Annotated in this window: 47 protein-coding genes and 2 tRNA genes (1 of these 49 cut by a window edge); 23 read left to right on the top strand and 26 right to left on the bottom strand. The window is 68.4% G+C overall.

The window, feature by feature from the left end:
• Nucleotides 1–2057 (top strand): MMPL family transporter (locus QMA07_RS01615; RefSeq protein WP_290159462.1); only part of this gene is annotated, 2057 nt, incomplete at its 5' end.
• 4 nt (nt 2058–2061) lie between these two features.
• Here the strand turns inward: QMA07_RS01615 and QMA07_RS01610 are convergent.
• From QMA07_RS01610 to QMA07_RS01595, 4 genes are all read right to left on the bottom strand, one after another.
• Nucleotides 2062–2135, bottom strand: a tRNA-Arg gene (locus tag QMA07_RS01610).
• A 41-nt stretch (nt 2136–2176) separates the two neighbouring features.
• A complete protein-coding gene (locus QMA07_RS01605; protein WP_042539885.1) occupies nt 2177–2674 on the bottom strand; it encodes an HNH endonuclease in 498 nt (165 codons plus the stop codon).
• A 327-nt stretch (nt 2675–3001) separates the two neighbouring features.
• Nucleotides 3002–3796, bottom strand: a complete 795-nt coding sequence (locus QMA07_RS01600) for a M23 family metallopeptidase (protein WP_290159459.1) — start codon at nt 3794–3796, stop codon at nt 3002–3004.
• Nucleotides 3797–4085: 289 nt separating this feature from the next.
• A complete protein-coding gene (locus QMA07_RS01595; protein WP_290159458.1) occupies nt 4086–4787 on the bottom strand; it encodes a metal-dependent transcriptional regulator in 702 nt (233 codons plus the stop codon).
• A 99-nt stretch (nt 4788–4886) separates the two neighbouring features.
• Here QMA07_RS01595 and serC point away from each other — a divergent pair, with 99 nt between their 5' ends.
• Nucleotides 4887–5999 (top strand): phosphoserine transaminase, encoded by a 1113-nt coding sequence (serC, locus tag QMA07_RS01590; protein ID WP_290159456.1) that lies wholly within the window; start codon nt 4887–4889, stop codon nt 5997–5999.
• Nucleotides 6000–6068: 69 nt separating this feature from the next.
• Here serC and QMA07_RS01585 read toward each other — a convergent pair whose 3' ends face one another.
• Both QMA07_RS01585 and QMA07_RS01580 read right to left on the bottom strand, forming a co-directional pair.
• The gene (locus QMA07_RS01585) at nt 6069–6770 is read right to left on the bottom strand and encodes a DUF3027 domain-containing protein (RefSeq protein ID WP_290159454.1); all 702 of its coding nucleotides are present in this window, start codon (nt 6768–6770) and stop codon (nt 6069–6071) included.
• Nucleotides 6754–7134 (bottom strand): cold shock domain-containing protein, encoded by a 381-nt coding sequence (locus QMA07_RS01580; RefSeq protein WP_140037688.1) that lies wholly within the window; start codon nt 7132–7134, stop codon nt 6754–6756. The genes QMA07_RS01585 and QMA07_RS01580 overlap by 17 nt, the downstream gene beginning before the upstream one ends.
• Nucleotides 7135–7273: 139 nt before the next feature.
• Between QMA07_RS01580 and QMA07_RS01575 the strand changes: the two genes are divergently transcribed.
• The 6 genes from QMA07_RS01575 (at nt 7274) to QMA07_RS01550 (ending at nt 13898) form a co-directional block, all read left to right on the top strand.
• Nucleotides 7274–7549: a multidrug ABC transporter ATPase gene (locus tag QMA07_RS01575; RefSeq protein ID WP_140037689.1), complete on the top strand. Its 276-nt coding sequence runs from the start codon at nt 7274–7276 to the stop codon at nt 7547–7549.
• 10 nt (nt 7550–7559) lie between these two features.
• Nucleotides 7560–9269, top strand: coding sequence for a helicase-associated domain-containing protein (locus tag QMA07_RS01570; RefSeq protein WP_290159451.1), 1710 nt, complete (start codon nt 7560–7562; stop codon nt 9267–9269).
• Between the two features lie 11 nt (nt 9270–9280).
• Entirely contained in the window at nt 9281–10921 is a 1641-nt protein-coding gene (locus QMA07_RS01565) for a DNA repair helicase XPB (protein ID WP_290159449.1), read from the top strand.
• Between the two features lie 101 nt (nt 10922–11022).
• Nucleotides 11023–11709 (top strand): response regulator transcription factor, encoded by a 687-nt coding sequence (locus QMA07_RS01560; RefSeq protein ID WP_042539813.1) that lies wholly within the window; start codon nt 11023–11025, stop codon nt 11707–11709.
• Between the two features lie 56 nt (nt 11710–11765).
• On the top strand, nt 11766–13463 hold the full coding sequence (locus tag QMA07_RS01555; protein WP_290159445.1) for a HAMP domain-containing sensor histidine kinase: 1698 nt from the start codon (nt 11766–11768) through the stop codon (nt 13461–13463).
• Between the two features lie 147 nt (nt 13464–13610).
• Complete coding sequence (locus tag QMA07_RS01550) at nt 13611–13898, top strand: WXG100 family type VII secretion target (RefSeq protein WP_290159444.1); 288 nt, start codon at nt 13611–13613, stop codon at nt 13896–13898.
• Between the two features lie 74 nt (nt 13899–13972).
• Here QMA07_RS01550 and groL read toward each other — a convergent pair whose 3' ends face one another.
• The 4 genes from groL to QMA07_RS01530 all read right to left on the bottom strand — a co-directional run bounded on the left by groL (nt 13973) and on the right by QMA07_RS01530 (nt 17621).
• Nucleotides 13973–15592, bottom strand: a complete 1620-nt coding sequence (groL, locus tag QMA07_RS01545; protein ID WP_056513751.1) for a chaperonin GroEL — start codon at nt 15590–15592, stop codon at nt 13973–13975.
• A 122-nt stretch (nt 15593–15714) separates the two neighbouring features.
• On the bottom strand, nt 15715–16293 hold the full coding sequence (locus QMA07_RS01540; RefSeq protein WP_290159439.1) for a LytR C-terminal domain-containing protein: 579 nt from the start codon (nt 16291–16293) through the stop codon (nt 15715–15717).
• A gap of 68 nt (nt 16294–16361) precedes the next feature.
• The gene (locus QMA07_RS01535; protein WP_056373590.1) at nt 16362–16619 is read right to left on the bottom strand and encodes a DUF3263 domain-containing protein; all 258 of its coding nucleotides are present in this window, start codon (nt 16617–16619) and stop codon (nt 16362–16364) included.
• A gap of 9 nt (nt 16620–16628) precedes the next feature.
• Nucleotides 16629–17621, bottom strand: coding sequence for a DUF2332 domain-containing protein (locus QMA07_RS01530; RefSeq protein WP_290159436.1), 993 nt, complete (start codon nt 17619–17621; stop codon nt 16629–16631).
• A gap of 68 nt (nt 17622–17689) precedes the next feature.
• On the opposite strand from QMA07_RS01530, the gene msrB reads away from it, so the two are divergent.
• Nucleotides 17690–18094, top strand: a complete 405-nt coding sequence (gene msrB / locus QMA07_RS01525) for a peptide-methionine (R)-S-oxide reductase MsrB (protein ID WP_290159434.1) — start codon at nt 17690–17692, stop codon at nt 18092–18094.
• Nucleotides 18091–18654 carry a nitroreductase family protein gene (locus tag QMA07_RS01520; protein ID WP_290159433.1) on the top strand — a complete coding sequence of 188 codons (564 nt, stop codon included), beginning with the start codon at nt 18091–18093 and terminating at the stop codon, nt 18652–18654. The genes msrB and QMA07_RS01520 overlap by 4 nt, the downstream gene beginning before the upstream one ends.
• Before the next feature lies 1 nt (nt 18655).
• Here QMA07_RS01520 and QMA07_RS01515 read toward each other — a convergent pair whose 3' ends face one another.
• The gene (locus tag QMA07_RS01515) at nt 18656–19597 is read right to left on the bottom strand and encodes a DMT family transporter (protein ID WP_290159431.1); all 942 of its coding nucleotides are present in this window, start codon (nt 19595–19597) and stop codon (nt 18656–18658) included.
• A gap of 74 nt (nt 19598–19671) precedes the next feature.
• Here QMA07_RS01515 and QMA07_RS01510 point away from each other — a divergent pair, with 74 nt between their 5' ends.
• From QMA07_RS01510 to QMA07_RS01485, 6 genes are all read left to right on the top strand, one after another.
• Complete coding sequence (locus QMA07_RS01510) at nt 19672–20325, top strand: SOS response-associated peptidase family protein (protein ID WP_290159430.1); 654 nt, start codon at nt 19672–19674, stop codon at nt 20323–20325.
• 2 nt (nt 20326–20327) lie between these two features.
• The gene (locus QMA07_RS01505) at nt 20328–20711 is read left to right on the top strand and encodes an MmcQ/YjbR family DNA-binding protein (RefSeq protein ID WP_290159428.1); all 384 of its coding nucleotides are present in this window, start codon (nt 20328–20330) and stop codon (nt 20709–20711) included.
• Between the two features lie 104 nt (nt 20712–20815).
• Nucleotides 20816–21727, top strand: coding sequence for an ATP-binding cassette domain-containing protein (locus QMA07_RS01500; RefSeq protein WP_042539792.1), 912 nt, complete (start codon nt 20816–20818; stop codon nt 21725–21727).
• Nucleotides 21724–22533 (top strand): ABC transporter permease, encoded by an 810-nt coding sequence (locus QMA07_RS01495; RefSeq protein ID WP_290159425.1) that lies wholly within the window; start codon nt 21724–21726, stop codon nt 22531–22533. Before QMA07_RS01500 ends, QMA07_RS01495 begins: the two co-directional genes overlap by 4 nt.
• A gap of 40 nt (nt 22534–22573) precedes the next feature.
• The gene (locus QMA07_RS01490) at nt 22574–23839 is read left to right on the top strand and encodes a histidine kinase (RefSeq protein ID WP_290159424.1); all 1266 of its coding nucleotides are present in this window, start codon (nt 22574–22576) and stop codon (nt 23837–23839) included.
• Nucleotides 23836–24534, top strand: coding sequence for a response regulator transcription factor (locus QMA07_RS01485; RefSeq protein ID WP_290159423.1), 699 nt, complete (start codon nt 23836–23838; stop codon nt 24532–24534). Before QMA07_RS01490 ends, QMA07_RS01485 begins: the two co-directional genes overlap by 4 nt.
• A 28-nt stretch (nt 24535–24562) precedes the next feature.
• Here the strand turns inward: QMA07_RS01485 and QMA07_RS01480 are convergent, their stop codons facing one another.
• From QMA07_RS01480 to QMA07_RS01470, 3 genes are all read right to left on the bottom strand, one after another.
• On the bottom strand, nt 24563–25516 hold the full coding sequence (locus QMA07_RS01480) for an aldo/keto reductase (protein ID WP_290159421.1): 954 nt from the start codon (nt 25514–25516) through the stop codon (nt 24563–24565).
• A gap of 126 nt (nt 25517–25642) precedes the next feature.
• Nucleotides 25643–25718 (bottom strand) — tRNA-Thr (locus QMA07_RS01475).
• A gap of 42 nt (nt 25719–25760) precedes the next feature.
• A complete protein-coding gene (locus tag QMA07_RS01470) occupies nt 25761–26729 on the bottom strand; it encodes a thioredoxin domain-containing protein (RefSeq protein WP_290159419.1) in 969 nt (322 codons plus the stop codon).
• 229 nt (nt 26730–26958) lie between these two features.
• Between QMA07_RS01470 and ugpC the strand changes: the two genes are divergently transcribed.
• Both ugpC and QMA07_RS01460 read left to right on the top strand, forming a co-directional pair.
• The gene (gene ugpC / locus QMA07_RS01465) at nt 26959–28062 is read left to right on the top strand and encodes a sn-glycerol-3-phosphate ABC transporter ATP-binding protein UgpC (RefSeq protein WP_290159417.1); all 1104 of its coding nucleotides are present in this window, start codon (nt 26959–26961) and stop codon (nt 28060–28062) included.
• Between the two features lie 80 nt (nt 28063–28142).
• On the top strand, nt 28143–29447 hold the full coding sequence (locus tag QMA07_RS01460) for a DUF4032 domain-containing protein (protein WP_290159415.1): 1305 nt from the start codon (nt 28143–28145) through the stop codon (nt 29445–29447).
• A 35-nt stretch (nt 29448–29482) separates the two neighbouring features.
• Here QMA07_RS01460 and QMA07_RS01455 read toward each other — a convergent pair whose 3' ends face one another.
• The 6 genes from QMA07_RS01455 to QMA07_RS01430 form a co-directional block, all read right to left on the bottom strand.
• Nucleotides 29483–30124, bottom strand: a complete 642-nt coding sequence (locus tag QMA07_RS01455) for an NAD(P)H-binding protein (RefSeq protein ID WP_290159414.1) — start codon at nt 30122–30124, stop codon at nt 29483–29485.
• Between the two features lie 11 nt (nt 30125–30135).
• Nucleotides 30136–31149: a 23S rRNA (guanosine(2251)-2'-O)-methyltransferase RlmB gene (gene rlmB, locus QMA07_RS01450; protein WP_290159413.1), complete on the bottom strand. Its 1014-nt coding sequence runs from the start codon at nt 31147–31149 to the stop codon at nt 30136–30138.
• On the bottom strand, nt 31142–32545 hold the full coding sequence (gene cysS / locus QMA07_RS01445) for a cysteine--tRNA ligase (protein ID WP_290159411.1): 1404 nt from the start codon (nt 32543–32545) through the stop codon (nt 31142–31144). Before cysS ends, rlmB begins: the two co-directional genes overlap by 8 nt.
• A gap of 164 nt (nt 32546–32709) precedes the next feature.
• Nucleotides 32710–33300 carry a short chain dehydrogenase gene (locus tag QMA07_RS01440; protein ID WP_290159409.1) on the bottom strand — a complete coding sequence of 197 codons (591 nt, stop codon included), beginning with the start codon at nt 33298–33300 and terminating at the stop codon, nt 32710–32712.
• A 103-nt stretch (nt 33301–33403) separates the two neighbouring features.
• Nucleotides 33404–34609 (bottom strand): 2-C-methyl-D-erythritol 4-phosphate cytidylyltransferase, encoded by a 1206-nt coding sequence (gene ispD / locus QMA07_RS01435; protein WP_290159407.1) that lies wholly within the window; start codon nt 34607–34609, stop codon nt 33404–33406.
• Nucleotides 34610–34676: 67 nt separating this feature from the next.
• The gene (locus QMA07_RS01430; protein ID WP_042539766.1) at nt 34677–35159 is read right to left on the bottom strand and encodes a CarD family transcriptional regulator; all 483 of its coding nucleotides are present in this window, start codon (nt 35157–35159) and stop codon (nt 34677–34679) included.
• Between the two features lie 136 nt (nt 35160–35295).
• On the opposite strand from QMA07_RS01430, the gene QMA07_RS01425 reads away from it, so the two are divergent.
• Entirely contained in the window at nt 35296–35841 is a 546-nt protein-coding gene (locus tag QMA07_RS01425; RefSeq protein WP_290159404.1) for a DNA modification methylase, read from the top strand.
• Between the two features lie 80 nt (nt 35842–35921).
• Here the strand turns inward: QMA07_RS01425 and QMA07_RS01420 are convergent, their stop codons facing one another.
• Both QMA07_RS01420 and QMA07_RS01415 read right to left on the bottom strand, forming a co-directional pair.
• Nucleotides 35922–36605 (bottom strand): response regulator transcription factor, encoded by a 684-nt coding sequence (locus tag QMA07_RS01420; protein ID WP_060926595.1) that lies wholly within the window; start codon nt 36603–36605, stop codon nt 35922–35924.
• Complete coding sequence (locus tag QMA07_RS01415; protein ID WP_290159403.1) at nt 36602–37819, bottom strand: ATP-binding protein; 1218 nt, start codon at nt 37817–37819, stop codon at nt 36602–36604. The genes QMA07_RS01420 and QMA07_RS01415 overlap by 4 nt, the downstream gene beginning before the upstream one ends.
• A gap of 221 nt (nt 37820–38040) precedes the next feature.
• On the opposite strand from QMA07_RS01415, the gene phoU reads away from it, so the two are divergent.
• Nucleotides 38041–38739: a phosphate signaling complex protein PhoU gene (phoU, locus tag QMA07_RS01410; RefSeq protein ID WP_290159401.1), complete on the top strand. Its 699-nt coding sequence runs from the start codon at nt 38041–38043 to the stop codon at nt 38737–38739.
• Nucleotides 38740–38802: 63 nt separating this feature from the next.
• Here the strand turns inward: phoU and QMA07_RS01405 are convergent, their stop codons facing one another.
• Nucleotides 38803–39552, bottom strand: coding sequence for a phosphoglyceromutase (locus tag QMA07_RS01405; protein WP_042539756.1), 750 nt, complete (start codon nt 39550–39552; stop codon nt 38803–38805).
• Between the two features lie 60 nt (nt 39553–39612).
• Between QMA07_RS01405 and QMA07_RS01400 the strand changes: the two genes are divergently transcribed.
• A complete protein-coding gene (locus QMA07_RS01400) occupies nt 39613–40437 on the top strand; it encodes a class I SAM-dependent methyltransferase (RefSeq protein ID WP_290159400.1) in 825 nt (274 codons plus the stop codon).
• Between the two features lie 26 nt (nt 40438–40463).
• Here QMA07_RS01400 and QMA07_RS01395 read toward each other — a convergent pair whose 3' ends face one another.
• From QMA07_RS01395 to QMA07_RS01385, 3 genes are all read right to left on the bottom strand, one after another.
• Nucleotides 40464–41585, bottom strand: a complete 1122-nt coding sequence (locus QMA07_RS01395) for a folate-binding protein (RefSeq protein ID WP_290159398.1) — start codon at nt 41583–41585, stop codon at nt 40464–40466.
• Between the two features lies 1 nt (nt 41586).
• Complete coding sequence (locus QMA07_RS01390; RefSeq protein ID WP_290159397.1) at nt 41587–42189, bottom strand: FABP family protein; 603 nt, start codon at nt 42187–42189, stop codon at nt 41587–41589.
• Between the two features lie 164 nt (nt 42190–42353).
• The gene (locus QMA07_RS01385; RefSeq protein WP_290159395.1) at nt 42354–42641 is read right to left on the bottom strand and encodes a hypothetical protein; all 288 of its coding nucleotides are present in this window, start codon (nt 42639–42641) and stop codon (nt 42354–42356) included.
• Nucleotides 42642–42713: 72 nt separating this feature from the next.
• Here QMA07_RS01385 and QMA07_RS01380 point away from each other — a divergent pair, with 72 nt between their 5' ends.
• Together QMA07_RS01380 and QMA07_RS01375 are read left to right on the top strand one after the other, a co-directional pair.
• Complete coding sequence (locus QMA07_RS01380) at nt 42714–43397, top strand: response regulator transcription factor (RefSeq protein ID WP_042539745.1); 684 nt, start codon at nt 42714–42716, stop codon at nt 43395–43397.
• Between the two features lie 54 nt (nt 43398–43451).
• Nucleotides 43452–44049, top strand: the 5' end (the start) of a protein-coding gene (locus QMA07_RS01375; RefSeq protein WP_290159392.1) for an RNA degradosome polyphosphate kinase. It continues 1568 nt past the right edge of the window; the window shows 598 of its 2166 coding nt (coding positions 1–598); its start codon is at nt 43452–43454; its stop codon lies off the right edge, out of view.

Below are 44049 nucleotides of genomic sequence, written 5' to 3'. Positions count from 1 at the left end.
TGTTCGGCAAGGTCGACGAGGTCTCATCGAACGATCAGACGAGCTATCTGCCCGAGTCGGCTGATGCGACTCAGGTGCAGAAGCTCCTCGGTGAGTTCAACGACAGCGACGCCATCCCGGCTATCGCCGTCTTCGTCTCCGATGACGAGCTCTCGGACTCGGACGTCCAGACCATCGCCGATGCCGTGGCCGACGCGCCGTCCGTCGAGGGCGTGAGCGAGGAGGTCTCCCCCGCTCTGACCTCGGAAGACGGCAAGGCCGTGCAGGCGTTCATCCCCATCGAGGGCGACGCGGAGCTCGCCGATGCGATCGACGCGCTCGGCGCTCAGTTGCGCGAAGCCGCTCCTGACGGTGTGGCCGTCTACATCACCGGTCCCGCGGGGTTCAGCGCTGACCTCGTCGCCGGGTTCGCCGGCATCGACGGGCTGCTGCTCGGCGTCGCCCTGCTCGCGGTGCTCGTCATCCTGGTGCTGGTCTACCGCTCGTTCCTGCTGCCCGTCGTCGTGCTCTCGACGAGCCTGTTCGCGCTCTGCGTCGCGCTGCTCGTCGTCTGGTGGCTCGCGAAGTTCGAGGTGCTGCTGCTCAGCGGCCAGACCCAGGGCATCCTGTTCATCCTCGTCATCGGAGCCGCGACCGACTACGCCCTGCTCTTCGTGGCGCGGTTCCGCGAAGAGCTCCGCGTCTCTCAGGACAAGGGGACCGCCGTGCTCGCGGCGTGGAAGGGCTCGTTCGAGCCGATCGTCGCCTCCGGCGGCACGGTGATCGCCGGCCTGCTGTGCCTCCTGCTCAGCGACCTCAAGTCCAACAGCACCCTGGGGCCCGTGGCCGCGATCGGCATCGTGTTCGCGATGCTCGCAGCACTCACGCTGCTTCCTGCGCTGCTGCTGCTCTTCGGCCGTGCGGTGTTCTGGCCCCGGCGTCCGAGGTTCGAGCCCGAGGTCGTCGCCGAAGAGCACGGCATGCGCAAGACCGGACTGTGGGCGCGACTCGCACACCTGATCACCCGGCGTCCGCGTGTCATCTGGATCGTCACGACCCTGGTGCTGCTCGCCGGCGCATCCGGCGTTCTGCAGCTCAACGCCGCAGGCGTGCCGCAGTCCGACCTCGTGCTCGGCGCCTCCGAAGCCCGGGACGGTCAGGTGGCCCTCGGCGAGCACTTCCCCGGCGGTTCGGGCAGCCCGGTCTACGTGGTCGTCGCGGAGGAGCGACTCCAGGACGCCGCCGACGTGCTTCTCGCCGACGACGGCATCGACGGCGTCTCGGTGACGGCCGCCGATTCGCCGAGCGGTGCGGCGACGGTCACCGAAGACGGACTGGTCGCTGTCGGCCCTCCGGGCACCGCCGTCCCCGAACCCACCGTCGTCGACGGCGAGGTCCTGCTTCAGGGCACCTTGACCGACGCGGCCGACTCGGATGCGGCTGCCGCCACGGTGCGCGATCTGCGCGGGCAGCTCAACGAGATCGATGCACTCGTGGGAGGGGTGACCGCGACGGCCATCGACACCAACGATGCGTCGATCCATGACCGCAACCTGATCATCCCGGTGGTCCTCGTGGTGATCATGCTCATCCTCATGCTGCTGCTGCGTTCGATCCTCGCCCCGGTGCTGCTGATCATCACCACCGTGCTGTCGTTCGGCACGGCCATGGGCGTCTCTGCACTGGTGTTCAACGGCGTGTTCGACTTCCCCGGCGCCGACCCTGCTGTCCCCCTGTACGGTTTCGTCTTCCTGGTCGCGCTCGGCATCGACTACAACATCTTCCTGATGACCAGAGTGCGCGAAGAGTCTCTCGCCCACGGCACCCGCGAGGGCGTTCTCCGAGGCCTCTCGATCACGGGAGGCGTGATCACCTCGGCCGGCCTCGTGCTCGCCGCGACCTTCGCCGCGCTGGGCGTGATCCCGATCCTCTTCCTGGCGCAGCTCGCGTTCATCGTCGCGTTCGGCGTGCTGCTCGACACATTCGTGGTGCGCTCGCTGCTCGTGCCGGCGCTCGCCTACGACCTGGGTCGAGTGATCTGGTGGCCGTCGAAGCTGTGGCGCAGCGGCCGCGACTGAGCGGTGCCCTCGACTGGATTCGAACCAGCGACCTGCCCTTTAGGAGAGGGCTGCTCTATCCTGCTGAGCTACGGGGGCGAGGATTCCATTCTAGAGGCACCCTCGCCCCCATCTTCCGCTCACGCCGCGAGAGCGAGATACGGCTCCCACCGCGGGTCGCTCCGCTCGGTACCACGCACCGTCCACGCGGTGCCGTGAGGAGGGCGCGGCGCGAATCGCAGCTCCCAGCGCATCTCCTGCGGAGTGCGGTCGCTCTTGGTGTTGTTGCAGCGCAGACAGCAGGCGACGAGGTTCTCCCATGAATCGGCTCCGCCCCGCGAGCGCGGCATCACGTGGTCGATGGTCGATGCCGCCTTGCCGCAATAACCGCAGCGGTGATTGTCGCGCCGCAGGACTCCCCGCCGGGTCACCGGCACCCGCCGGCTTGCGGGAATGCGCACGTACCGCGAGAGGACGATGACGGCGGGGCGGTCGTACACGCCGTGGCTGCCCCAGACGGGGTCGTCCTCCACGCGTTCGATCACGGTGGCCTTGTCATTCATGACCAGGACCAGGGCTCTCTTGAACGACACGATCGCGAGCGGTTCGTATCCTGCGTTCAGTACAAGTGTGCGCATCGTCATCCTCTCGATCCGCCGGGACGGCTTCCCGGCACTCTCGACTCACACGAAGCCGCACGGAGTGGAAGCGTTCGCAGGGACGAAAAAAGGCGCTGTCTACAGACAGCGCCTCATACGCACGGCAACGCCGTGGTGTCCCTGCGGACGATGCAGAAGGACGTGATGACCGAGGGCATCCATGGTTCGGATGCTCGGTATTCGCTCCATCAGCTTCTCCCGCCTGTGCGACAACGGGTTCAGGCTAACCCATCAGGAGCGGCCGAGGGCCAAACTGCGGGTGAACTCCCGGAGGCGTGTCCGCGAGGAAGCGAGGTGATGGCGCGATCAGCCCGCGTTGGCCCCGAGCCACGCGATCGGCTCCATGAGCCCGCCGTTGACCCAGACCTCGAAGTGCAGATGGTTGGCGGTCGAACGCCCGGTGCTGCCGACGAAGCCGATCAGCTGGCCGGCGGCGACGGTCTGGCCGGCCTGCACCTGGCGCGAGCCGTAGATCATGTGGCCGTACGTGGTCTGCACTCGCTGGCCACCCACGACGCTGTCGAGCATGACTGCGACGCCGTAACCGCCGATGCTCTCTGCCGAGGCACGCACGACGCCGGCAGCGGCAGCGTAGATCGGTGTTCCGGCAGGAGCCAGCATGTCGGCACCCTGGTGGGCACCGCCGACGGTGCGGCTCACGTTGTACGAACCCTGCGGAAGCGGATACCGGACTTCGCCGGAGCCGGGCGACACCAGCGCATAGCGTCCCGTGTCGATCTTGACCCCCGACGTCGAAGCCACGGAGGCGGCAGCAGCGGCCGCACGGGCCGCTGCAGCTTCTTCCGCCTTCTTCTTCTCGATCTCGCCCGGCGTCGTCGCAGTGAATGTGCCGCGACTGAGCGGTGCGGACGTGGCATCGGAGGCGACGACCAGCGACTGGGCGTCCACAGCAGCCATCTGCTGCAACGTCGTCGCCGTCTCGGCCGGCTTCGTCGCGGCATAGGCGGGAAGGGCGACAGCGGCGACGAGAGCACCGACGGCCCCGAAGATGGCGATCGAACGCAAGGGCTTCACGACCTTGCGAGCGTCGACGCGGCTGCGAGAGCTGAGTGCGACTGCTCGATCTTCAGTTGTCTTCATGGGCGATTCGATGTCTTTGGCCAAAACTTGATCCTCCAGCGCCTGCGCGCTCGGGTAGCGCTGGCTCGTCGGCACTCTGCTCTCGTGGCACGAATGTAGCTCGGGTACGTTGTGCGGTCTGACCAAGAGGTCGACGAGCCTGGAAGGCGAGTCCTCTCGGGTGTCATCAGTGGGCTTCTTCGACGACTTGTCCGAGGTTACCGGAAGATAACGATCCTGTCACCCCACGAACCTGGCAATCCTCGGAGAGGCGGAATCACGCGGAATTCGGGCCGATCGGACCGATCTGTCAGGCGGGTTCGCCGACCAGGAAGATGTGCGAGGCGAGCTCGACGGGGAGCTCCAGGCCATCTTCCTTGCCCTCCATCTGGATGAGGACGTACCCCTCGTTGAAGCGGTAGTCGCCCTTGGCGCCGGGAACCACGCCCGCATCGCGGAGCTGCTCGAGCAGCTCGGGGTCGACCTGAGCGGGCTCGGCGAGACGACGCACGGTTCCGTCGATCGGAGCGCCTGCGGCGTTCAGCTTCTGCACCAGCCCGATGACGCCCTCGTCGAAGGTGCGCGCCGGGGTGTCTCCCAGCTGGTCGAGTCCGGGGATCGGATTGCCGTAGGGAGATTCGGTCGGGTGGCCCAGCAGCTCGACCAGTCGACGCTCGACCTGCTCGCTCATGACGTGCTCCCAGCGGCAGGCTTCTTCGTGCACGTACGCCCAGTCGAGCCCGATGACATCGGAGAGCAGACGCTCGGCCAGACGGTGTTTGCGCATGACGTTGACGGCCTTGCGTCGGCCTGCGTCCGTCAGCTCGAGGGTGCGGTCTTCGGAGACGACGACGAGACCGTCGCGCTCCATACGCCCGACCGTCTGCGAGACAGTCGGACCCGAGTGGCCGAGACGCTCGGAGATCCGCGCACGCAGCGGCACGATGTTCTCCTCCTCGAGTTCGAGGATGGTGCGGAGGTACATCTCCGTGGTGTCGATCAAGTCCGTCATGTGGCCCTCCGGGTCTTCTTAGGCAAGCCTACATTCCCGCGCGGACATCAGGGCGTCATGCGGTCGGGGCGCTCGGGGTTCACGCCGTAGGATCGACGCATGGCGATCGAGATTCCCCGTGACCTCCTGCCCGCTGACGGCCGCTTCGGCTGCGGTCCCTCGAAGGTGCGCACCGCGCAGCTCGACGCACTGCTCGCCGCAGCGCCGACCCTGCTCGGCACCTCGCACCGCCAGGCGCCGGTGAAGAACCTGGTCGGCAGCGTCCGTGAGCAGCTGGCGGCGCTCTTCCGCCTTCCCGAGGGCTACGAGATCATCGTCGGCAACGGCGGTTCGACCGCGTTCTGGGATGCGGCGGCCTTCGGCCTGATCGAACACCGCAGCCAGAACCTCGTGTTCGGCGAGTTCGGCGGCAAGTTCGCCGCCGCAGCCGCCGCGCCGTGGCTCGACGCACCCGACGTCCGCAAGTCCGAGCCGGGTTCACGCACGGCCGCTGAGATCGTCGAGGGCGTCGATGTCTACGCCTGGCCGCACAATGAGACCTCCACCGGTGTCGCGGCACCGGTCGATCGTGTGGTCGCTGACGGCGCTCTGACCGTCATCGACGCGACCAGCGCGGCCGGCGGCATCGACTTCGACGCCGCCCAGGCAGACGTCTACTACTTCGCGCCTCAGAAGAACCTCGGCTCCGACGGAGGCCTGTGGTTCGCCGCGGTCTCCCCCGCCGCGATCGACCGCATCGAGCGCATCGCCGCGTCCGACCGCTACATCCCCGAGTTCCTCAGCCTGAAGAACGCCGTCGACAATTCGAGGCTCAACCAGACGCTGAACACCCCGGCACTGACGACCCTGCACCTGCTCGACAGCCAGCTCGGCTGGATCCTGTCGAACGGCGGCCTGCAGTGGGCCGGAGCCCGCACGGCCGAGTCCGCGGGGATCCTCTACGACTGGGCGACGGCCTCCGCCGTGGCGACCCCGTTCGTCGCGGATGCCGCCCACCGCTCGCCCGTCGTCGCGACCATCGACTTCGACGACAGCGTCGACGCAGCTGCCGTGGCCAAGACCCTGCGGGCCAACGGCATCGTCGACACCGAGCCCTACCGCAAGCTCGGTCGCAACCAGCTGCGGGTCGCGACTTTCGTGTCGATCGAACCGGACGACATCCGACAGCTCACTCACTCCCTCGACTATGTGCTGGAGCAGCACGGCGCCTGACGCCGGAGCAGAAAGGAGCAGGGGCCGCGTGCGCACGCGGCCCCTTCTCCTTTTCGTCTCAGCGGACGGTCACTCCTCGGAGTCTTCGTCGTCGTCGTCGTCGGAGTCGTCGTCGTCGTCGGAGTCTTCGTCGTCCGAATCTTCGTCGTCCGAGTCTTCGTCGTCGTCCGAGTCTTCGTCGTCGTCCGCAGCAGCCGAGTCGTCGAGTTCGTCGATGTCGACGCCGTCGAGGTCGCCCGCGTGCAGCACACGCGGCTCGGCGGCGAGGTCGTCCTCGTCGATGTCATCGTCTTCGTCGTCGTCGTCGTCGTCGTCGAGATCGTCGTCATCGAGATCGTCATCGTCGTCGTCGGACTCGTCGTCGTCGGACTCGTCGTCGTCGGATGCATCGTCGTCGGATGGTGCCTCCGCGCCGTCCGCAGCGGCCGCGGCCGCCTGTGCCGCGAGCTCGACCTGATGGGCGCGGTACTCCGCGAGACGCTCGGCCCACGGCACCCATTCGGGTGCGAGCAGCGCTCCGTCGCCCGGCAGCAGCTCGAGCTCGAGCACCGTCGGCTCCGCGTCGTCGACGCGAGCGACGGTGACCGTCCAGTACCAGCCCGGGTACCCGGGAAGGCGGTTCTCGAAGCGCAGCGACACGGAGCCGCCCTCTTCGGGGATGTAGTCGGCGGCGGGGCCGACGGTCGACGGCGGCGTGATCTCGTGCAGTGCGGCGAGCGCGAGATCGTGAGCGTCGATCAGGCGCTGGTCGACCTCAGGCTTCGAGGTCATCGGCTACCTTGCGCAGAACTGCCGCGATCTTGCGGCCGTGGGCCGACGAGGGGTACCGGCCGCGTCGCAGATCGCCGCCCATCCCGTCGAGGAGCTTCACGAGATCCTCGACGATGATCGCCATGTCGTCTGCCGGCTTGCGCTTCGCCTTCGAGAGGCTCGGCGGGGCTTCGAGCACCCGCACGGACAGCGCCTGGAGGCCGCGCTTGCCGTCGGCGACACCGAACTCCACGCGTGAACCCGCCTTGACCGCCGCGCCGGTGGGCATGGCGGACGCGTGCAGGAAGACGTCTTGGCCGTCATCGCTGGCGATGAAGCCGAAACCCTTGTCTTCGTCGTAGAACCTGACCTTGCCGGTGGGCATGGGAGAAACCTCGCTGAGTCGGTGTGGAGCTGGATCGGGCGCACGTGTGCGACCACCCCCAGCCTACCGGTCGTCGGGCAGCGAATCCGTAGGTCACGATGCAGAACCGTCAGACGCCGCAGCGACTAGGCTGAGACGGATGAGCACCAAGAGTCCCGAACCTGAGGTTCCCGTTCGCCGCATCGATCGCATCCTGGCGTTCACGGCACTCGGACTCGCCGCGGCGTCCATCATCTGCTTCTTCGCGATCATCATCGGCACCGCCGTCGGCATGCAGCAGGAGGACTTCGGCACCGGCGCCTGGCCGTTCATCGCCGCGATCCCCTACTGGGGGCTTCCCGCCGCATTCGTCATGATCATCGTGCTCCTCGCCATGAGCTTCATCCGCAAGGGGCGCGCGGCATCGCGGCCCTGAGGAATCCGTCATGAGCACGCACGCCCGACCGCTGGCCGAATGGCTCTCCGCGGCGAGCGACGAGCAGCTCACCGCGCTGTTCTCCGCGCGGCGCGTGCGTGCGGATGCCGGCTGGCAGGACTTCTTCGACGCCGCCGAGGCGCTCCTCGACCCGGCGTCGATCGCGCGGGTCCTGCCCACCCTGACGCACGGCGAGGCAGCGATGCTCCTCACCGCTGCGACGACGCCTGTCGCAGAGCCCTCCGCGCAACGGGCGACGCTCGAGAGCCTCGCGCTGCTGCGTCCAGACGGCACGCCTTTTCCGCCGGTCGCCGCCGCAGTCGAGGATCGACCCGAGCCGATCCCCCTCGACCTCTCGACCCCGACGCCGGCCACCGACTCCGAGACCGCCCACGCGGCCGAGCGGGCGTTCACGACGGTCTCCGCCCTCGCCGATCTGCTGCTGCTGGCGCGGGAGAAGCCCTTCGCGCTTCTCACCGGCGGCAACATCAGCGCGGGAGAGAAGCGGCAGCTCAGTGAATCGGGCGTCAGCGCCGAGTCGATCGACGCACTGATCGCGATCGCGATCGACGCGCGTCTCGTCGCGCCCGATGCTCGCAGGCTGCGCACCACGTCACGGACCGAGGAGTGGCTGCGATCGCCGGTGGCGGATCGGTGGAGCGCGCTCGTGGAAGGCTTCCGTGACGCTCTCCCCCGTGGGGTGCGAATGTCAGACGGGGGCTGGTTGCCCCCGATGTCCTGGGCGCACGCGCACCCGTGGGATACCGCCTGGGCCGATCGCAGCGCCGCGCTGCTCGAGCGCGCTCGGCTGCTCGGGCTGGTCGTCGATGGCGACCGCGAACCCGCATGGGCGGCGTCGATACGCCGGGGCGGGGGCATCGATGCCGCGGCGCTCGTCGCACTGCTCCCGACCGAGGTCGATCGCATATTCCTCCAGAACGACCTGAGCGCGATCTCGCCGGGTCCTCTCGCCCCCGGGCTCGACGTGCGGCTGCGCACGATCGCCGAGAGAGAATCCGCCGCCCAGGCCTCGACCTATCGCTTCACCCCGGAATCGATCGCCCACGCGCTCGTCGCGGGCGAGACAGAGCAGTCGATCCTCGAGTTCCTCGACTCGCTCTCGCTCACCGGCATCCCTCAGCCGCTCCGCTACCTCGTCACCCAGACCGCTCAGCGTCACGGCCTGGTGCGCGTGTCGATCGACCCCGAGACCGGTCGAACGCGCATCGAGAGCAGCGACCAGCATCTGATCGAGGCGATGGCCGTCGACCAGGGATTGCGGCCGCTGGCCCTCACGAAGCACGTCGAGTCTCTGACCACGCGCGTGGGGCGCGACACCGTCTACTGGGCCCTGACAGACGCTCGGTACCCCGCGACGCTCGTCGACGACGACGGCCGCCCCATCGCACAGGAGCGCAATCCGGTCTCCGAAGCGACGCCCGACCCCGCGCCGGACCACTCCTCGCTCATCGCCGCCCTGCGATCGCATCAGGGGCCGGACGCGGATGCCGCCTGGCTCGACCGCGAGCTCGACGCCGCGGTCCGGGCGAAGGCTGTGCTCCGCGTCAGCGTCGGCATGCCGGACGGGTCGACGAGGGAGCTGATCCTCGAAGCCACCGGGCTCGGCGGCGGACGCCTCCGCGGACGGGATCGCGCGGCGGATGTCGAGCGCACGCTTCCGGTGTCGAGCATCCGCGCCGCCGTCGTGATACCCCAGTAAACTGGACAGCTATGTCTGATGGACCCCTGATCGTCCAGAGCGATCGCACAGTGCTGCTCGAAGTCGCCCATTCCGACGCTGAGAGCGCCCGCCACGAGCTGGCGATCTTCGCCGAGCTCGAACGCGCGCCCGAGCACATCCACACCTACCGGATCACACGGCTCGGACTGTGGAACGCGCGCGCCGCGGGGCACACCGCCGAAGACATGCTCGAGACGCTCGACCGCTGGTCGCGCTTCCCCGTGCCGCCGTCGGTCGCCGTCGACCTGCGCGAGACCGTCAACCGCTACGGACGCCTCGTGATCGAGCGTGACGACGAGGGGACCCTGATCCTGCGGTCGACCGACCCCGCCGTGCTCGCCCAGGTCGCGAACAACAAGCGCATCCAGCCGCTGCTGATCGGCCGCCCCGCGCCCGACACCTTCGTGGTCGATGCGTGGGCGCGTGGGCAGATCAAGCAGGAGCTGCTGAAGATCGGCTGGCCGGCCGAGGACCTCGCCGGGTACACCCCCGGAACGCCTCACGAGATCGAGCTCGCCGAGGACGGCTGGCAGATCCGCCCCTACCAGCAGGATGCCGTCGACGCGTTCTCGAAGGACGGCTCGGGCGTCGTGGTGCTGCCGTGCGGCGCGGGCAAGACGATCGTCGGCGCGGCCGCCATGGCCGCGACCAAGACCACGACCCTGATCCTCGTGACCAACACCGTGTCGGCACGACAGTGGCGCGACGAGCTGCTCAAGCGCACGAGCCTCACGCCCGAGGAGATCGGCGAATACTCCGGCCAGGCCAAGGAGGTCAAGCCGGTCACCATCGCGACCTACCAGATCCTCACGGCGAAGCGGAAGGGAGAGTACGCCCACCTTGCGCTGCTGGACGCCCTCGACTGGGGGCTCATCGTCTACGACGAGGTGCACCTGCTCCCCGCGCCCGTGTTCAAGCTGACCGCCGATCTGCAGGCTCGACGCCGGATCGGTCTCACAGCCACCCTCGTCCGCGAGGACGGCCGAGAGGGCGACGTGTTCAGCCTGATCGGCCCCAAGCGCTTCGACGCCCCCTGGAAGCAGATCGAGGCTCAGGGGTTCATCTCCCCCGCCGTCTGCTACGAGGTGCGGGTGGACCTGCCGCCGGACGACCGGCTCGAGTACGCCGCCGCGACAGACGATGAGCGCTATCGTCTCGCGGCCTCCGCCCCCGCGAAGATCTCGGCTGTGCGTGAGCTCATCGCCAAGCACGAGGGCGAACGGATCCTGGTGATCGGTCAGTACCTCGATCAGCTCGACACGCTGTCGCAGTCGCTGAACGCCCCGCAGATCACCGGAGCCACGCCCGTCGACGAGCGCGAGGAGCTCTACCGCGCCTTCCGCGAGGGAGAGATCTCGCTGCTCGTGGTGTCGAAGGTCGCGAACTTCTCGATCGATCTCCCCGAGGCATCCGTCGCGATCCAGGTGTCCGGCTCGTTCGGCTCGCGGCAGGAGGAGGCCCAGCGCCTCGGTCGGCTGCTGCGCCCCAAGCAGTCCGGGCATACGGCGAGCTTCTACACGCTGGTCGCCCGCGACACGATCGACCAGGACTACGCCCAGAATCGCCAGCGGTTCCTCGCCGAACAGGGGTACAGCTACACGATCATGGACGCGGACGCGATCGCGGCCTGATCGCCTCGGGGCCCTCCGCGCAGCACCGCTACGCGGAGGGCGAAAGCGCCGCTCCGACGGATAGTCAGCATCCGCATGGCCGAAGTCACCATAATGGGGACATGACTGATGCGCGCATCCTGGTCGTCGACGACGAACCCAACATCCGCGACCTGCTCTCGACAGGTCTCAGCTTCGCCGGGTTCCAGGTGAAGACGGTGGCCAATGGCGCCGCCACCATCTCGGCGGTGCTCGAGGAGGAGCCGGACCTCATCATCCTCGACGTCATGCTTCCGGACATGAACGGCTTCAGCGTGACCAAGCGTCTTCGCGGCGCCGGTTTCACCGCGCCGATCCTGTTCCTCACCGCGAAGGACGGCACCGACGACAAGATCGAGGGGCTCAACGCCGGCGGCGACGACTACGTCACCAAGCCGTTCAGCCTCGACGAGATCGTCGCTCGCGCCCAGGCGATCCTGCGCCGCACCATGCAGGCCGACGAGGAGTCGATCATCCGTGCCGGCGAGCTGTCGATGGACCAGGACACCCACGACGTGCACGTGGGCAAGGAGTCGATCGAGCTCAGCCCGACCGAGTTCAAGCTGCTGCGCTATCTGATGCTCAACCCGAACCGCGTGCTGTCGAAGGCGCAGATCCTCGACCACGTCTGGGAATACGACTTCAACGGGGATGCCGGCATCGTGGAGAGCTACATCTCCTACCTCCGCCGCAAGATCGACCCCCACACCGAGGAGTCGGTCATCCAGACCAAGCGCGGCTTCGGTTACATGCTCAAGGTCGGCAAGTAGCCCGGCTCACCGCCGCTCGCTGACGCCGCACAGCATCCATCTCCGGGGAGGACCGCATGGCGCACAAGCCCGATGCGATCACCCGCTGGTGGCGATCGATCAGCCTGCGCGCGAAGGTGACCGGCGTCACGGTCGCGGTGCTCGCGCTCGGCCTGCTGGCCGCCGGCATCGGCACGGCCCCGATCCTGCGCAACTCGCTGGTCGACAACATCGATGCGCAGCTGCCCGCCCTCGTCTCCGCCGATCTCGCGAACCGGTACTTCGAGGTGACGATCGTGGACGGGAAGACCGTCTACACGCCCACCGACTCGCCGCGTGACTTCTTCGTCGCGATCTACGACGCCGAAGGCGTGCTGCAGACCACCACAGGCAACTCGGCCAACGGCGCCCCGCTCTTCCCCTCGTCGTACTCGCCCCTCGATGTGCAGGCCAACGAGGACACCCGGTTCACGATCGAAGGCACCAAGGGATCGAGCTTCCGCGCGGCCGTCGCACGCGTGCCGGGTGAGGGCGACGGATCGCTGCGGATCCAGATCGTCGCCATGCCGCTCGAGTACGCGGATCGCATCATCGGCCAGTACTTCGGGATCTACATCACGGTCGCGTTCGTCACGATCTTCCTCGCGGCGCTGCTGACCCGCGGTCTGGTCACCCTCACGTTCCGACGGCTCGGGCAGGTCGAGTCGACAGCCATGTCGATCGCCGCGGGCGACTTCAGCCAACGCCTCACCGACCTCGAGCCGACGACGGAGGTGGGGCGCCTGAACTCCGCGATCAACACCATGCTCGACCGCGTCGACGGTTCCCTCGCACAGCGCGACCGCACCGTGCAGCACATGCGACGCTTCATCGGCGACGCCAGCCACGAGCTTCGCACGCCCCTGGTGAGCGTGCGCGGGTACGCCGAGCTGTACCGGATGGGCGCGATCAAGGGCGAAGAAGACACCGCACGCGCCATGGAGCGCATCGAGAAGGAGGCGATACGCATGGGCGTTCTCGTCGAGGATCTCCTCGCGCTCGCGCGCCTCGACGAAGAGCGTGAACCAGAGATCGAAGCACTCGATCTGCGCCCCATCGCTCGCGACGCCGCCCTCGATCTGCGCGCTGCGGCTCCTGCGCGCACCGTGACCGTCGTCGATCGCACGGTGGAAGCCCCGATCATCGACGTCACCACTCGGTCGACCCCTGTCGTGCCCGCCGCCCCCGAGATGCCGGCTCCGCGTGGACTCTCGCGCGGGACGCTCGCCCGCCTGCGCCGTCGCTCGCGGAGCTCCGCGGCGGAAGTGCCCGCGATCGACTTCACCGAAGCCACAGACATCCCCGTGCGCACCCCGCCGATCGTGCTCGGTGAGGAGAACAAGGTGCGGCAGGTGGTGACGAACCTGCTCGGGAATGCGCGTCGCTTCTCACCCGAGGAGAGCCCGATCGAGATCGTCGTCGACGCGGATCGCGTTCGAGGCACGGCGAGCATCGCGATCGTCGACCACGGCGAGGGAATCCCACCCCAGATCCGCGAGCAGATCTTCGAGCGCTTCTGGCGCGCCGACACCTCGCGAGCACGCGAGACGGGTGGGTCCGGACTCGGGCTCGCGATCGTGTCATCCATCGTCAAGGCGCTGCACGGAGGCGTCGCCGTGTCGGAGACGCCGGGTGGCGGAGCGACCTTCACCGTCACTCTGCCCCTCGCGCCGTCGCGCGCCACGCCCGCCCATCTTCTGGAGGACACTCAGCCGCTCGAACGACTGGATCTCTGACCGCAACCCTCTGCTCCTCTGCGCGGCGCTTCTGCACGTCGAGGGGCATGCGCGGGTTCTCCACAGCGGGCGTCAGGGGTTCACTCAGCCCCGCATGCGGGGATCTCCTCTCCCCTATCGTCGGAGCACCAATCGAGAGGAGTTCCCATGTCCGTCATCACCGTCGACACCGAAGCCGTAGGTGCCGCGCAAGGCGCGGCGCTGGCCACGATGGAGCGTCTGCAGACCGAGTCCGCCACGCTCATGTCGCAGCTCACGCAGCTGCAGGCGACGTGGATCGGCACCGCATCTGCCGCATTCCAGTCGTGTGCCGAGGAATGGCGAGGAGCGCAGCTGCACGTCGAGCAGGTGCTCGAATCGATCGGGCACTCGCTGGGCAGCGCGGCGACACAGTATGCAGACGCCGATCAGTACTCGGCGAGCCTGTTCCGCTGATCCACGGGCTCGACCACCCGGAACGCAGAAACGCCCCGACCGAAGGTCGGGGCGTTTCTGTCAGTGCTGATGGATCAGAAGTCCATGCCACCCGACGGGTCACCCATCGGAGCAGCAGCCTTCTCAGGCTTGTCAGCGACGACGACCTCGGTGGTGAGGAAGAGAGCCGCGATCGACGCTGCGTTCTGCAGAGCCGAGCGCGTCACCTTCGCCGGGTCGATGATGCCTGCGGCGAACATGTCGACGTACTCACCCGTTGCCGCGTTGAGGCCCTGACCCGAGGGAAGCTCGGAGACCTTGTTCGCGACGACGCCCGGCTCGAGACCGGCGTTGAGGGCGATCTGCTTCAGCGGAGCCTCGATCGCGACGCGAACGATGTTCGCACCGGTCGCCTCGTCGCCCGAGAGCGAGAGAGCGTCGAGAGCCTTCGTGCCCGACTGGATCAGCGCGACGCCACCACCGGGGACGATGCCCTCCTCGACGGCTGCCTTCGCGTTGCGGACGGCGTCCTCGATGCGGTGCTTGCGCTCCTTGAGCTCGACCTCGGTCGCAGCTCCCGCCTTGATGACGGCGACGCCACCTGCGAGCTTGGCGAGGCGCTCCTGCAGCTTCTCACGGTCGTAGTCGCTGTCGGTGTTCTCGATCTCGCGACGGATCTGGGTGACGCGACCCTCGATCTGGTCTGCCTCACCGGCACCCTCGACGATCGTGGTCTCGTCCTTGGTGACGATGACCTTGCGAGCACGACCCAGCAGGTCGAGCGTGGCGTTCTCGAGCTTCAGACCGACCTCTTCGGTGATGACCTGACCACCGGTGAGGATCGCGATGTCCTGCAGCTGCGCCTTGCGACGGTCGCCGAAGCCGGGAGCCTTGACGGCGACCGACTTGAAGATGCCCTTGAGCTTGTTGAGCACGAGAGTCGCGAGAGCCTCGCCCTCGACGTCCTCGGCGATGATGACGAGCTCCTTGCCGTCCTGGATCACCTTGTCGACGATGGGCAGAAGGTCCTTGATGTTCGAGATCTTCTGGTTCGCGATGAGGATGTAGGCGTCTTCGAAGACAGCCTCCTGGCGCTCCGGGTCCGTCACGAAGTACGGGTTCAGGTAGCCCTTGTCGAAACGCATGCCCTCGGTGAGCTCGAGCTCGGTGCCGAAGGTCTGCGACTCCTCGACGGTGACGACGCCCTCCTTGCCGACCTTGTCGATCGCCTCGGCGATGAGCTCGCCGATGGCGGGGTCAGCAGCGGAGATCGATGCGGTGGCGGCGATCTGCTCCTTGGAGTCGATCTCCTTCGCGCTGGCGAGGAGCTCCTCGGTGATGGCCGCGACGGCCTTCTCGATGCCGCGCTTGAGCGAGATCGGGTCAGCGCCGGCTGCGACGTTGCGCAGGCCCTCGCGAACCAGAGCCTGAGCGAGCACCGTGGCGGTGGTGGTTCCGTCGCCGGCGACGTCGTCGGTCTTCTTGGCGACCTCCTTGACGAGCTCCGCGCCGATCTTCTCGTACGGGTCGTCGAGCTCGATCTCCTTGGCGATGGAGACACCGTCGTTCGTGATCGTGGGGGCGCCCCACTTCTTCTCCAGCACGACGTTGCGACCGCGCGGGCCGAGGGTCACCTTGACAGCGTCGGCGAGGATGTTGAGGCCGCGCTCGAGGCCGCGTCGGGCCTCCTCATCGAAAGCAATGATCTTTGCCATGAGTTTTTTCGTCCCTCCTGGACGTAGACGTTGGGTTTAGCACTCAGAGTGAGAGAGTGCTAACGCCATTCTGGCACTCGACCCCATCGAGTGCAAGCTGCGCGGACGGACCGCGCGGCGGTCTACGGGGCAGGAGTGTCTGCGGGCGTCTCTGGCATGGTCGTCGCGCGATCGAGCCCGATCACGACCGTCAGCTGCTTCGCGCCCGTGTCGTTCAGGTCGGAGTAGAAGTCGCTCTGCTCGACCGCGGCCCCGCCGATCAGGTTCGCGAGTCCGATGGCCGCGAGCTCGTCTTCTTCTGCGACGTAGTAGACCGTGGTGGTCGAGAAGTCCTGGCTCGCGCTGTCGCTCGCGAAGACCACGTCGGCAGCCCAGCCGTTGTTGATCAGCACATCGCGCATCTGCTCGTCGAGTCCCTCGTCCGGCGATGCGTTGAGGATCATCACCGAGTAGGTGACGTCGACGACACCGGTCTCGACCGGCGCCGGGCTCGCCGTGGGGACGGCCTCAGGGAAGAGGCTGATGCGCCCCATCACCACGAGCGAACCGAAGATGCCGCCGATGATGAGCACGAGCGCGGCCACGAAAGACCACAGGAGCACCACCCAGCCGTTCATCCCGGGGGCTTCGGCGCGATGCGCTCCGACGCGTCCGGACGATCGGGGGACGTCGTCGAATCGATCTCGGCTGAGCTTTGACACTCCTCGATGCTAACGGCACCGACCCGTGTATCCGCATCGAGCAGCGCCGACAAGCGGCGCGAGGCTCGTCAGCCGACGAAGCCAGGGGTGCGTGCGGCGCGCTGGAAAGACCTGGCATCACGGATGCGACGCAGTCGTCGCACGAGCATCGGATCGTACTCCAGCGCCGCCTCCGACTCGATCAGGCGGCCGAGGAGCTGGTAATAGCGGGCAGCGCTCATGCCGAGTTGGGCGCGGATGACCTCTTCCTTCGCGCCACCATGCCGCGGCCACGCGGTCTCGAGCGCGAGGATCGCGCGATCCCGCTCGCTCAGATCTCCCAGCATGTGACCAGATTAGGTCGCGGAAGCGCCGACTCCGGTGCGCCACTCCCACCATCTGCCGAGCGGATCAGCCGCCGCGCGCACGTGCCCGTCGAGCGCCACGACGAAGCCGGGCCACTCCTCGGCGACCACGGGCGGCTGCCACACGTCCAGCAGAGCGGGAGGATCGATCGTCACCCAGCGGGCATCGAGACGTCTGATGCGCTCGACGAGCGCTGTGCGCGTCTCTCGCGGGATGTGCACGAGCACGCCGGGCGTCGTGATCACGAGAGCGGCACCCCGAGGAGCCTCGGCGGCGAGCGCGTCGATCCCCTCGATCGCGTCGCCGGCGACGAGGCGGGGCGGATCCGATGCCGCGATGTCGAGCGCCGCTCGCACCCGCTGCTCGCGCCCTTCCTCCCCCGGCCAGACGAGTCCCTGCAGCCAGCGCCGGTCTCGGTCGTCTCGCGCATCGAGAGGCGCGAGATCGATGCCGGCCCGCCAGGCGATGTCCGGCATCCTCATGGCAGGGAGTGGCCCGTCGACTCTGCTCTGCAGCACGACGGTGCTCGGCCCGTCCGCCGGGTCGAGTGCCGCGCGCATCCGTCCGTCGGACCCGACGAAGCGGTACGAATAGCGATCGGGATACAGGCACAGGCCGGCGGAGGCTCCGACCTCGAGCAGAGCGATCGGTCCGTCGATCTCCGACAGCACCGGGAGCAGCGCGGCGAGCCGGAGCGGCTCATTGGTCTGCAGACGTCGATCGCCGCATTCGCGCACGATCTCGTCGGCGCGGGCCAGCACGAACGCGCGCCAGGCATCGTAGCCTCCGAGGCCCACGCCCAGCATCCGCGTCACGGCGAACACGAGCGGCGGCTGCCTGCGGTTCTCCGGAATCCGAGCGAGCACCCGCTGCATCTCGTCGTCGTCCGCCACACCGGACGCCCAGTCGACATACAGGTCGCTGCGCCCCGGTGCTTCCTCCTCGGCGAAGCGCCGATAGCGCAGCCGTACGGCATCCGTCATGACTCCATTCTCTCGTGACGCCGGGTGCCTCCGAACGCGAGAGAATGGAGCAGACCCCAGGAGGACCAATGTCGTACAGCGTGGACAAGACCGAAGAAGAGTGGCGCAACGAGCTCGGCGAGGAACAGTACGCCGTGCTTCGCGAAGCCGCGACCGAGCGCGCCTGGACGGGCGAGCTGCTCGACGAGGGCCGCGCCGGCCTCTACACCTGCGGCGCGTGCGACGCAGAGCTGTTCAAGAGCGGCACGAAATTCGACTCGGGATGCGGGTGGCCGAGCTTCTACGAGTCGATCCGCCCCGACGCGGTGCAGCTCATCGAGGACACGACCCTGGGCATGGTGCGCACCGAGGTGCGCTGTGCGGACTGCGGCTCGCACCTGGGCCACGTGTTCCCCGACGGCTTCGGCACGCCGACCGGCGACCGCTACTGCATGAACTCCATCGCCCTGAACTTCACTCCCGAAGAGTCGTGAGCGCCCTCGAGGCCGTTCGCGCGCGGCAGTCCTCCTCGAAGGTGACCGACGAGGCGCCGTCGCGCGACGAGCTGCTGAAGCTCGTCGCAGCCGCCGGACGCGTGGCCGACCACTCCTCGCTGCGGCCGTGGCGCCTGATCGAGCTGCGCGGCTCCGACCGAGAGGTGCTGGGCGCGGCGATCGCGAAGGCCGAGGGCGACAGATCCCCCTCGACGAAGCCGCTGCGCGCTCCGCTGCTGATCGCGGTCGTCGCCAGCTATCGCAAGAGCGAGAAGGTGCCCCGTTGGGAGCAGGAGGCCGTCGCCTCGGGCGTCGCCCACATGCTCAGCCTGCTGCTCGACGAGGCCGGATTCGGCGTGCTGTGGCGCACGGGCCACTACACGCGCTCGAAGGCCGTCGCGAAGGCCCACGGCCTCGGCAAGAACGAGGAGCTGCTCGGGTGGCTGTACGTCGGGGGCAAGCCCGCAGGCCGCAAGCCCGGTCGTCGCAAACCCGTCGATGCGCGTGGTCTCGTCACGCGGATGCCGAAGCCCCAGCCGAAGGCGAAGAAGAAGCAGTAGGTCAGCTCCGCCTGCGGCGGGGCAGCGCAGCCGCGACGGATGCCACGGCGACGACGACCATCCCGATGATCTGCCAGGGCGCCGGGCCTGCGGCGGCCGGCCAGATCAGGTCGATGATGACCGAGGTCGCCAGCTGACCCAGGACCGATCCGAGTCCCATCAGCAGCACCCCGGTGTGCGCGACGATGAAGGTGCCGAGCAGGATGTACGCGGCACCGAGCAATCCGCCCAGGTACAGCCACGGCTCTGTCGGCGGCGCGTCGGGCACACCCCGCACCGCGATGCTGACGCCGGCGGCGACCAGCAGGGCGACGGTCCCGGCTGCGAAGCTCATGAACGTGGCTGCGAAGGGCGAGCGCACCCGTTGCGACAGACGCCCGTTGGTCGCAGCCTGCCAGGCGATGCCGACGCCTGCCGCGAACGGCAGGAGGAGCATCCAGAGCGGCGCCGTGCTCAGGACGTCTCCGCTCAGCGAGATGCCGACCGCGGCGAGCGCGAGCGCTCCGCCCATCACGCGCCCCGGCGTGATCGCGACAACTCCGGCCGGACCGAACCCGATGCGGTCGAGCACGAGCCCGTGCAGGGTCTGTCCTGCGACGACTCCGACCGTGAACAGCGAGACGCCGAGCACCCCAGCCGTGATGCCCTGGGTCGAGACGGTGAGTGCGCCGCAGGCGCCGCCGAGCAGCATCCAGAACGGGATCGACCGATCACGGATGCCGCTGAGCAGACGTCCGAGCCCTCGACGCGCCGAGGGAATGCAGGCGATCACCACCGCGAGCGCAGCGAGGCCCACCGAGAAGGAGATGAGGCCGGCCACGATGCCGTCGTCGACCTCGACGCCCAGCACGCCGTTGATGCGCGCCTGGATCGCGGTCATGACGCCGATCGCCACTGCTCCGCCGAGCGCGAGGGGCGGAGACAGTCGACGGGCCTGGGACACCTGTCGACCCTAACCGAGCGCCGACCGCCCTCCGCCCCGCGCACGATGTCGGTGGCCGGGCGTACTCTGACGGCATGTGCGCGAGTTACGGACTTGACCCCCGGTTCACCGACACCGAACTCCTGGCCGCCGCCGATGAGGCTGTGCTCGAAGGCCTCCGCGGCTGGGCCGAGCAGAACGCGCGCGAGACCGTACGCCCGACAGGCAGGAACCTGCGCAACCTCAATCCGATCGTGGTGCAGCCCGAGGCCGAGCCCGTGCTCGAACCCGCCTGGTGGGGGTTCCTCATCGGTGGAGAGCCCTCGAAGTTCCCGTCGATCAACACCCGCTCCGAGCGCCTGCAGGAGCGCCCCGGCGGATTGAAGACCCGAGCTCTCGTGCCGGCGACGAGTTGGTACGAGATGAAGAAGCCCGAGCGCGTCTGGCACGAGTTCACCGTCGACGACGGCGCGCTCTTCGGAATGGCGGCTGTCATCCAGCGCGGGCGCACGTCCGATGGCGAGTCCTTCACCTGCTACTCGATCGTGATGCGCCCCGCTCCCCCGCATCTCGCAGGCATCCATGATCGGATGCCGCTGCTGATCCCCGCGGCGCTGAGCGAAGACTGGCTGACCGCCGAGCCCACCAAGGAGATCCTCGACGAGGCACTGCTCGCGGCCGCCGGGATCGACGAGCGCGTTCAGGCTGCGCCCCGCGCAGACGACAAGGGCGCGGATCGGCTGTTCTGAGCATGGACTCGACACAGTTGGGCGCTGCCGCCACTGCGCGCGCGGAAGAGCTTCCCGGGGCCGAGCGAGACAACCCGTTCGGCCCCGAATGGGACGTCTACAAGGTGCGAGGGCGTGTCTTCCTCCTGATCCCCCTCGACGGCACAGGGCGTGTGACACTCAAGTCCCACCCCGACGAATCCGTCGCGTTGCGCGAGACGTTCGCCGACATCGTGCCGGGTTACCACATGAACAAGAAGCACTGGATCACCCTGATGCCGGGGTCATCGCTCGAAGAGGATCTCGTGATCGAACTCGTCACCGAGTCGTACCGACTGGTGGTCGAGAAGCTTCCCCGAGCTCAGCGGCCGGTCGACCCGGATCTGTTCGGTCGCGCTGCCGTCTGAGGCGATCTGACCACGGCATCCGTCGAGAGGATGACCCCTGATGCTCGGGGAACGGTACCCAGGGGGGACGCGAGGGCGATGCGCCGGTCGATAGCGTCGTAGACATGATCACAGCAGAAGGCCTCACGAAGAGATTCGGAGACAAGACAGCCGTCCAGGACGTGTCGTTCACGGTGCAGCCGGGCACGGTCACGGGGTTCCTCGGGCCGAACGGCGCGGGCAAGTCCACCACGATGCGGATGATCGTCGGCCTCGACCGACCGACCTCGGGCATCGCGACCGTCGGCGGGCGGGAGTACCGCAAGCTCCGAGCCCCGCTCACCGAGGTCGGAGTACTGCTCGACGCCAAGGCCGTGCACACCGGTCGCACTGCGCGCAATCACCTGCGTGCGATGGCGGCGACCCACGGCATCCCCGCATCGCGGGTCGACGAGGTCATCGATCTGGCCGGCATCGGTCCCGTCGCCCGTAAGCGCGCGGGCAAATTCTCCCTCGGCATGGGGCAGCGGCTCGGCATCGCCTCCGCCCTGCTCGGAGATCCGCACACACTGATCCTCGACGAGCCGGTCAACGGACTCGACCCCGAGGGCGTGCGCTGGGTGCGGCAGTTCGTCCGTCATGCCGCATCCGAAGGACGCACCGTGCTGCTCTCCAGCCACCTGATGAGCGAGATGGCGCAGACCGCCGATCACGTCATCGTGATGGGCCGGGGCAAGGTGCTCGCCGATGCTCCGCTCGAGGAGCTCGTGCGTGCCTGGACCACCAACACCGTGCGTGTTCGCACGCCCCGAGCCGCCGACCTGGCTGCCGCGGTGGGCGGTCCGTCGGTCGAGATCGTGAGCTCGGCTCCCGATCTGATCGACATCGTGGGCCTGCCCGCGTCGCGCATCGGCGATCTCGCCGCAGAGCGCGGCATTCCTCTGCACGAACTGACCCCGACGACCGGATCGCTCGAAGACGCGTATCTCGCCCTCACCGGCGACTCGGTCGAGTACCGCACCAAGGAGATCTCATGACCGTCCAGGCTCCTCCCCTCCGCCGTCAACAGGTCGACACCGGCCACCGTCTCTCGTTCGTCCGGGCGGTGCGCGGCGAGTGGATCAAGCTCGCCACGCTCCGATCGACCTGGTGGTCGATCGGCATCGCGGCGATCCTCACGATCGGCATCGCCGTGCTCATCGCCCAGGCGATCGACATGCCGGGGTTCGAACCCATCCAGGCCGTCGTGATGCCGATCCAGTTCACGATGCTGCTCGCCGGCATCCTCGGCGCGATCTCGGTGACGGGCGAGTACTCGACCGGCATGATCCGTTCGACGCTGGCGGCCAACCCGAAGCGCGGATCCGTGCTGGGTGCCAAAGCCGTCGTGGTCGGTCTGTTCATGTTCGTGTCGTCGCTGCTCATCTTCGCGGCGGCGGCTGTGGCGGTCTCCGCGGTCGTCGCCTCGCGTGATCAGGGCATCGACTGGGGCGACCCCTCGGCGTCGATCCTGCCCATCGTGGTGTCGTCGCTCGCGATGGCCGTGTTCGCCCTGATCGGGGTGGCGTTCGGTTTCGTCCTGCGCTCGGGCGCCGGAGCGATCGCCGCCACCGTCGGCCTGTTGTTCGTGCTGCCGATCGTTGCGAGCTTCTTCGCGGTCGCCGGCGAGGCCTGGGCCTGGGTCATGGACGCCGCGAACTACCTCCCGGTCGCCGCAGCCCAGAGTGCGATCCTCCCTGAGGGCGCTGCCCTCGAGGGGCCGGCCGCATATCTCACACTCGCCGGCTGGGTCGCCGCGGGCATGCTCGCAGCCTGGGCCGTGCTCCGCACGCGTGATGCGTGACGCGAGATCGCCAGATGATGAACCCGCGTAGAGTCGCCCGGTGACCCGCACGCTCAGCCGCAGCACCTCAGTCCGCGAGGACGAGGGGCTGCGGCTGCCGCGTCCCCCGGGCGTCCTGCGTCGCTTCTGGGCGCGGCATCCGGTGTTCGCCGATGTCCTGATCGCACTCGTGTGTCTGCTCCTCTCGCTCGTCCCGGCCGGTGCCATCACCCGGGATCTTCCGATGCCTCTCGCCGTCGGCGTCGCGATCCTGGTCCCCGCCGCCGTGGTCACCACCTGCGCGACTCTGCTCTGGCGGCGCAGGCGCCCGCTGGTGTCATTCGTGTCAGCGTTCACCCTCGAAGCAGTCTTCCTCTTCGCCCTGCAGCCGATCGGCGCGCCGGTGCTGCTGGTGAGCTGCTACTCGCTCGCGGTCTACCGTTCGTCGCGAGCCGCGTGGACCGGCTTCGGCATCGCGCTCGGTTCGCTCGCCGCGCTCGGCGGCCTGCTCATGCTCACCGGCGTCATCACTCTGCAGATCGCTGCGAACGCGGTCATCATGTCGCTCGTCCTCGGGCTGATCGGCACTCTCATCGGTGTGAACGTGGGCGGGCGCAAGCGCTACCTCGACGCCGTGATCGACCGCTCCCGTCAGCTGCTCGTCGAACGCGATCAGCAGGCGCAGCTGGCCGCAGCGAGCGAGCGCGCCCGCATCGCTCGTGAGATGCACGACATCGTCTCGCATTCGCTCACCGTGATCGTCGCCCTGTCCGAGGGCGCGGCGGCGACACCGGACCGAGAGCAGGCACGATCAGCGGCATCCTCCGCAGCGGAGACGGCTCGCAGCGCGCTCACCGAGATGCGTGCGATGCTCGGCGTCCTCAGAGCCGACGATTCGCCGCTGCCCCTCGCGCCCCTCGAGCCGACGCCCCCTCAGGAGACGGTCGCTGCGGCGCAGCGAGCCGGCTTTCCGGTGTCGCTCTCGGTCGCCGGAGCCGCCTCGCTCTCCCCCGCGCTGGCGCACTCGGTCGGGCGCATCGTGCAGGAGGGCGTCACGAACGCCATGAGGCATGCACGCGCGGCGACGTCCATCGAGGTGCGGCTCGTGCACGCAGCGGATGCGGTGACGATCGAGATCGTGAACGACGGCGTCGTCGGCTCTGTCGGCTCATCCGGGTTCGGCCTGCGCGGTCTCGCCGAGCGGGCCGCGCACTCGGGAGGGACGATCACCTCTCGACCCGTCGACGGCGGGCGCTGGGTGCTGCGCGCCGAGCTTCCCACGACGCCACCCGCAGTGACAGACAGCGAGCCGGAGGAACGACCATGACCGAGCCGATCAGACTGCTCCTCGTCGACGACCAGGCCCTCATCCGTGTGGGATTCCGGATGGTGCTCGACGCCGAGCCCGACATGGTCGTGGTCGGGGAAGCCGCAGACGGGCATGACGCGATCGCCCGAGCGACCGAGCTGCGTCCCGACCTGGTGCTGATGGACATCCGGATGCCGGGGCTCGACGGGATCGCCGCGACCGAGGCCATCGTCCGCCGGCACCCGCAGACCCGCGTGCTGGTGTTGACGACCTTCGATCTCGACGAGTACGCCTTCGGTGCGATCCGCGCCGGGGCGAGCGGATTCCTGCTGAAGGACGCCCAGCGCCACGAGATGATCGCGGCGATCCGCGCCATCCACAGGGGTGACGCCGCGCTCTCGCCGCGGATCACGCGGATGCTGCTCGAGCATGTGACGCCGACGCTCGGTACGACGCCCGCCCCACCGCAGGCCTCTGCGATCGACGACGTGACGGCGCAGCTCACCGACCGCGAGCACGACGTCTTCGTCGAGATCGCTCGCGGGCTCACGAACGCCGAGATCGCCCAGACGCTGTTCGTCAGCGAATCGACCGTGAAGACGCACGTCGGCAGGATCCTCTCGAAGCTCGGATCCCGCGACCGCATCCACCTGGTGATCCTCGCGCACCGGTGGGGTCTGGTGGACGACGACGCTCTGCCCTCCGGCTCCTAGATCAGGGCGGAGGGCAGAACGAGGAGTCTCAGGCCTTCGCCGGGGTCCACTCCGAGACGCGGTTCAGAGCGTCGACCTCGTCGGAGGCCAGCTCGAGACGCCCGCCGGCGAGGAGGTCGGGAACCTGCTCGACCGTGCGGGCACTCGCGATGGGCGCGGCGACCGTCGGCTGAGCGCGCAGCCAGGCCAGCGAGGTCGCGGCGATCGAGGCGCCGTGCGCGTCGCCGATCTCCTCGAGGGTGTCGATGATCCGCAGCCCCGCCTCGGTCGCGTACTTGGCCGCGCCGGACGCACGCGGAGACGTCTGCCCCCCGACGTCGACCGAGCGATACTTGCCGGTGAGGAATCCGCTTGCCAGCGAGTAGTAGGGCACGAGACTGAGGCCGAACTCCTCGGCCACCGGGATGATCGTCTGCTCGACGTCGTTGCGGTGCACGAGGTTGTAGTGCGGCTGCACCGCGACCGGAAGATCGACGCCGGTGCGGCGGGCGATCTCGACCCACTCACGGATGCGCTCTGCGGTGTAGTTGGACACGGCGACGTGCCGAACCAGGCCGTCGGCGACCAGCTGCGCGAACGCGCCCACCGTCTCTTCGAGAGGCACGCTCTCGTCGTCGTAGTGCGCGTAGTAGAGGTCGATCGTGTCGACGCCGAGGCGACCGAGCGAGGCCTCAGCGGCCTTGCGTACGTTCGAGGCCGAGAGCCCCGTGAACTCCGGGTGCTGGCTCACCTTGGTCGCGACGACGACGCCCTCCGGCTTGCGAGATGCCAGCCACTCCCCGATGATCCTCTCGCTCACGCCGCCGGGGTTGCCCGGCACCCAGGCGCTGTACACGTCGGCTGTGTCGATGAAGTCGCCACCGCCGTCGACGAACGCGTCGAGCACGGCGAACGATGCATCGCGGTCGGCTGTCCAGCCGAACACGTTGCCGCCGAGCGAGAGGGGGAAGACGTCAAGATCACTGTGTCCGATACGAGTCATACTCGGGACAACCCGTGACCCCTGCGGACTATTTCGTGGGACGCGGCGTGTCGCTCGGCCACCTCACCGAGACACGGAGAAGGCCCGCATCCCGGGTGTCTCCACGGGGACGCGGGCCTTCGCGAGTGGTGCCGACTACAGGACTTGAACCTGCAACCCCCGTATTACAAGTACGGTGCGCTACCAATTGCGCCAAGTCGGCGGATGCCTCCCAGCTTAGCGATGGGCGGCGGGCGACGACGAACTACGACGCGGGTGTCTCCGAGGGGGCCGGCTCCGTGGTCTCGGTGGGCGCCGGCGTCGGGGTCTCCGTGGCGTAGTAGGCGTCGCTGGCGACGGTGAGCACGAACTGCGAGAACTCACTCGGGTCGTCGAGCGCGCCGACGTACGCCTCGCCGTTCACCACGATCATGGGAGCGGCGGTGAGCACGAGATCATCCGACCCGACGAGCGGGCCCTCGAGTGCGCGTGAGGTGGCCTCCTTCGCCCACGTGACGTAGTCCTGGTTCTCGATGCACGACCGGACGCTCTTCACGTTGTCGGAGCCGACGGCGCCGGCGATCGCGGCGAGATCCTCGTCGGAGAAGCCGTCGGTGTTCACCTCCGGCTGGTCGTCGAGCAGGTCGTGGTTGAAGGCGTAGAACTGCGCGGGTGAATGCGTGGCGACACAGGCCGCGGCCGCAGCCGAGCGGAGAGAGTACTTGGTGCCGTTCGAGCTCGCAGTGAGCAGCGCGACGGGGTGGTAGGTGACGGTCGCCGCACCTTCGGAGATCCAGTTGACGAGCTGGCGAGCGTTCGCACGCTCGAACTCTCCGGCATCCGGCGACAGGTAGTCGACGTAGATGTGGATGTCGACCGTGCTCGACGTGGTGGGCTCGGGAGTCGGTGTGGCCTCGCCACCCGCCTCGGTCTCCTCCGGGCTCGGGGGCGCGACGGTCTCGTCGGACATCGCCGACGCATTGACATCCGAGACGAGGATGCCGTCGTCGTCCATCCCGCCCGGCGTGAGCTGGGGCTTCGACACCTGCGCGGAGACGGCGAGCGTGATGGCGGTTCCGATGGCACCGACGGCGACGACGGCGATCGCGCCGAGGATGATCCGTCGCATCACGCGCGCCCTCGACTGCTGGGCGTGCACCTTCTGGGCCTTCTCCCGCACAGCCTCTCGCGTATTGCGAGTGCTGGGGACGTTCGGCGTCTCGTCGCTCGACATCGTTCCTCTAGACAGTCTCAGGGGGGCAGGGTGGCCCCGGACGCCACTCGGGCGGCGAACGCCGCGAAAGGCGGCCGAGATCGATGTTAACCAGCCAGGCTGAGAAATACCCAGATGGACGGGCTTCTGCCATACTGATTCCGACCCGATGAGGGGTCACGGTGGATCACTCCGCCGCTCTATCACTACGGATCGTCCGGCACGTACCTGCCGGTGAAGGAGAAACACAATGGCATCTGTGACTTTCGACGAGGCCACCCGCCTCTACCCCGGCGGAACCCGCCCGGCTGTCGACAAGCTCAACCTCGAGGTCGCCGACGGCGAATTCCTCGTCCTCGTCGGCCCGTCCGGCTGCGGAAAGTCCACCTCGCTTCGCATGCTCGCCGGCCTCGAAGAGGTCAACGCCGGCCGCATCCTCATCGGTGACCGCGACGTCACCGATGTGCCGCCGAAGGACCGCGACATCGCGATGGTGTTCCAGAACTACGCGCTGTACCCGCACATGACGGTCGCCGAGAACATGGGCTTCGCGCTCAAGATCGCCGGCGTCGGCAAGGAAGAGCGCGCGACCCGCGTCCTCGAGGCCGCCAAGCTGCTCGATCTCGAGGAGTACCTGACCCGCAAGCCGAAGGCCCTCTCGGGTGGTCAGCGTCAGCGAGTCGCGATGGGCCGTGCGATCGTCCGTCAGCCCCAGGTCTTCCTCATGGACGAGCCGCTGTCGAACCTCGACGCCAAGCTCCGTGTCCAGACCCGCACGCAGATCGCGTCGCTGCAGCGTCGTCTCGGCGTCACCACGGTCTACGTCACGCACGACCAGACCGAGGCACTCACCATGGGCGACCGCATCGCCGTGCTCAAGGACGGCCTGCTCCAGCAGGTCGGCTCGCCGCGCGACCTGTACGAGAAGCCCGAGAACGTGTTCGTCGCCGGCTTCATCGGCTCCCCCGCCATGAACCTCTTCAGCGCAGACCTGGCTGAGGGCGGCGTGCGCTTCGGGACCGAGATCGTCCCGCTCGACCGCGACACCGTCGGACGCGCCAACGGCTCGCAGGTCACGGTGGGCGTGCGCCCCGAGGACATCACCGTCGGCCCCGCCGACGGCAAGGGCCTCTCGGTCGTCGTCGACCTCGTCGAGGAGCTCGGCGCCGACGGCTACCTCTACGGACACACCGACATCAACGGCAAGCGCGCCGACCTGGTCGCACGTGTCGACGGCCGCAGCCACCCGAACGCCGGCGAGACCGTCACGCTGGCTGCGAACGCAGGCCACGTGCACGCGTTCGACATCGAGTCGGGCGTGCGCCTGAACGACAAGCCGATCGTCTCCGCCTGATCGGATCCACAGACGCGGCGCGGGCAGACTTCGGTCGCCCGCGCCGCTTCTTCTTTTCCACCGCCACCGACTGGAGAGACATGCAGGATGCACTGCGGATCACCGCGAGCTCGATCGATCCGGGGCTTCTCGCGCTCCCCTGGTCGACACCGCTCGCCAAGTGGCCCTCCGAGCTGATCGTGTCGCTCCCGAAGGGTCTCTCGCGGCACCTGGTGCGGTTCGCAGATCTGTCAGGCAAGGTCGTCGCCGTCAAGGAGACCACCGATGAGATGGCGAAGCGCGAGTACGAGATGCTCGGCAACCTCGCCAGACTCGACGTGCCCTGCGTCGACCGCGTCGCAGTGATCGCCGGGCGCTCGGATGCCGACGGCGAGCCGCTCGCTGCGGCCCTCGTCACCTCGCACCTGCGGTTCTCCATGCCGTACCGTGCGCTCTTCACCCGTGTGCTGCGCCCCGACACTGCCACGCGTCTCGTCGACGCCCTGGCCGTGCTGCTCGTTCGCCTGCACAACGTCGGCTTCTATTGGGGCGACGTGTCACTGTCGAACACCCTCTTCCGCCGCGACGCAGGGGCCTACGCGGCCTATCTCGTGGATGCCGAGACCGGTGAGCTGCACGAGGAGGGCCTGACAGACGGCCAGCGCGCCTACGACCTCGATCTCGCCCGCACCAACATCGCCGGCGAGATCATGGATCTCGCCGCCGGTGGACGGCTGGAGCACGGCGTGGATGCAGTTGCCATCGCCGACGGCATCGTCTCGTCGTACCGCTCGCTGTGGGCTGAGCTGACGGCCCAGGAGTCCTTCGCCTCCGCCGAGACCTGGCGCATCACCGAGCGAGTCGAGCGTCTCAACGCACTCGGCTTCGACATCGACGAGATGTCGATGTCGACCACATCAGACGGCACGGTCGTCGAGATCCAGCCCAAGGTGGTGGATGCCGGACACCATCAGCGCCGCCTCATCCGCCTCACCGGACTCGATGTCGAAGAGAACCAGGCTCGCCGGCTGCTCAACGATCTCGATGAGTTCCGCGCTCGCTCGACGAAGCAGTGGGCTGACGAGGAGATGTACGCGCACGAGTGGCTCACCCGCGTGTTCGAGCCCGTCGTACGCGCGATCCCGTGGGAGCTGCGCGCCAAGCTCGAACCCGCCGAGGTCTTCCACCAGGTGCTCGAGCACCGGTGGTACCTGTCACAGGCGCAGGGCCGTTCGGTGCCGCTCGCCGAGGTGCTGACGAGCTACATCAACGAGGTGCTGCGACACCGCCGTGACGAGGCGACCATCATGGGGCCGCCCACCGAGACCATGAGCCTTCCCGTCATCACCGGCACGCATCCGGTCGCCGACGATGACGATGAGGTCGACTGGCGCGACCTGGTCTGACCTCGCTCCTGCGCCCCGGGCGAGGAGACGCGGTCTCAGTACCCGACGGTGAAGCGCTCGCGGTGGTGGTTGCCCTGTTCGATCTCATCGACCACGGCGACCGCGAAGTCGGCACCCGAGATGTACGACTTGCCGTCGGCATCGCGCACGATCACATCGCCGCCATCGCGGTAGTGTCCGGTGCGCTCTCCCTCGGCCCAGGGCCCGAAGACCTCAGCCGGGTGCACGAAGAACCAGTCGAGCGAGTCGTCGGTCTTCTCCAGCAGCGCGAGGGAGTCGATGCCGACCTGCGCCTCGTGCTTGTACTCCTCGGGGAATCCCTGATCGAACAGGCGGGGTCCCCCGGGTGCGACGAGGCTCCCACCGGCACCGCCGACCACGCCGATGCGGGTCTGCGTGCCGCTCAGCACATCGATGAGGCCGCTGAGGGCATCGATCACGGAGTTCTCCATGTCACCGCGGGGCGACAGCGATGACACGACCGCGTCGGCTCCGTCGAAGACGTCACCGAGGGTCGCGAGGTCCAGGACAGAGCCCTGCACGTCCTTCGCACCCGGCACAGGATTCGACGGCGTCGACCGCGACACCGAGACGACCTCGTGCCCGCGGCTCACCGCCTCCGAGACGATGTGGCGGCCGGCGTAGCCGGTTCCTCCGAGCACGACGATGCGAGCCATGAGCTGCTCCTCTACTTCTTCGCGTTGCGGGTGGTCGACACCTGGTACAGCGCGACCGAGGTCGCGATGCCGGCGTTGAGCGATTCGGTCACGGCCGAGATCGGGATCGACACGATCTGATCACAGGTCTCGGCGACCAGACGGGACAGCCCCTTGCCTTCCGACCCGGTGACGATCACGACGGGGCGGTCGGCCAGCTCCAGCTCGGGTAGCAGCACGTCGCCGTCGCCGTCGAGGCCGAGCACGAACACACCCTGCTTCTTGAACTCCTTGAGCTGCGTGGTGAGGTTCGTCGCGAGTGCGACGGGAACGCGAGCGGCCGCGCCGGCGCTGGTCTTCCACGCCGCGGAGTTCACGCCCGCCGAGCGGCGCTGCGGCAGGATGATGCCGTGCCCGCCGAAGGCTCCGGTCGAGCGGATGATCGCGCCGAGGTTGCGGGGGTCGGTGATGCCGTCGAGTGCGACGAACAGCGGCACCTCGCCCTTGGCGATGACAGCCTCGAGCAGGTCCTGCGGGTGGGCGTACTCGTACGGCGGCACCTTGACCGCGACGCCCTGGTGCACTCCGTCATACCCGGCCATGCGGTCGAGCTCCTGACGCGTGACCTCGAGCACCGGGATGCCACGGTTGGTGGCCAACGACAGCATCTCCTTCACGCGGTCGTCCATCTCGACGCGCTGCGCGATGTAGAACGCCGACGCGGGGATCTTCGCGCGCAGGGCCTCGAGCACCGAGTTGCGGCCGGTGACGACCTCGACCTCGGTGGTGTTGTCCTTGGCGCGCGCAGAGCGGTTCGGGTTGCCACCGGCCGTCTGACGCTGTCCCTGCCCGGGCTTGCCCTTCCCGCCCGACGCCGCGTAGCGCTCTGCTGCAGCCTTGCGCTTACCGGCGGGGTGCCAGGCGCGATCCTCCGCCTTCGGGGTCGGTCCGCGGCCCTCGAGCGACTTGCGTCCGAGTCCGCCGGTGCCCTTGGTGGGGCCCTTCTTCTTGCCGTTGCTTGCGCCGGGGCGCTGTGGCTTAGCCATCGATACTCCAATGAGTTCCGGCCGGAGAATCCTCCAGCGTGATTCCTGCGGCGGCGATCGCATCACGGATGCGATCGGCCGCCGCCCAGTCCTTGTCAGCGCGCGCCTGCGCACGCTGGGTGATCATCGTCTGGACGAGTGCGTCCAGAGCGGATGCCTGTGCGTCGCCGCCCGATGCCGCTCGGGTGACATCGAGTCCGAGCACGTCGAGCATCGCGCGCACTTCGTGCCACGCCGCCATCGCGCTCTCGCTGTCACCCGCGTCGAGCGCCGCGTTGCCTGCGCGCACGGTCTCGTGCACGACTCCGAGCGCCTGCGGTATGCCGAGGTCGTCGTCCATCGCCGCCACGAAGGGGACGGGAAGCGGTGTCTTCTCGGCCCAGCCGAAGGTCTTCGGCAGCACGCGCAATGCACGCTCGATGAAGGTGCGGATGCGCCCGAGCGCCGCCTCGGCCTCGGTCCACGACGACTCGGAGAGGTCGAGACTCGAACGGTAGTGCGCCGCGGCGAGGGCGTAGCGGACCACGAGCGGGTCGTGCTCGGCGAGCACCTCACGTGCGAGCGTGAAGTTGCCGAGCGACTTCGACATCTTCTGCCCGCCCACCGTCACGAGGCCGTTGTGCACCCAGTACCGTGCGAAGCCGTCTCCGGCAGCGGTCGACTGGGCGAGCTCGTTCTCATGATGCGGGAAGCGCAGGTCGAGGCCACCGCCGTGGATGTCGAATTCGGCACCGAGGTAGCGCTTCGACATGGCGGAGCACTCGATATGCCAACCCGGACGGCCTGCACCCCAGGGCGACTGCCAGGTGGCATCCGCCTGCTCGTCGGGCTTGGCACCCTTCCAGAGCGCGAAGTCCTGCGGGTTGCGCTTGCCCCGGGGGTCGGCGTCCTCCGCCGCCTCCATCGCGTCGACCGACTGGTTCGTCAGCGATCCGTAATCGGCCCATGAGCGCACGTCGAAGTAGACGTCTCCCGAGCCGTCGGGCGCAGGGTAGGCGTGCCCGCGTTCGAGGAGCGTCTGGATCATCTCCTGCATCTGCGGAACGCAGGCGGTCGCGCGCGGCTCGTAGGTCGGCGCCAGGATCCCGATGCCGGCGTACGCCGCGGTGAACTCCTGCTCCATGCGGTAGGCCAGCGCCCACCACGGCTCGGCATCGGTCGCGTTGGCCAGCACCTTGTCGTCGATGTCCGTGACGTTGCGCACGAAGGTGACTCTGCCGTATCGGTGGGTCAGCCAGCGGCGCAGCAGATCGAAGCTCAGCGCCGCGCGGACGTGCCCGATGTGAGGGCCGGACTGCACGGTGGGTCCGCAGACATACATCGTGATGTTCTCGGGGTCGAGAGGCACGAAGTCGCGCAGCTGCTGTGCACGGGTGTCGTAGAGGCGGAGAGTCACCGAACAAGCTTACCGGGCCGTCGAATCCGAAGACTGGGTGCGTCAGCTGCCCCGTCCGCCGGCGCCCTGTCGTCCCGATCTGCGGAGGCCGTCACGATCAGCGGAGCGGATGGGGCGCATGCTCCGCGGATCGGGGCGCTGCCCGCAGATCGGTCCCGAGCCGTTCAGTCGACGGGGAGAACCTGCCCCGTCTGCACCCCGAGCACGCTCTTGGCGAAGGCCTGGCCGACCCGGTGCGACGACACGGGCACGAAGCCGGGGAACGACGAGTGATACGCCGGGGCGTCCTCGAGCACCGAGGGGCTCACCGCGTTGATGCGGATGCCTCGCGGCAGCTCGGTCGCCGCTGCGAGCACGAACGATTCGACCGCACCGTTGGCGAAGGAGGCGGCCGCTCCGGTCGCGATCGGCTCACGGGCCAGGATGCCCGAGGTCAGCGTGATCGACCCGCCGTCGCGTACATACGGCGTGCCGATGCGGACGACGTCGAGCTGCGAGAGCACCTTGCCGCGGAACGCCGACTCGTAGTCGCCTCGGCCCAGTTCGCCCAGCGGTCGGAACGGGACCTCGCCGACGGCCACGATCACCGCGTCGACCTGCCCCACCGACGCGAAGAGCCGCTCGATCGACGTCGGGTCGGTGACGTCGACCGACAGCTCGCCGCTGCGCGAGGCGGCGATGATCTCATGGCCTCCCAGCGCGTCGACGGCGGTGCGCCCGACCTGTCCGGTGGCTCCGATGACGAGGATCCTCATGCTGTCTCCCTCTCTGCGTGCTCGATGGGTGCGATGACCGCACGACGCTGTTCGACAACGAACCTCAGCGCCTGGGCATTCCCCTGCTTCACTCCCCGCCGCGTCAGCGCGGGTGCACCATGGCGATCGCGGTCACCGCGATCCCCTCACCGCGCCCGGTGAACCCGAGGCCGTCGGTGGTCGTCGCGGTGACCGACACGGGTGCCCCGCCGAGGGCCGCCGAAAGCGCCTGCTCTGCGTCGGCTCGGCGACCGCTGAAGCGTGGACGGTTGCCCTGGAACTGCGCCGAGACATTGCCGATCACGAAACCCGCCTCGGCGAGCAGCTCGCGGGTGCGGGCGAGGAAGACCTCGGCGTGCGCGCCGGCGAACTCGGGGTGCGCGGTTCCGAAGTGCTCTCCGATGTCGCCGAGCCCCGCGGCTCCGAGCAGTGCGTCGACGATCGCGTGGGCGACCACGTCGCCGTCCGAGTGCCCCGAGAGCGCGGGCTCGCCCGGCCATTCGAGACCGGCGAGCCAGAGGCTGCCCTCTCCCCCGAACGCGTGCACGTCCGTGCCGATGCCGACGCGAGGGCCCTGCCATGCCGCAGGGGGCGCGACCGGCGACGCGTCGACGTCCGCGAGCAGATGCCTGGCGCGTTCGAGGTCGGCCGGTGTGGTGATCTTGAATCCGCGAGGCGAGCCGGCGATGTGTCGCACGAGATGCCCGGCGGCGGCGAACAGCGCCGCGTCGTCGGTGTACTCGATGCCGGAGGCCGTCGCCTCACCGTATGCAGCCTCGAGCAGCGCACGGGGGAACCCCTGAGGGGTCTGCGCGGCGGCGAGTTCGGAGCGATCGACCGGTGCGATGACCGCATCCCCGTCGACCCGCTTGAGCGTGTCCACGACCGGGAGCGTCGGGATCACGCCGCTCTCGTCGCCGATGGCCCCTGCCACCGCATCGATGACCTCGGGGGGCGTCAGCGCGCGTGCCGCGTCGTGCACGAGCACTCGTGTGACGTCGCCCCAGAGCGCGTCGAGACCGGCGGCGACGGACTCCTGCCGCGTGCGGCCGCCCGTCACGACCCTCCCGAGATCCGCGCGATCCCCGGCGGACGCGCGGAGCTCCGTCTCGGCGTCACCCTCATAGCCCGCCGGCGCGACGACGATCACCTGAGCGGGATCAGCGGCGAAGACGCCGTCGAGCGCATGGCGCAGGATCGAATGCGTGTCGATGCCGACGAACGCCTTGGGCGCTCCGGCATCGAGTCGGGTGCCGGAACCGGCGGCGACGACGATGATCGCGGTGTCAGGAACGGGAAGCATGCTCACCAGGTTCACGTTACCGGCGCACACGAAAAAAGGCGGATGCCGAAGCATCCGCCTACTCTCGATCCGCTCAGGACGCGAGGACCTCGTCGAGCAGTGCGCTCGCCTTGTCCTCGTCGGTCTTCTCAGCGAGCGCGAGCTCGGAGATGAGGATCTGACGCGCCTTGGCCAGCATCCGCTTCTCACCCGCAGACAGCCCGCGATCCTGGTCCCGACGCCACAGGTCGCGCACGACCTCGCTCACCTTGATGACGTCGCCCGAGGCGAGCTTCTCGAGGTTCGCCTTGTAACGACGCGACCAGTTGGTCGGCTCTTCGGTGAACGGCGCGCGAAGCACCTCGAACACTGCGTCGAGGCCCTCTCGGCCGATGACATCGCGGACCCCGACGAGATCGACGTTCTCAGCGGGCACCTCGATGATGAGGTCCCCCTGGGTGACGTTGAGCTTCAGGTATTTCTTCGCCTCACCCTTGATGATGCGCTCCTTGACCTCGATGATGGTCGCAGCGCCATGGTGCGGATAGACGACAGTTTCGCCAACCTCAAAAAGCATAAAAACTTGTCCTTTCGGCAACCTCAAGGATACCACAGGGAGAATGCGCTAAGGTTCGCGCCCCCACGTCCTCGGGCGGCACCCCGCATGCGCATAGAATGGGATGCGGATATCCCGTCGGACCTCAGGAGGACCCGTGAAATCGCGCCTTGTTGCGTCTGCCGCCATCAGCGCCCTCGTTCTTCTCGGCGCGACGGGCTGCACGTTCATCTCGCCGCAGTCGACGCAGATCGAGTACTCCGCCTCCGACGGCGTGAACGTCTCGGACTCGGACGGCCCGCTCGACGTGCGCAACGCGTTCGTCGTCGCGAACGAAGACGGCTCCGTCGGCAACTTCATCGCCGCCGTCGTGAACCCGACCACCGAGAAGGCGACTCTCACGATGACGGTCGCCGGCATCGACGATCCCTTCACGGTCTCGGTTCCCGCGGGCAAGACCGTCAGCTTCGGCACCGAGGGCGAAGAGCCCCTGCGCATCGACGGCCTCGACACGATGCCCGGCGCCACGGTCGAGATCCACTTCCAGTCGGGAGACGGCGCCGGCACCAAGACCGAGGTGCCCGTACTCGACGGCTCGCTGCCCTACTACGCCGACCTGGTTCCCGAGGCCGAGACCGCGAAGTCGACTCCCACGCCTGAGCCGGTCCCGTCCGACACTGCCGCCCCCGCTCCCTCGGAGTGATCCGGCGCGCACGCTGAAGAAGAGGCCGTCACCCCCTGGGTGACGGCCTCTTCCGTATGGCGCTCCGGACGCTCTCGCGTTCAGCCCTCGAAGCGGTAGCCGAGGCCGCGGACGGTCACGAGCATCACGGGCTCGCCCGGGTTCTCCTCGATCCGGGAGCGGATGCGCTTGATGTGCACGTCGAGCGTCTTGGTGTCGCCGAAGTAGTCGCTGCCCCACACCCGGTCGATGAGCTGTCCGCGCGTGAGGACGCGACCCGAGTTGCGCATGAGCACTTCGAGGAGCTCGAACTCTTTCAGCGGCATGTTGATCTGCTGACCGGCGACCGAGACCGTGTGGCGGTCGATGTCGAGTGATACACGGCCGCCGTCGAGCACCCGTTCGTCGAGCTCGCTGTCGGCCTGCACCACTCGGCGCAGCACAGCGCGCATCCGAGCCAGCAGCTCGCGCGACGAGTACGGCTTGGTGACGTAGTCGTCAGCGCCGAGTTCGAGCCCGACGACGATGTCCACCTCCGAGTCCTTGGCCGTGACCATGATGATCGGCACGGCGGAGGTCGAGCGGATCTGCCGGCACACTTCGGTGCCCGGCATCCCCGGCAGCATCAGATCGAGGAGCACGACGTCCGCGCCCCGTTCGCGGAAGGCGGTCAGCGCTCCCGGGCCGTCCTCGGCGATCTCGACCTCGTACCCCTCTCTGCGCAGCAGGTAGGCGAGCGGGTCGGCGAGATCGGGCTCGTCTTCGACCAGAAGGATGCGGGTCATGCGTTCTCTCCGTTTCGGACGCGAGCCGCGGCCTTCGCCGCCTTGCGCTCGCGCTTCTTCTTGTTCTTCTTGTCCCTGTCGATGCTCGGGGGAGCATCGATCGTGGGAAGCCTGATGGTGAAGGTCGAGCCTCGTCCGGGGCGCGACCACAGTCGCACCTCGCCGCCGTGGCGCTGTGTGGCGTGCTTGACGATCGAGAGCCCGAGACCGGTTCCGCCGGTGCGGCGGGACCTCGCCTCGTCTGCGCGGTAGAAGCGCTCGAAGATCCGCTCTCGGTCCGCCTCCGCGATGCCGATGCCCTGGTCGGACACGGCGACTTCGACGACCCCGTCGTCGGCCTTCACCCCGATTCCGACGCGGGATCCCTTCGGGGAGTAGACGATCGCGTTGGCGATGAGATTGCCGAAGGCTTCGATCAAGATCTGCGAGTCACCGCGCACCCAGACTCCCCGGTCACCGCCACGAGCCAGCTCGACCCCGGCGGAGTCGGCCTGCACGACATGCGCCTCGAGGGCGGTCGCCAGAACCTCGTCGATCGAGACGGGCCGCACGTCCGACAGCGCATCGTCGGTCTGAAGTCTCGACAGACTCATGATGCGGCCGGTCAGCTGCCCGAGACGAGTGGCCTCGGCCGAGATCCTGGAGGCGAAATGGCGCACCTGCGCGGGGTCGTCCGCTGCGGACTCGATGGCCTCGGCCAGCAGCGTGACCGCTCCGACGGGGGTCTTGAGCTCGTGGCTGGTGTTGGCCACGAAATCGCGGCGCATCTGGTCGAGACGCTCCTGCTCCGTGACATCGCGGATGATCAGCAGAGTCATGCGAGGGCTGATCGCGCTCGCACGAGCCGACACCAGTCGCGGGTCGAGGCTGAGCCCGCCGCGGGTGATGCGCAGAGACTCGGTCGCCGAGCTCCCCTCATTGCGCCCTCCCCGCACGAGCTGACGCAGCTCCGGATTCTCGAGCGGTGCACCCACCTCGATGCCGAATCGTGTGGCCGCCTTCGAGACGGCGAGCACGAGGCCCGATGAGTCGACCACGCAGGCTGCGTCGTCCATGCTGCCCAACACCGCGGTGACGCCGGCCGGAACGGCGAGTGACGTCTCATCGGCGACTCGGGCCCTGGCGCGGTACGCCCAGGCGACGAGGAGCGAGAGGCCGATGCCGATCACGAGGCCGACGGCCAACGCGAGCAGCGCGATCTGCGGCAAGGTCATAACCCCAGCGTAGAGTGCGTTCACCGCCGGATCGGCGGGTTCTCCTGCGCTGGCGACAACGCGAGAAGTACTATTCACGTGCTGGGCACCGTTCGTTAACCTTCGAAGCAGACAATCGCTTTCGGGCCTGTGCGGGAGCGCGGACCTCTCCTCCCGCGCGGACGACCCAGCCGTCTCGCGCTGTCACCACAGTCGAGACCCGAATGAAAGGTTGCGCCCACATGCGCGAAGTCTTCCACCAGTCCCTCGAGGACCTGCAGTCCCGTCTCGTGGAGATCGCCGACCTCGTCACGGTCTCGATCGACAAGGCGACGCGTGCGTTCGCCACCAGCGACGTCGAGCTCGCCGAAGAGGTCATCGCCGACGACGCGAAGATCGACGAGCTGGCAGTCAAGCTCGACGAGCAGGCCATCGAGATCCTCGCCCGTCAGCAGCCCGTGGCTCGCGATCTGCGCATCGTGGTGATCGCGCTGCGCGTCAGCGCGTCGCTCGAGCGCATGGGCGACATGTCCGAGCACATCGCCCAGCTCGCCCGCCTCCGCTTCCCCGAGCGCGCGATCCCGAAGGGCCTCAAGGGCACGTTCACCAAGATGGGCGAGCTCGACGTCGAGATCTCGCGCACGCTCGCCGAACTGCTGCGCACCCAGGATCTGCGTCTCGCCGACACGATCCGCAACACCGACGACGACATCGACGAGCTGCACGCCAGCGTGTTCGAGAAGGTGCTCAGTGACAACTGGAAGGGCGAGGCGACCGCGACGGTCGACGCCACGCTCGCCAGCCGCTACCACGAGCGCTTCGCCGACCATGCGGTCGCCGTCGCCAAGAAGGTCGTGTACCTCGCGACCGGTGACTGGCGCGTCGAAGAAGAGGACATCCCCCTCGCAGCCGAGCAGCAGCGCGAGTTCGGCCACGCCTGAGGCGTCACGAGAGATACGAAGGGGGCGGATGCTGACAGCATCCGCCCCCTTCGTCGTGTTCTGTTACTTCTTGCCCTGCGCGGCCACGGCTGCGGCTCCGGCGGCGGCGGCCTCGGGGTCGAGGTAGCGGCCGGGTCCGGTGGGGACGTTGTTCTCGTCGAGCTCGTAGACCAGCGGGATGCCGGTGGGGATGTTCAGCTCGGCGATGTCGTCGTCGCTGATGCCCTCGAGGTGCTTCACGAGGCCGCGCAGCGAGTTGCCGTGGGCGGTGACGAGAACCGTCTTGCCGGCCTCGAGGTCGGGCACGATCGCGTCGTTCCAGTACGGCAGCAGGCGGTCGATGACGAGCTTGAGCGACTCGGTGCGGGGCACCTCGCCGTCGATGTCGGCGTAGCGGACGTCGCCCACCTGGCTGAACTCGCTCTCGTCGTCGAGCAGGGGCGGTGGCACGTCGAACGAGCGACGCCACAGCTGGAACTGCTCGGGGCCGAACTCCTCGAGGGTCTGCGCCTTGTCCTTGCCCTGCAGAGCGCCGTAGTGGCGCTCGTTGAGGCGCCACGAGCGCGTGACGGGGATCCACAGGCGGTCGGCCGCGTCCAGTGCGATGTTCGCGGTCTGGATCGCACGGCTGAGCAGCGACGTGTGCAGGACATCGGGGAGGATGCCGGCCTCTGCCAGCAGCTCGCCGCCGCGCTGGGCCTCCTTCTTGCCCTGCTCGTTCAGGCGGACGTCCACCCAGCCGGTGAAGAGGTTCAGTTCGTTCCACTCGCTCCGGCCGTGACGGAGCAGGATCAGGGTGCGCTTCGAAGTCATGACGTCAGTTTATCGGCGCAGCTCGACGCGTCCACGCCTGTGCCCTGCGAGGATTGACGCATGGCGTCATCTCCTCTCGGCCGGCCGACCCGCGGCACCACCGGGACGAACCGACTGCGCCGCAACGATCGATGGATCGCCGCGAGCCCCGCTTTCCTCCGAGCCCGGGATCCCCTGGCCATCGACCTCGGCTATGGAGCCAGCGGCGTGACGGCGTTCGAGCTCGCGACCCGGCTGCAGCGCGTGCGCGCGGATGCGGAGGTGCGCGGCCTCGAGATCGACCCGGAGAGGGTGGCCACTGCGAACCGCCAGCTGGTCGAAGTGCAGGCTGCGCGCACCCCCTTCTCCCCCGATCTCCGGGTGTCGTTCGCCCGCGGCGGGTTCGAGGTGCCGCTGCCGGAGGGACGCCGACCGGCGGTGATCCGGGCGATGAACGTGCTGCGGCAGTACGACGAGGGCGATGTCGCGAGCGCCTGGCGCACCATGGCGACTCGGCTGTCTCCTGACGGGCTGCTCGTCGAGGGCACCTGCGACGAGATCGGACGCGTGTCGAGCTGGATCGATGTGGACTCGACGGGAGCGCCGCAACGGTTCACGATCTCGCTCCGCCTCGCCGACCTCGAGCATCCGAGCATCGTCGCGGAGCGGCTGCCGAAGGCGCTCATCCACCGCAATGTTCCCGGCGAACGTGTGCACGCGCTGCTCGTCGGCCTCGACCGCGAGTGGAGCCGAGCGGCGCCGCTGTCGACCTTCGGAGCGACCCAGCGATTCCTCGCCGCCGTCACCGCTCTGCGTGATCAGGGGTGGCCAGTGCGGGGCGGCAAAGCCCGGTGGCGCCTGGGTGAGCTCACGCTCCCCTGGGATGCCGTGGCTCCGCTCCCCTGACGTGCGCCTCGCGGCACCGCCCGGATTCAACCCGCCTGACGCGGATCCGGGGCGCTGGGGCGGCGAGACAGACGGGTGAGACGGGGGATGTCGGCCGTGGCACCCGCATCCGCCGGCACGATGACCTGCTGGGTCGCGGCGATGTCCGCACCCTCGGCGCGCACGATCAGATCGCCGACCGGCGTGCGACGGGACAGGATCGCGAGCGCGATCGGGCCCTCCTCATGGTGTCTGGCGACCGAGGTGATACGACCCACCTCGTCGTCACCGGCGAAGACCGCATCGCCGACCGCGGGCAGCACCGCCTCGCTGCCGTCGAGGTGCAGCGCCGCCATTCTGCGTGGCGGGTGTCCGAGGTTGTGCACCTTGGCCACCGTCTCCTGACCCCGGTAACACCCCTTGTTCAGGTGCACCGCCGTGCGGATCCAGTCGGATTCGTGCGGCAGCGAGCGCTCGTCGACTTCGGCCGACCAGCGCGGACGCCAGGCTGCGACACGCAACGCCTCGGCGGCGAGGAGCCCCGCCACCTCTTCGGACGACAGGGTCGCGGCGAGCGCGTCAGCTGCATCGGTCGTCGCGATCGCCACCCTCCAGGCGAGGTCAGCGCCCGGATGATCGGAGATCTGGGCGTACTGGTGCCCACCCGCACTCACCCGCTGCCAGGGATCGTCCCAGACCAGCGGAGCGCCTGCAGGAGCGGATGCGGCAGCAGTCGCGCGCTCAGCCGCAGTGCCACCGTCGACGAAACCGAGCAGCGCCAGATCGGGGCGCACCGTCACGGTCGCCTGTGTGCGGAACTTCATGCGCGTCAGCCAGGTCGCGAGGGCGTCCACGTCGTCGGTGTCGGCGATCAGCCAGGTCGACGAGCCGTCGTCGACCACACCAGCCGCGTGCTCCACACGCCCTTGAGGGTCGAGCACGAGCAGTTCCGTGCTCTCACCGGCAGCGAGTCGCCCGACGGACTGGGAGGTGATCGAATCCAGCCACCCCAGCCGTTCGGGACCCGCGACTTCGATGACCTTCCGGTCGTCGAGCGGAACGAGGGCCGCACCGTCTGCGAGGCGACGCTGCTCACGGAAGGCGTCACCGAAGTGGGCGATCCCGTGCTCGCCGATCACGGCGCCGGGGATGTCGGTGAATCCGGTCATGTCAGACCTTCGCGAGTCGGGCGGAGGCGTGCGACCGCATCGGTGTTCCGAGAGCCGCGATGTCCCAGGCCCAGAGGAGGTGATTGTCGACCAGGCCGTACATCCGCGTGGCGGCGCCGTACTCCTTCGCCCCGGCTCCGCGCACGATCGCGTCGGATGCGATGTCGATGCGAGGGCCGTTGATCTCGCCGAGGTAGAGCTCGAGCATGCCGTCGGCGTGGGCGATCGAGACCTCGATGGGGAAGCCGCCCGACGGAGCGCGGAGGGCCTCGACATCGTCGACGCCCCGAACGGCGGGCTCGGCTCGCGGCGGCAGCAGTGCGGGGCCGGCATCGGCGTCGGAGGCCGGGCGGGAGAGACGCCAGAAGCCGGTCTCCGCGACGAGCGGGATCGAGGCGGCGCCGTCTTCGGCCGCGAGGATCGCGGTCGCGGAGTAGTTCAGGAAGGGACCGCCGTCATGGCTGAAGCTCACCCGATGGGTGAACTCGCCCTGCAGACGGTCGTCGCCGACCGGGTAGTCGATGACGCCGGTTCCCTCCCAGACTCCGATCAGCCACGACAGCGGCGCGAGGTCGGCGGGGAGGTCTGTGGGCAGCTCGAGCACGATGCTCAGCGCTGGCCGCGGAAGAGGTTCCGCAGCACGACGACCGAGACGAATGCGATCGCGAGGCTCGCCAGGCCGAGGAGTCCGATGAAGAAGAGTTCGAGCGCCACGAGGTCCATGGCCTCCACTTTACCCTTCAGCGCGCCGAGTGTCGCGTTCGCGATTCATGTGACGAGAGCGGCGAGACCGAAGCCGACCGAGATCACGCCCATCAGCAGCAGTGCACCGATCGTGCTGGCGCCGACACGGAAGATGAACCCCTGAGTGCGCCCGAGCTGCAGCTGCACGGCGAAGGAGAGGAGCACGATCGCGCCGAAGACGACGAGCAGCCACGGCACCCGCCACCCCTCGGCGACGAAGATGCCCACGCCGACGGAGGCGACGAACGCGACCGCCCAGACGATGAGCACGCCGACGAAAGCATTACGCGGTGCGAGCGCTGGATCCGTCATGACTCCATTGTGACCCATCGGCGCCCGGTATCATTGCGGCACGGCGTACCCCGCCGTCCGGAAGGAGTGCGTGTGGCCCAGGTCCTGGTGTTGACCAATGCTCCGGTCTCGGAGCAGGTCCTGCCCGCACTCGAGCTTCTCAGCCATCGAGTGCGCCAGATCCCGGCCGAGCCCGCCCAACTCGTGAGCGCCCCCGAGTACGACATCGTGATCGTCGACGGTCGTCTCGATCTCGTCGGCGCGAAGTCTCTGTGTCGCCTGCTGCGAGCCACCGGCCAGGATGCGCCGCTGCTGCTCGTCGTCACGGAGGGCGGGATGAGCGCGCTGTCCGGAGACTGGGGCATCGACGACGTGCTCCTCGCCACCGCCGGCCCCGCAGAGACCGACGCCCGCGTCCGGCTCGCCCTCGCCCGCCGGGACGAGGTCGCAGAACCCACCCGCGTGCAGGCATCCGGCGTCACGATCGACGAGCAGTCGTACTCGGCGAAGCTCAGAGGGCGCCCGCTGGACCTCACGTACAAGGAGTTCCAGCTGCTGCACTTCCTCGCCACGCACCCTTCGCGGGTCTTCACCCGAGAGCAGCTGCTCAGCGAGGTGTGGGGCTACGACTACTTCGGCGGCACGAGAACCGTCGACGTGCACGTGCGACGGCTGCGGGCGAAGCTGGGCGACCAGGAGCAGATCATCGGCACCGTCCGCAACGTCGGATACCGATTCAACGTCTACGACGAGGAGACGGTCGCCGCATCACGGTGACGCACTCGACGTCAGTTCACGCACGCGTCACCTCTCGGTGCTTAGATGTACCCCATGATCGATCCCGCACTCGCCGACGCAGGTCTCGGTGACGCTGAAGATGACGACTTCGATGCCATCGAGTCCCACGACGCGCTCCTCCCCGACCACCGCTACCACGATCGCGAGCTGAGCTGGCTCGCCTTCAACCAGCGCGTGCTCGAACTCGCGGAGGATCCGTCGCTCCCCGAACTCGAGCGTGCGAACTTCCTCGCCATCTTCGCGAGCAACCTCGACGAGTTCTTCATGGTGCGCGTCGCCGGGCTCAAGCGCCGCATCGTGACCGGTCTGGCGGTGCCCACCAACATCGGCCGCTCCCCCGCCGATGCACTCGCCGACATCGCCCGAGAAGCGCACGCGCTGCAGCTCCGCCACGCCGATGCGTGGAAGTCGCTCGTGCGTCCGGCCCTGGCCGAGTCCGGCATCGAGATCACCGAGTGGTCCGAGCTCACCGACGAAGAGCGCTCCAAGCTCTCCGACTACTTCGGGGCGCAGGTGTTCCCCGTGCTCATGCCCCTCGCCGTCGACCCCGCGCACCCTTTCCCGTACATCTCCGGGCTGTCCCTCAACCTCGCCATCCGCATCCGCAACGCCCGCACCGGCCGACAGGAGT

The organism is Microbacterium sp. APC 3901 (assembly GCF_030407765.1).
Classification (GTDB): Bacteria; Actinomycetota; Actinomycetes; order Actinomycetales; family Microbacteriaceae; genus Microbacterium.
Note: the sequence above shows the minus strand (reverse complement) of the source record. Positions and strands in the feature narration are given on the sequence as shown.

Coding starts and splice junctions, on each gene's coding strand:
- QMA07_RS01605 (WP_042539885.1), bottom strand. CDS start 2,674: ATGCGCACACTTGTACTGAACGCAGGATACGAACCGCTCGCGATCGTG.
- QMA07_RS01600 (WP_290159459.1), bottom strand. CDS start 3,796: ATGAAGACAACTGAAGATCGAGCAGTCGCACTCAGCTCTCGCAGCCGC.
- QMA07_RS01595 (WP_290159458.1), bottom strand. CDS start 4,787: ATGACGGACTTGATCGACACCACGGAGATGTACCTCCGCACCATCCTC.
- serC (WP_290159456.1), top strand. CDS start 4,887: ATGGCGATCGAGATTCCCCGTGACCTCCTGCCCGCTGACGGCCGCTTC.
- QMA07_RS01585 (WP_290159454.1), bottom strand. CDS start 6,770: ATGACCTCGAAGCCTGAGGTCGACCAGCGCCTGATCGACGCTCACGAT.
- QMA07_RS01580 (WP_140037688.1), bottom strand. CDS start 7,134: ATGCCCACCGGCAAGGTCAGGTTCTACGACGAAGACAAGGGTTTCGGC.
- QMA07_RS01575 (WP_140037689.1), top strand. CDS start 7,274: ATGAGCACCAAGAGTCCCGAACCTGAGGTTCCCGTTCGCCGCATCGAT.
- QMA07_RS01570 (WP_290159451.1), top strand. CDS start 7,560: ATGAGCACGCACGCCCGACCGCTGGCCGAATGGCTCTCCGCGGCGAGC.
- QMA07_RS01565 (WP_290159449.1), top strand. CDS start 9,281: ATGTCTGATGGACCCCTGATCGTCCAGAGCGATCGCACAGTGCTGCTC.
- QMA07_RS01560 (WP_042539813.1), top strand. CDS start 11,023: ATGACTGATGCGCGCATCCTGGTCGTCGACGACGAACCCAACATCCGC.
- QMA07_RS01555 (WP_290159445.1), top strand. CDS start 11,766: ATGGCGCACAAGCCCGATGCGATCACCCGCTGGTGGCGATCGATCAGC.
- QMA07_RS01550 (WP_290159444.1), top strand. CDS start 13,611: ATGTCCGTCATCACCGTCGACACCGAAGCCGTAGGTGCCGCGCAAGGC.
- groL (WP_056513751.1), bottom strand. CDS start 15,592: ATGGCAAAGATCATTGCTTTCGATGAGGAGGCCCGACGCGGCCTCGAG.
- QMA07_RS01535 (WP_056373590.1), bottom strand. CDS start 16,619: ATGCTGGGAGATCTGAGCGAGCGGGATCGCGCGATCCTCGCGCTCGAG.
- QMA07_RS01530 (WP_290159436.1), bottom strand. CDS start 17,621: ATGACGGATGCCGTACGGCTGCGCTATCGGCGCTTCGCCGAGGAGGAA.
- msrB (WP_290159434.1), top strand. CDS start 17,690: ATGTCGTACAGCGTGGACAAGACCGAAGAAGAGTGGCGCAACGAGCTC.
- QMA07_RS01510 (WP_290159430.1), top strand. CDS start 19,672: ATGTGCGCGAGTTACGGACTTGACCCCCGGTTCACCGACACCGAACTC.
- QMA07_RS01505 (WP_290159428.1), top strand. CDS start 20,328: ATGGACTCGACACAGTTGGGCGCTGCCGCCACTGCGCGCGCGGAAGAG.
- QMA07_RS01500 (WP_042539792.1), top strand. CDS start 20,816: ATGATCACAGCAGAAGGCCTCACGAAGAGATTCGGAGACAAGACAGCC.
- QMA07_RS01495 (WP_290159425.1), top strand. CDS start 21,724: ATGACCGTCCAGGCTCCTCCCCTCCGCCGTCAACAGGTCGACACCGGC.
- QMA07_RS01485 (WP_290159423.1), top strand. CDS start 23,836: ATGACCGAGCCGATCAGACTGCTCCTCGTCGACGACCAGGCCCTCATC.
- QMA07_RS01480 (WP_290159421.1), bottom strand. CDS start 25,516: ATGACTCGTATCGGACACAGTGATCTTGACGTCTTCCCCCTCTCGCTC.
- QMA07_RS01470 (WP_290159419.1), bottom strand. CDS start 26,729: ATGTCGAGCGACGAGACGCCGAACGTCCCCAGCACTCGCAATACGCGA.
- ugpC (WP_290159417.1), top strand. CDS start 26,959: ATGGCATCTGTGACTTTCGACGAGGCCACCCGCCTCTACCCCGGCGGA.
- QMA07_RS01460 (WP_290159415.1), top strand. CDS start 28,143: ATGCAGGATGCACTGCGGATCACCGCGAGCTCGATCGATCCGGGGCTT.
- QMA07_RS01455 (WP_290159414.1), bottom strand. CDS start 30,124: ATGGCTCGCATCGTCGTGCTCGGAGGAACCGGCTACGCCGGCCGCCAC.
- rlmB (WP_290159413.1), bottom strand. CDS start 31,149: ATGGCTAAGCCACAGCGCCCCGGCGCAAGCAACGGCAAGAAGAAGGGC.
- QMA07_RS01440 (WP_290159409.1), bottom strand. CDS start 33,300: ATGAGGATCCTCGTCATCGGAGCCACCGGACAGGTCGGGCGCACCGCC.
- QMA07_RS01430 (WP_042539766.1), bottom strand. CDS start 35,159: ATGCTTTTTGAGGTTGGCGAAACTGTCGTCTATCCGCACCATGGCGCT.
- QMA07_RS01420 (WP_060926595.1), bottom strand. CDS start 36,605: ATGACCCGCATCCTTCTGGTCGAAGACGAGCCCGATCTCGCCGACCCG.
- QMA07_RS01415 (WP_290159403.1), bottom strand. CDS start 37,819: ATGACCTTGCCGCAGATCGCGCTGCTCGCGTTGGCCGTCGGCCTCGTG.
- phoU (WP_290159401.1), top strand. CDS start 38,041: ATGCGCGAAGTCTTCCACCAGTCCCTCGAGGACCTGCAGTCCCGTCTC.
- QMA07_RS01405 (WP_042539756.1), bottom strand. CDS start 39,552: ATGACTTCGAAGCGCACCCTGATCCTGCTCCGTCACGGCCGGAGCGAG.
- QMA07_RS01400 (WP_290159400.1), top strand. CDS start 39,613: ATGGCGTCATCTCCTCTCGGCCGGCCGACCCGCGGCACCACCGGGACG.
- QMA07_RS01395 (WP_290159398.1), bottom strand. CDS start 41,585: ATGACCGGATTCACCGACATCCCCGGCGCCGTGATCGGCGAGCACGGG.
- QMA07_RS01385 (WP_290159395.1), bottom strand. CDS start 42,641: ATGACGGATCCAGCGCTCGCACCGCGTAATGCTTTCGTCGGCGTGCTC.